General features: G+C 36.4%; 54 protein-coding genes (1 of these 54 running past the window's edge). 10 read left to right on the forward strand and 44 right to left on the reverse strand.

The features are described from left to right. Nucleotides 1-37 precede the first annotated feature (37 nt). The 15 genes from dnaI to citZ form a co-directional block, all read right to left on the reverse strand. Nucleotides 38-964 (reverse strand): primosomal protein DnaI, encoded by a 927-nt coding sequence (gene dnaI / locus JUJ52_RS09305; protein WP_026681405.1) that lies wholly within the window; start codon nucleotides 962-964, stop codon nucleotides 38-40. A 21-nt stretch (nucleotides 965-985) separates the two neighbouring features. Continuing rightward, nucleotides 986-2,329, reverse strand: a complete 1,344-nt coding sequence (locus JUJ52_RS09310; protein ID WP_226983526.1) for a replication initiation and membrane attachment family protein — start codon at nucleotides 2,327-2,329, stop codon at nucleotides 986-988. 32 nt (nucleotides 2,330-2,361) lie between these two features. Further along, entirely contained in the window at nucleotides 2,362-2,823 is a 462-nt protein-coding gene (nrdR, locus tag JUJ52_RS09315; RefSeq protein ID WP_026681407.1) for a transcriptional regulator NrdR, read from the reverse strand. Between the two features lie 24 nt (nucleotides 2,824-2,847). Further along, a complete protein-coding gene (locus JUJ52_RS09320; protein WP_026681408.1) occupies nucleotides 2,848-3,246 on the reverse strand; it encodes a hypothetical protein in 399 nt (132 codons plus the stop codon). A gap of 376 nt (nucleotides 3,247-3,622) precedes the next feature. Further along, a complete protein-coding gene (gene speD / locus JUJ52_RS09325; RefSeq protein ID WP_026681409.1) occupies nucleotides 3,623-4,003 on the reverse strand; it encodes an adenosylmethionine decarboxylase in 381 nt (126 codons plus the stop codon). A gap of 203 nt (nucleotides 4,004-4,206) precedes the next feature. After that, complete coding sequence (locus tag JUJ52_RS09330; protein WP_026681410.1) at nucleotides 4,207-5,238, reverse strand: glyceraldehyde-3-phosphate dehydrogenase; 1,032 nt, start codon at nucleotides 5,236-5,238, stop codon at nucleotides 4,207-4,209. A gap of 593 nt (nucleotides 5,239-5,831) precedes the next feature. After that, nucleotides 5,832-6,431, reverse strand: a complete 600-nt coding sequence (coaE, locus tag JUJ52_RS09335; protein WP_166530171.1) for a dephospho-CoA kinase — start codon at nucleotides 6,429-6,431, stop codon at nucleotides 5,832-5,834. Nucleotides 6,432-6,435: 4 nt separating this feature from the next. Then, on the reverse strand, nucleotides 6,436-7,269 hold the full coding sequence (gene mutM / locus JUJ52_RS09340; protein ID WP_205388700.1) for a DNA-formamidopyrimidine glycosylase: 834 nt from the start codon (nucleotides 7,267-7,269) through the stop codon (nucleotides 6,436-6,438). Between the two features lie 12 nt (nucleotides 7,270-7,281). Further along, nucleotides 7,282-9,921, reverse strand: coding sequence for a DNA polymerase I (polA, locus tag JUJ52_RS09345; protein WP_166530179.1), 2,640 nt, complete (start codon nucleotides 9,919-9,921; stop codon nucleotides 7,282-7,284). Between the two features lie 716 nt (nucleotides 9,922-10,637). Further along, nucleotides 10,638-12,017, reverse strand: a complete 1,380-nt coding sequence (pnpS, locus tag JUJ52_RS09350) for a two-component system histidine kinase PnpS (protein WP_121605474.1) — start codon at nucleotides 12,015-12,017, stop codon at nucleotides 10,638-10,640. Beyond that, complete coding sequence (locus JUJ52_RS09355; RefSeq protein ID WP_026681415.1) at nucleotides 12,017-12,709, reverse strand: response regulator transcription factor; 693 nt, start codon at nucleotides 12,707-12,709, stop codon at nucleotides 12,017-12,019. The genes pnpS and JUJ52_RS09355 overlap by 1 nt, the downstream gene beginning before the upstream one ends. Before the next feature lie 165 nt (nucleotides 12,710-12,874). After that, the gene (locus tag JUJ52_RS09360; protein ID WP_121605475.1) at nucleotides 12,875-13,351 is read right to left on the reverse strand and encodes a MaoC/PaaZ C-terminal domain-containing protein; all 477 of its coding nucleotides are present in this window, start codon (nucleotides 13,349-13,351) and stop codon (nucleotides 12,875-12,877) included. A gap of 439 nt (nucleotides 13,352-13,790) precedes the next feature. Further along, on the reverse strand, nucleotides 13,791-14,729 hold the full coding sequence (mdh, locus tag JUJ52_RS09365) for a malate dehydrogenase (protein ID WP_026681417.1): 939 nt from the start codon (nucleotides 14,727-14,729) through the stop codon (nucleotides 13,791-13,793). Between the two features lie 20 nt (nucleotides 14,730-14,749). Continuing rightward, nucleotides 14,750-16,021, reverse strand: coding sequence for an NADP-dependent isocitrate dehydrogenase (icd, locus tag JUJ52_RS09370; RefSeq protein ID WP_026681418.1), 1,272 nt, complete (start codon nucleotides 16,019-16,021; stop codon nucleotides 14,750-14,752). 147 nt (nucleotides 16,022-16,168) lie between these two features. Then, on the reverse strand, nucleotides 16,169-17,287 hold the full coding sequence (gene citZ, locus JUJ52_RS09375; RefSeq protein ID WP_026681419.1) for a citrate synthase: 1,119 nt from the start codon (nucleotides 17,285-17,287) through the stop codon (nucleotides 16,169-16,171). 511 nt (nucleotides 17,288-17,798) lie between these two features. Between citZ and ytvI the strand changes: the two genes are divergently transcribed. Beyond that, on the forward strand, nucleotides 17,799-18,905 hold the full coding sequence (ytvI, locus tag JUJ52_RS09380) for a sporulation integral membrane protein YtvI (RefSeq protein ID WP_026681420.1): 1,107 nt from the start codon (nucleotides 17,799-17,801) through the stop codon (nucleotides 18,903-18,905). 2 nt (nucleotides 18,906-18,907) lie between these two features. Here the strand turns inward: ytvI and JUJ52_RS09385 are convergent, their stop codons facing one another. The 8 genes from JUJ52_RS09385 to dnaE form a co-directional block, all read right to left on the reverse strand. Continuing rightward, on the reverse strand, nucleotides 18,908-19,297 hold the full coding sequence (locus JUJ52_RS09385; protein WP_205388701.1) for an FxsA family protein: 390 nt from the start codon (nucleotides 19,295-19,297) through the stop codon (nucleotides 18,908-18,910). A gap of 101 nt (nucleotides 19,298-19,398) precedes the next feature. Beyond that, nucleotides 19,399-21,159 carry a pyruvate kinase gene (gene pyk, locus JUJ52_RS09390; RefSeq protein WP_121605478.1) on the reverse strand — a complete coding sequence of 587 codons (1,761 nt, stop codon included), beginning with the start codon at nucleotides 21,157-21,159 and terminating at the stop codon, nucleotides 19,399-19,401. 167 nt (nucleotides 21,160-21,326) lie between these two features. Then, nucleotides 21,327-22,286 (reverse strand): 6-phosphofructokinase, encoded by a 960-nt coding sequence (gene pfkA, locus JUJ52_RS09395; RefSeq protein ID WP_026681423.1) that lies wholly within the window; start codon nucleotides 22,284-22,286, stop codon nucleotides 21,327-21,329. A gap of 240 nt (nucleotides 22,287-22,526) precedes the next feature. After that, nucleotides 22,527-23,483, reverse strand: coding sequence for an acetyl-CoA carboxylase carboxyl transferase subunit alpha (gene accA, locus JUJ52_RS09400; protein WP_026681424.1), 957 nt, complete (start codon nucleotides 23,481-23,483; stop codon nucleotides 22,527-22,529). Further along, on the reverse strand, nucleotides 23,480-24,340 hold the full coding sequence (gene accD, locus JUJ52_RS09405; protein WP_026681425.1) for an acetyl-CoA carboxylase, carboxyltransferase subunit beta: 861 nt from the start codon (nucleotides 24,338-24,340) through the stop codon (nucleotides 23,480-23,482). The genes accA and accD overlap by 4 nt, the downstream gene beginning before the upstream one ends. Nucleotides 24,341-24,484: 144 nt before the next feature. Next, nucleotides 24,485-25,108 (reverse strand): FadR/GntR family transcriptional regulator, encoded by a 624-nt coding sequence (locus JUJ52_RS09410; protein WP_034679105.1) that lies wholly within the window; start codon nucleotides 25,106-25,108, stop codon nucleotides 24,485-24,487. A 20-nt stretch (nucleotides 25,109-25,128) separates the two neighbouring features. Further along, nucleotides 25,129-26,367, reverse strand: coding sequence for an NADP-dependent malic enzyme (gene ystJ, locus JUJ52_RS09415; RefSeq protein WP_205388702.1), 1,239 nt, complete (start codon nucleotides 26,365-26,367; stop codon nucleotides 25,129-25,131). Nucleotides 26,368-26,483: 116 nt separating this feature from the next. Next, complete coding sequence (dnaE, locus tag JUJ52_RS09420) at nucleotides 26,484-29,849, reverse strand: DNA polymerase III subunit alpha (RefSeq protein WP_205388703.1); 3,366 nt, start codon at nucleotides 29,847-29,849, stop codon at nucleotides 26,484-26,486. A 141-nt stretch (nucleotides 29,850-29,990) separates the two neighbouring features. On the opposite strand from dnaE, the gene ytrH reads away from it, so the two are divergent. From ytrH to JUJ52_RS09435, 3 genes are all read left to right on the forward strand, one after another. After that, a complete protein-coding gene (gene ytrH, locus JUJ52_RS09425) occupies nucleotides 29,991-30,323 on the forward strand; it encodes a sporulation membrane protein YtrH (protein WP_026681429.1) in 333 nt (110 codons plus the stop codon). Further along, nucleotides 30,323-30,826, forward strand: coding sequence for a sporulation membrane protein YtrI (gene ytrI, locus JUJ52_RS09430; RefSeq protein WP_026681430.1), 504 nt, complete (start codon nucleotides 30,323-30,325; stop codon nucleotides 30,824-30,826). The genes ytrH and ytrI overlap by 1 nt, the downstream gene beginning before the upstream one ends. Before the next feature lie 128 nt (nucleotides 30,827-30,954). After that, nucleotides 30,955-31,152, forward strand: coding sequence for a YtzJ family protein (locus JUJ52_RS09435; protein ID WP_026681431.1), 198 nt, complete (start codon nucleotides 30,955-30,957; stop codon nucleotides 31,150-31,152). 43 nt (nucleotides 31,153-31,195) lie between these two features. On the opposite strand, the gene JUJ52_RS09440 is transcribed toward JUJ52_RS09435, so the two are convergent. Further along, a complete protein-coding gene (locus JUJ52_RS09440; RefSeq protein ID WP_026681432.1) occupies nucleotides 31,196-32,143 on the reverse strand; it encodes a DHH family phosphoesterase in 948 nt (315 codons plus the stop codon). Between the two features lie 105 nt (nucleotides 32,144-32,248). Here JUJ52_RS09440 and JUJ52_RS09445 point away from each other — a divergent pair, with 105 nt between their 5' ends. Next, nucleotides 32,249-32,542, forward strand: coding sequence for a YtpI family protein (locus JUJ52_RS09445; protein ID WP_026681433.1), 294 nt, complete (start codon nucleotides 32,249-32,251; stop codon nucleotides 32,540-32,542). Nucleotides 32,543-32,859: 317 nt separating this feature from the next. Here JUJ52_RS09445 and JUJ52_RS09450 read toward each other — a convergent pair whose 3' ends face one another. The 4 genes from JUJ52_RS09450 to JUJ52_RS09465 all read right to left on the reverse strand — a co-directional run bounded on the left by JUJ52_RS09450 (nucleotide 32,860) and on the right by JUJ52_RS09465 (nucleotide 36,646). Continuing rightward, nucleotides 32,860-34,167 carry a DRTGG domain-containing protein gene (locus JUJ52_RS09450; protein ID WP_026681434.1) on the reverse strand — a complete coding sequence of 436 codons (1,308 nt, stop codon included), beginning with the start codon at nucleotides 34,165-34,167 and terminating at the stop codon, nucleotides 32,860-32,862. Between the two features lie 73 nt (nucleotides 34,168-34,240). Next, nucleotides 34,241-34,471 (reverse strand): hypothetical protein, encoded by a 231-nt coding sequence (locus JUJ52_RS09455; protein WP_226983527.1) that lies wholly within the window; start codon nucleotides 34,469-34,471, stop codon nucleotides 34,241-34,243. Between the two features lie 223 nt (nucleotides 34,472-34,694). Next, nucleotides 34,695-35,447 (reverse strand): prepilin peptidase, encoded by a 753-nt coding sequence (locus JUJ52_RS09460; protein ID WP_121605481.1) that lies wholly within the window; start codon nucleotides 35,445-35,447, stop codon nucleotides 34,695-34,697. A 518-nt stretch (nucleotides 35,448-35,965) separates the two neighbouring features. Continuing rightward, complete coding sequence (locus JUJ52_RS09465) at nucleotides 35,966-36,646, reverse strand: metal-dependent hydrolase (RefSeq protein ID WP_121605482.1); 681 nt, start codon at nucleotides 36,644-36,646, stop codon at nucleotides 35,966-35,968. A 458-nt stretch (nucleotides 36,647-37,104) separates the two neighbouring features. On the opposite strand from JUJ52_RS09465, the gene JUJ52_RS09470 reads away from it, so the two are divergent. Beyond that, on the forward strand, nucleotides 37,105-38,202 hold the full coding sequence (locus tag JUJ52_RS09470) for a M24 family metallopeptidase (RefSeq protein WP_121605483.1): 1,098 nt from the start codon (nucleotides 37,105-37,107) through the stop codon (nucleotides 38,200-38,202). A gap of 136 nt (nucleotides 38,203-38,338) precedes the next feature. Here the strand turns inward: JUJ52_RS09470 and ald are convergent, their stop codons facing one another. Both ald and JUJ52_RS09480 read right to left on the reverse strand, forming a co-directional pair. After that, a complete protein-coding gene (ald, locus tag JUJ52_RS09475; protein ID WP_205388704.1) occupies nucleotides 38,339-39,457 on the reverse strand; it encodes an alanine dehydrogenase in 1,119 nt (372 codons plus the stop codon). 410 nt (nucleotides 39,458-39,867) lie between these two features. Further along, nucleotides 39,868-40,029, reverse strand: a complete 162-nt coding sequence (locus JUJ52_RS09480; protein WP_162986290.1) for a hypothetical protein — start codon at nucleotides 40,027-40,029, stop codon at nucleotides 39,868-39,870. 131 nt (nucleotides 40,030-40,160) lie between these two features. Between JUJ52_RS09480 and JUJ52_RS09485 the strand changes: the two genes are divergently transcribed. Beyond that, on the forward strand, nucleotides 40,161-40,589 hold the full coding sequence (locus tag JUJ52_RS09485; protein ID WP_026681440.1) for a universal stress protein: 429 nt from the start codon (nucleotides 40,161-40,163) through the stop codon (nucleotides 40,587-40,589). Between the two features lie 92 nt (nucleotides 40,590-40,681). On the opposite strand, the gene JUJ52_RS09490 is transcribed toward JUJ52_RS09485, so the two are convergent. The 6 genes from JUJ52_RS09490 to JUJ52_RS09515 all read right to left on the reverse strand — a co-directional run bounded on the left by JUJ52_RS09490 (nucleotide 40,682) and on the right by JUJ52_RS09515 (nucleotide 45,392). Continuing rightward, entirely contained in the window at nucleotides 40,682-41,197 is a 516-nt protein-coding gene (locus JUJ52_RS09490; protein ID WP_026681441.1) for a MogA/MoaB family molybdenum cofactor biosynthesis protein, read from the reverse strand. 74 nt (nucleotides 41,198-41,271) lie between these two features. Next, nucleotides 41,272-42,462 (reverse strand): acetate kinase, encoded by a 1,191-nt coding sequence (locus JUJ52_RS09495; RefSeq protein ID WP_026681442.1) that lies wholly within the window; start codon nucleotides 42,460-42,462, stop codon nucleotides 41,272-41,274. Then, nucleotides 42,455-43,456 (reverse strand): class I SAM-dependent methyltransferase, encoded by a 1,002-nt coding sequence (locus JUJ52_RS09500; protein ID WP_205388705.1) that lies wholly within the window; start codon nucleotides 43,454-43,456, stop codon nucleotides 42,455-42,457. Before JUJ52_RS09500 ends, JUJ52_RS09495 begins: the two co-directional genes overlap by 8 nt. A 137-nt stretch (nucleotides 43,457-43,593) precedes the next feature. Continuing rightward, nucleotides 43,594-44,094 (reverse strand): thiol peroxidase, encoded by a 501-nt coding sequence (tpx, locus tag JUJ52_RS09505; RefSeq protein ID WP_026681444.1) that lies wholly within the window; start codon nucleotides 44,092-44,094, stop codon nucleotides 43,594-43,596. 159 nt (nucleotides 44,095-44,253) lie between these two features. Next, nucleotides 44,254-44,727: a GerW family sporulation protein gene (ytfJ, locus tag JUJ52_RS09510; RefSeq protein ID WP_034679108.1), complete on the reverse strand. Its 474-nt coding sequence runs from the start codon at nucleotides 44,725-44,727 to the stop codon at nucleotides 44,254-44,256. A 5-nt stretch (nucleotides 44,728-44,732) separates the two neighbouring features. After that, the gene (locus tag JUJ52_RS09515) at nucleotides 44,733-45,392 is read right to left on the reverse strand and encodes a DUF2953 domain-containing protein (protein ID WP_026681446.1); all 660 of its coding nucleotides are present in this window, start codon (nucleotides 45,390-45,392) and stop codon (nucleotides 44,733-44,735) included. 132 nt (nucleotides 45,393-45,524) lie between these two features. Between JUJ52_RS09515 and JUJ52_RS09520 the strand changes: the two genes are divergently transcribed. After that, entirely contained in the window at nucleotides 45,525-46,325 is an 801-nt protein-coding gene (locus tag JUJ52_RS09520) for an NAD kinase (protein ID WP_026681447.1), read from the forward strand. A gap of 51 nt (nucleotides 46,326-46,376) precedes the next feature. Here the strand turns inward: JUJ52_RS09520 and JUJ52_RS09525 are convergent, their stop codons facing one another. The 6 genes from JUJ52_RS09525 to refZ form a co-directional block, all read right to left on the reverse strand. Further along, complete coding sequence (locus tag JUJ52_RS09525) at nucleotides 46,377-47,987, reverse strand: amidohydrolase (protein ID WP_026681448.1); 1,611 nt, start codon at nucleotides 47,985-47,987, stop codon at nucleotides 46,377-46,379. 354 nt (nucleotides 47,988-48,341) lie between these two features. Then, nucleotides 48,342-48,542 (reverse strand): alpha/beta-type small acid-soluble spore protein, encoded by a 201-nt coding sequence (locus JUJ52_RS09530; protein ID WP_026681449.1) that lies wholly within the window; start codon nucleotides 48,540-48,542, stop codon nucleotides 48,342-48,344. A gap of 128 nt (nucleotides 48,543-48,670) precedes the next feature. Further along, entirely contained in the window at nucleotides 48,671-49,870 is a 1,200-nt protein-coding gene (gene thiI / locus JUJ52_RS09535; RefSeq protein WP_026681450.1) for a tRNA uracil 4-sulfurtransferase ThiI, read from the reverse strand. Nucleotides 49,871-49,875: 5 nt separating this feature from the next. Beyond that, nucleotides 49,876-51,015: a cysteine desulfurase family protein gene (locus JUJ52_RS09540; protein WP_026681451.1), complete on the reverse strand. Its 1,140-nt coding sequence runs from the start codon at nucleotides 51,013-51,015 to the stop codon at nucleotides 49,876-49,878. Between the two features lie 114 nt (nucleotides 51,016-51,129). Continuing rightward, nucleotides 51,130-52,821: a septation ring formation regulator EzrA gene (ezrA, locus tag JUJ52_RS09545; RefSeq protein ID WP_026681452.1), complete on the reverse strand. Its 1,692-nt coding sequence runs from the start codon at nucleotides 52,819-52,821 to the stop codon at nucleotides 51,130-51,132. 266 nt (nucleotides 52,822-53,087) lie between these two features. Next, nucleotides 53,088-53,729 (reverse strand): forespore capture DNA-binding protein RefZ, encoded by a 642-nt coding sequence (refZ, locus tag JUJ52_RS09550; RefSeq protein ID WP_026681453.1) that lies wholly within the window; start codon nucleotides 53,727-53,729, stop codon nucleotides 53,088-53,090. A 112-nt stretch (nucleotides 53,730-53,841) separates the two neighbouring features. Here refZ and JUJ52_RS09555 point away from each other — a divergent pair, with 112 nt between their 5' ends. Continuing rightward, nucleotides 53,842-54,324, forward strand: coding sequence for a GAF domain-containing protein (locus tag JUJ52_RS09555; RefSeq protein WP_026681454.1), 483 nt, complete (start codon nucleotides 53,842-53,844; stop codon nucleotides 54,322-54,324). A gap of 79 nt (nucleotides 54,325-54,403) precedes the next feature. Here the strand turns inward: JUJ52_RS09555 and JUJ52_RS09560 are convergent, their stop codons facing one another. After that, complete coding sequence (locus JUJ52_RS09560) at nucleotides 54,404-56,215, reverse strand: diguanylate cyclase (protein ID WP_166530176.1); 1,812 nt, start codon at nucleotides 56,213-56,215, stop codon at nucleotides 54,404-54,406. Nucleotides 56,216-56,552: 337 nt separating this feature from the next. Here JUJ52_RS09560 and rpsD point away from each other — a divergent pair, with 337 nt between their 5' ends. Further along, a complete protein-coding gene (gene rpsD / locus JUJ52_RS09565) occupies nucleotides 56,553-57,155 on the forward strand; it encodes a 30S ribosomal protein S4 (protein ID WP_026681455.1) in 603 nt (200 codons plus the stop codon). Nucleotides 57,156-57,366: 211 nt separating this feature from the next. Here the strand turns inward: rpsD and JUJ52_RS09570 are convergent, their stop codons facing one another. Then, nucleotides 57,367-57,671, reverse strand: partial view of a YolD-like family protein gene (locus JUJ52_RS09570; RefSeq protein WP_205388662.1) — the 3' portion only. It continues 7 nt past the right edge of the window; 305 of the gene's 312 nt are visible here — the last part of the coding sequence; its start codon lies beyond the right edge, outside the window; it ends in the stop codon at nucleotides 57,367-57,369.

Here is a 57,671-nt window from a genome sequence, read left to right on the forward strand (position 1 = left end):
AAAAAAGAGCTTGAATTTTTTCAAGCTCTTTACTAGATTATTGTCTTCTATTTTCGGAATTTATATGGACTTCTTTACTAACTTGTTTCATTCTTTCAATAATACGACCAGCTTTGACTTGCTCTACACCACTTTTCGTTTGAGCAAGGTGATCTTCCAGCTGCCCCATACTATAATTGGAAGTGAAAAAAACTGGGAGTCCTTCCATCATTCGATATTGTAGCAACGAACCGAGAATCTCATCTCGAAACCAGGAAGATTGCATTTCCGCGCCAATATCATCAAGCATTAAAACATCTGCTTTTTTGAAGTAATCCAATTTTTTATTAACGGTATCGTCTTTCATCGAGGATTTTATCTCGCGTACAAACTCTGGCATATAAATGAGTGTAGAGGAAATATGAAGTTCTTTTAATTTATTAGCCAATGCTCCTAAAAAATATGTTTTTCCTACTCCAAACGGGCCATAAAAGTAAATACCTTTTTCAGGTATTCCAGATTTTGCTTCTTCAACAAATTGCAACAAGTCTCGGACTGCCTTACTACGTTTTGGATCTGTATCGATATCATCAATAGCTGCTTCTAAGATTTGCTTAGGCATGTATAAGCTTTGCACTAACTTTTGTTGCTCTTGTTGTCTCTCATGATCTATACGAAGATGGCATTTTTCATAAGATAAATGTATCTCTTTTCCCTCTACATATAGATTTGGAGAATATCCCTGAAGCATATTTTTACATTCAGCGAAGCAAGTACAATTATCACACTGTTTTGATTGTGACTTGTATTCATATAGTTTCATTAAGTTTTTATCAATTTCAGACTGTGGTAATTGAGGATGCTGAGATAGAAATACCGATATTTCAGGGTCACTTAAAATTTCATGCTTAATTTTTGTATAGTTTTCTTGAAAATTATTATTTCCCCTCATCCACTTTTTTAGTGAAGATTGTACTGGCTTCATTTCAATCATCCTTAATCATGCTTATTTATTGTTACTAGAATATTGCCTTAGCAATTCCTCTAATTCACGCTGTTCCTTCGCTTCGTCGATTTCCTCTTCTTTGGTAGCAGTCGCCTGTAGTTGTTTTTTCTTTTGCTCTTTAAACCAGTCTGGAATAACCTCTTTTTTGTTTCTTACACCATAACCACTATTGGTTTTTTTAACTTTTTGGTAGCTATCTTTTTCTTTCTTTGCAAATGCCATAGCCTCTTTTGCAGTTTGTAAATTCGCTCTTGACCAATGACTGGCAATTTTTTCTACATATGCTTTAGATAATTTCATATTGGATTGCAGCAAAACGTAATGAATTAACACATTCATAACTGGTGATGGCAGACCTTGTGACGTCATAATATCACGAATCAATCGCAAATCTTGCTCTGAAGCATGGTTCCCGCTAGATAAATCTTCTAGCAATTGTCTAGGAGAAATGGTTTCTAATTGCTCAATTAATTGCTCCTCTTTAGTGAGTGGCTGTTTGGATTTTGAAGTAGCGTTTTTCATTTGACTTGTTTTAGCTGAAAGTCTTATATTATTCCCTCTATACTTTTGCTTAAATACATCGTGACACGCCGCTTTAAACTCTTCTGTATTTAAACAATTTTCCTCCGTTAAAGCCCATAATACCGATTTTTCAATATCATGGGACTCTAAATTATACAGAAACATCATTTGCGAAATGAGTTTTCGATTTTGAGTAGTAAGTACTTTTCTTATAGGTATCATACGCTGTTTTAAAGCATGCTCCATCCACGAAAAATCTACATCCAGCATATCCAATTCAGCTTCTTCCACATCCATATTTTCTTGCTGGTACGATGGTGTTACCGTTTCAAAGACATCCTGGAACGTAGCTGTAATGTTTACACCAAAGGACTCGTTTGGTGATGGAGTGAAATGCTGCTTTAAAAATTGAAATTTATCATTACCTATATGATGATACAGCAGCTGTGAAAGCATTGGATCTTTAAAAAAATGCGCTGGTGAAAATAACTGTTGTAATTCATACGTAAAAACATTATTCGACCCTTCCGATCTTTTAAATGTTTTTAACATTCCAATTGCTTCTAGTTTTAATCTGGCGCTATAGATCTCATCTAATGGTAAATTTAAATAATTCATCAATGTATGGTGTGTTTGGGGTTCTGATTTATTAAGCTGTAATTCGATTTCATGAAGAAGTGTTTGATATAATGTGACCGCTTGAATTCCAATTAACGGTTGGTACAAATGCGTTAGGGATTTAGCATAATCTACCGGTAGTGTTTCTTTAAGTACAACATAATATCCTTCAACAGGTAAAATCTTTCCTATCCTGTTCACCATTGCTCTAATCCTTTCATTTAAGCATATAATGTTTATTTATTCTCTGTATTAATTAAGTCTTTTAATTCATCAAGAAAAACGCTAATATCTTTAAATTGACGGTACACAGAAGCAAAACGAACATAAGCTACTTCATCCACTTTTGAAAGTCGATCCATAACCCTTTCGCCTACCTCTTTACTATCAATTTCTGATACTCCTTCATTACGCAGTTCTTTTTCTACCTCAACTGCAATTTCCTCTATTTTTTCTAGTGGAACCGGTCGTTTTTCACAAGCTCTGATTAAGCCTCGTATTAATTTCTCACGATTGAATTCTTGGCGCACTCCATCCTTCTTTACAACAATTAAGGGAACATCTTCAATTCGTTCAAATGTTGTAAATCGAAAGCCACACTGCTCACATTCCCTACGTCTACGGATGGATTGTCCTTCTTCAATTGGTCTCGAATCTAGTACCTTTGTGCTTTTGTTATGGCAATTTGAACACCTCATACCGTTCAACCCCACTCCTCATGTCTACCTATGCATGTCTTGTTTTGTAATGATTGGTAACTCTTTACTTATTTCGTTATAAAGTCGCTGTATTACCTTTGTACTATAGCCAAAATCAAATGGTAAAATCGATTCCGTAGTTACGGAAAAATCTATTGCAGTTTGATAGGGACGTACCATTATAATAGTTGCAATGATAAATGCCTTTTTTCCCTTTTTTATATTTACACTGATTTCACCATGTTCTTTCGATATTGAATGTAGTTGATACGTATCAGAACGTCTGAACATATCTTCTAGCGTACCCATTCCTTTATCTCTGGTTGTTTTATAATAATGTGTTTGGAGTGAGGTATCCCAATGGTTATCTCTAGTTTCAGCATGGTTGCTAAAAAATTTGGCCATCGTATTTCGTAACGACATTCTCAACACCCCAATTGCGTATATTTTTCATATGTATAGTATTACTATATTAACATGTTTTGCTTAAAACCTCTAACAGAAATAATTCGCTGTTAACTTCATAGTTTCAGAGAACAAAAGCCCAAGCGCTCGATTAGAAACGTAGTGACTGGAGCGAGGCAACGGAGATAAAGGTATTACGGTGAGCTTGCGAGCCGATGATAACTTAGATTAGGGTGATTCGTGGAGTCGCCTCGTTTCTGGAGCTGGACGTAGCTCAACACGCGCCTATTTATCCACACGACTAATTTTATAATTTCTTAGACAGTAAAAAAGGTCGATATTCTGCTGCAAGTTCCACAGACCATCGACCTTTTTGTACTTATTGAACTATTCATTAAGCCTTTTTACGACTTTCCTTTATATTAACAGAACCTAGCCCTCGTGGTATTTCAACTTTTTCAAAACGCTTTGCCTCAAGTGCATTTGCAATATACTGAGCCGCTATATTCGGATCGATAACCTCCCCGCATGTGTATACATCTATACTCGCATACCCATGTTCAGGAAAGCTATGAATCGTTAAATGCGATTCTGAAATAATGACTACACCGCTCACGCCATGTGGGGCAAATTTGTGAAAAGCAACCTCACGAATCTCAGCTCCTGCTTTTAAAGCAGCATCCACAAAAATTCGTTCGATTAAACGCATATCATTTAATTTATTAACATTGCACTGCCAAAGTTCCGCAATAACGTGCCTTCCCATTGTATCCATGTATTTATCCCCCTCATGGTATTGTTTCTTGAAGCCCTACTTTCTGCCACGGGGGAAAGTTAGTCCGATGAGGTCCTAACCCTTTAAGCAGAAAAACAAATTAATCAAGAATACAACGAAAAGTATAACCTGTTTCACAGACATTTGCAATATTTTTCACATTGCTTAGACAGTACATGTATATGCACTAATGAACATTCCAGTTAGCTAATTTGCGCTTGTTTTTGATAAAGGTAACTTCCAACATACTTTGTTAAATCGATCACTCGTTTGGAGTAACCCCACTCATTATCATACCAAGCAAGAACCTTTACTTTATGATTATCCATTACCATCGTAGATAAACCATCAACAACTGCTGAAAAATCAGTTGTAGTATAATCAATTGAAACCAATGGTTCTTCACTATAGCTAACTATACCTTTAAAATCTGTTTCTTGAGCTTGTTTAAAAATATGATTAACCTCTTCAACCGAAATGGAATTCTTTACATCGACAACCAAATCAACTAGGGATACATTAGGTGTTGGTACACGTAATGCCATTCCATGTAATCTTCCGTTTAAGTGTGGGATTACTTCTCCTAGTGCCTTCGCAGCACCAGTAGACGTAGGAATAATAGATTGTGTGCAACCCCGAGCTCGTCTAAGATCCTTGTGCGGGTTATCTATATTCTTTTGATCATTTGTAAATGCATGCACTGTGGTCATTAATCCATTTTCAATTGAAAAATGGTCGTCAATTATTTTGACAATCGGTGCTAAACAGTTTGTTGTACATGATGCATTTGATATTACATCATCCTTTTCTGGATTATATACTCCTTCGTTTACTCCCATAACAATAGTTTGATCAACTTCCTTACCAGGTGCAGTAATCACTACTTTTTTCGCTCCAGCACGAATGTGCCCTCCTGCACTTTCTTTCGTTTTAAATTTTCCTGTTGCTTCAATAACAATATCGATATTTAACTCATCCCACGGTAAATTTTCAGGAACACGAGAATTTACAAGTTTAATTTTCTTATCACTAATCATAATTCCTTCATTAACCGCTTTCACTTCTTTATCAAAAATACCGTGAACACTATCGTATTTAATAAGATGCGCCAGTGTCTCTGCAGGATAACTTGCATTTATAGCAACAACTTCAAGTTGTTCATCCAAAATCGCTTGACGAAATACCATTCGTCCGATTCGTCCAAATCCATTTATAGCAACACGAGTTTTATTCATACAAAGTCCTCCCACTATAAGTTATACTTTTTCTCTTTATTTATTAATTAGTATAACACATTAGGAGGTATATGTGTGTTTTATTTTAGATTTATCCAGATATTTTAGTTTTCAAACAATTAACCAAAGGTATTAATGTGTTTGAGATTAAAAAAGAGCAAGAACAAACGTATGTAATATTGTGAAATTTAAATCAGTTGGGGTAAGCAATACCTCAACTGATTGTTAGTGGAACCAATCGGACATTTACTGGCAGTCGATCCATATTGGGTTCACTTTATTGCTTAAAGTGGGGATCTTACTGCCAGTAAATACGAGATCCATTTATAAGCCAAACAACATAATACCGACCCTCGGAAGTTAGATTTTTCACTCTAACTTCACGGGGTCGGTATCAATCCGTTCGACTTTAGTTATGAAATGATGATTAGCTCCATTTAGTAATGGAAAATATCTAGACGACTCCTTGAGGGAAAAGGGCACGGTAAGATCTATACTGAATGAGAAGTATTTACGCTACATTACTCAAGCACTTCTCTCATACTACACAAATCGGTTATAATTTTTTTAGAAATGTAGGGTTTCTTTACAAGTTAACGAATTCCCCAAGTACGTAAGATTTCCTCCAGTTGTTCATAAGAAGCATGTTTTGTTCCATTGTTATCAATAACAGCATCTGCCATAGCAGCTTTTTCTTTAACAGGTATTTGTGAAGCGATCCGCTGCTTGGCTTCTTTCTCAGAATAACCATTTCGCTTCATCAGTCTTTCGATTTGCACATGCTCATCAACATAGACAACAATTGTTTTATCAACTAGATAGGCTAGTTTGCTTTCAAATAGTAGTGGAATATCTAGAACGACACACGCTGCTCCCGCTTTTACATAACCTTCTTTTCGCATTAGCATTTTTTCTCTTACGGCCGGATGAACGATATCGTTTAATTGCTTTCGCTTCGCTTCATCTGCAAAAATAATTTCGCCTAATTTTTCACGATTGAGCGTTTTATCCTCTCGTAATACCTGTTTGCCAAAGGCTTCAATGATTTGATCGTAAGCTATCTCTCCCGGATTAACCACTTCTCTTGAGATTTTGTCGGCGTCGACAACTGGTATGTTATGATCGTCAAACATAAGGGATACGGTACTTTTACCACTAGCAATACTTCCGGTTAATCCAATAATTAGTGCCATGTCCTCACCTCTTTAGTAGTTGGCAGGTTGTACAGATATGAGTGCCTCGTCCACCTATCTTCATTTTAATAATTTGTTTACCACATTTTTTACATGCCTTATCCTCTTGTCCATAAACGAATAACTCTTGTTGAAACATCCCCATTTCTCCTTGACCATTTACATAAGAACGTATCGTTGTCCCACCCTGTTTTACTGCTTCCTGAATGGTTACAATTGCCTGTTTGCGAACTTCTGTAATTTCTTTATGCGTTAGCTTATTAGCTTGCCGCAATGGGTGAACTCCTGCACGAAATAATGTTTCATCAACATAAATATTTCCCAATCCAGCGACAATTCCCTGATCAAGTAAGGCCGATTTAATAACTCGTTCTGTTTTTTTTAAATTATTTATAAAGTAATCCGTTGTAAATGCAGGATCAAAAGGATCTGGCCCTAATAAGTTTAATGGTTTACTTTTCATTTCTTCCCCTTTTTTGAAAAGGTGCATTGTTCCAAACTTACGAACATCATTATACCGAAGCTCTTCCCCATTCGTAAAAGAAAAAATAATATGGGTATGTTTCTTTAGTGGTTCAGACGACTTCGTAACACGATATTTACCTTCCATCCGTAAATGTGAAACTAATACGTAATCATCTAATTGGAATAATAGAAACTTTCCTTTCCGCAAAATATCATGTATTGTCTGTCCAACAAGTTCCATTTTAAATTGTTCCAAGTCATCAGGCCGTTTTATTATTTTTCCCCAATGAACATCAACATGATCGATTGTTTTATTTAAAACGAACTGTTTTAACGTTTTTCTAATCGTTTCAACTTCTGGTAATTCAGGCATCTTATTATCTCCTTATTTTGCATCAAACCAGCTATCACCAAAGGCATAATCAACCTTTAATGGAACCATTAATTCTACAGTGTTTTCCATCATAGCTGGGACTATTTCTTTTAGTTTTTCTATTTCTGATTTTGGTGCTTCTAAAATGAGTTCATCATGAACTTGAAGCAGCATACGTGCCTGTAGTTTTTCATCTTTTAGCTTTCCATGCAGGTCGATCATCGCTTTTTTTATAATATCAGCAGCACTTCCTTGAATCGGCGTATTCATGGCAGTCCTTTCGGCAAAGCTCCGCAAATTAAAATTCCTACTTGTGATTTCTGGTAAATACCTTCTCCGATTCATCAATGTACTTACGAAGCCTTTGTGCTTCGCTTCTTGTACGATTTCATCCATATATGTTTTAACACCCGGATAGCTCTCGAAGTATCGCTCAATGAATTGCTTAGCTTCCTTCCTTGTAATTCCAAGGTTTTGAGAGAGTCCATAATCACTAATTCCATAAACAATACCAAAGTTTACAGCTTTTGCTTGACGGCGCATATTAGCAGTTACTTCGTCTTTATCAACATGGAATACATCCATCGCTGTTTGTGTGTGGATATCTGAGTCATTTTTAAAAGCAGCAATCAATTTTTCATCTTTAGCAATATGTGCTAATACCCGTAATTCTATCTGTGAGTAATCAGCTGCAAACATAACCCAATCCTCATTTGCAGGTATAAATGCATGACGTATTTTTCTACCTTCCTCTAAACGAATAGGTATGTTTTGCAGATTTGGATCAATGGAGCTTAACCTGCCAGTTTGCGTTAACGCCTGGTTAAATCGGGTATGGATTTTATTAGACTGTTTATTTACTACTTTTAATAAACCTTCAATATACGTAGATTGTAACTTTCCAAGCTGACGATATAACAACAGCTTTGGAATTATTTCGTGCTCACCTTGCAGCTGCTCTAAAACATCAGCAGCAGTAGAATAACCTGTCTTCGTTTTTTTTATAACAGGAAGCTTTAGCTTTTCAAATAGGATAGGGCCTAGCTGTTTGGGAGAATTTAAATTAAATGACTCGCCTGCCAATTCATGCACTTCTCGCTCAAGATCCGCTAATCGCTCTTTTAAATCAGTACGCATTTCTTCCAAACGATCCGCGTCCACTAAAACTCCGGTATGCTCCATTTCTCCTAAAATTAATGCTAATGGCATCTCAAGCTCTTTAAACAGCTCATATTGTTCGTTATCTTTTAGTTGTTGTTGCATCGTATCTCTTAAGCTAAACAATATGTTGGCTTTTCGAGCTACATGCTCCGCTAAAATATCCAATTCCGGTACCTTTTGTTTAGCACCCTTACCATACACTTCTTCATCAAATAGACAATCAGCCTGTCCCAGTCGGTTCGCTATCGCGGGAATATCGTGATTATTCTCAGATGGATTCAGTAAATACGATGCTAGTAGCATATCAAAGATTATGCCTTTTGTATGAATGTCATACCTCAGCAAAGAAACCAGTGTTTTTTTCGCATCAAATACGACCTTATGTTTACTCGCATCCTCCAACCAATTTTTAAATGCTTCAGAATTCAAGGCATTTTCAGTGGATATAAAGTAGGCATTGTCCTTATTGACTATACCAAACCCTTCAATTGCTGACTGATGGTAGTTTTCTCCTAGCATCTCTATAATCAATGCCTCTTCACCTGTAAACGTATCATTAGTAACGTTTGATAGAATAGTGTAATCTATTTCTTTCTTTGGAACATGATTACTTCCTACTTCTACTTCTCCTCCGTCAATTCGATTTAGTAGGGATTGAAAGCCTAGTTGCTTAAAAATATTAGTTACATTGTTTTGCTGATAGCCTTTGTAAGGAATATCATCTGTAGAAATAGTTATAGGCGAATCTTGATTTATTGTTACTAGCTCTTTACTCATAAATGCGTCATCTTTATGCGTAATGAGCTTTTCTTTTAATTTCTTACCACCAATATCATCAATATTTTCGTAGACTTGTTCTAAGGTATGAAATTGTTTTAAAAGTTTTACTGCAGTCTTTTCTCCAACACCAGGAACACCGGGTATATTATCCGATTTATCACCCATTAATGCCTTTAAATCGATAATCTGATCTTGGGTGATTTCCATTTTCTCTTTTAAAAATTGAGGTGTATATCGTTCAACATCACTAATTCCCTTTTTCGTCAAACTAACAGTAACCTTGTCGGAAACAAGCTGTAACAAATCCTTATCACCAGAAATGACCGTTACATTCCATTCATCTGGTGTTACAAGCTTCGATAACGTTCCGATGATGTCATCCGCTTCATAATTCTCCAGTTGGTAATGGGCAATTTCAAATGCGTCCAATACTTCCTTAAGTAATGGAAATTGTTCCGATAACTCCGGTGGTGTTTTTTGGCGTCCCCCTTTATATTCTTTATATGTAGCATGTCTAAAGGTTGTTTTACCTGCATCAAATGCTACTAACATATGTGTTGGCTTTTCTTCTTCTAGTATTCTTAACAGCATTGTGGTAAACCCATATACAGCGTTCGTGTAAACACCTTTATCATTATTTAATAATGGCAACGCAAAGAATGCTCGATAGATAATACTGTTCCCGTCAATTAAAACCAGTTTATTGCCCATCTTCTCGCCTCCGTTAATTTCTTCATTAACCATATTTTATCATCCTAGCTTCATAAAGTGAAACGACATTCTCTATGTAAGCATATAACAGAAAAGATTACTGCCTTCCTTATCATTTTGTTCTTTCTTACTATGATGTGACTTCTTTCTAAACAGCTGCTAAAAAAGAAGAAGATGGGACAAAACAAAACTTCATTACTCAAATACGAATAATCATGTTATCAATGGGAGCATCACCGACGCATCATGAAAATATACTCGCTTTCCGCAGGAACGGCCTTAGCTAACTTGGTAAAGAAAAACACGTTACCAAGTGGAGCTTCGAACTCGTGCTGTTCCTGCTAGATAAGGAAGGCTTCGGCAGCGATACATCGGCGCAGAAAAACGTTCTTCTTTTGAAGGAGCATTGCATTTTCAGGTGCTTCATTAATTATTCTAAGAACAAAAGCGCAAGCACCCGATTAGAAACGTAGCGAATGATGCGAGTCAACGGAGATAAAAGAATCACGGTGTGCTTGCGAGCCGAATTAGATTAGGGCGATTCGTGAAGTCGCCTTGTTTCTGGGTGCTGGAGCTGGGCGCGGCTCAACACGCCCCTATTTATCCACATCGGCACATTTTATACTTTCCTAGACCACCAAAAAACGAACGATAATTAGTTTTAACTAATTATCGTTCGCTTTTTATTGTTTATTCATTACTTTTGTCGTATGCTGTTAGTCATCTATTCTCACCTTTGGTAAATACACAGTTACAGCTGTCCCTTGCCCAGGTTCGCTTTCTATTTGTATGTCTCCGTCATGAACCTCAACAATATGTTTAACGATGGCGAGGCCAAGCCCTGTACCACCTGTATTTCTACTCCGTGCTTTATCTACCCGGTAAAAACGCTCGAAGATACGAGGAAGTGCATCTTTTTCAATCCCAATTCCAGAATCTTTCACTTGAATACTAACGGTGTCATCACTTCGCTTTACTTCCAAGTTAACTCTACCTTTTTCGGGGGTATAATTAATAGCATTATCTAATAAGTTAATCATAATTTGTTTTATTTTTTCCATATCTGCAGTTAATTCTAACCCCTCTTCTACATCAACAGAAAATGATAGGTCCTTTTTTTTCATCTTATGTTCTACAATTAGCTTAACTTCTCGAACGAGCTCCTTCACATTAAATGTCGTTAAAACCAATTGAAAATTTTCTTTCTCCAGCCTCGAAAGTATTAGTAAATCCTCTATTAACAGCTGGAGGCGATGACTTTCTTTATAAATAATTTCTAGAAATTCCTTGTTATCTTCTGAATGTGGCATGGAGTTATCCAAAAGCGTTTCAGCGAATCCTTTAATAGAAGTAATCGGCGTTTTTAACTCATGGGATACATTTGCTACAAAATCCTTACGCATTAATTCAAGCTTCTTCATTTCTGTAATATCGTATAAAACTAACACAGCTCCTTTTAGCATATTTCGATCATTAAAAATAGGAGCACCAACGATTTCAATATAAAACTTATCAATTCCTTTAAAATGCGTGAATTCCTCTTTTACATTTCGTTCGTATAAGAAGGTTTTTTGGACTGTTTCATGGATAATTTCATTGTCCAACACATCATAATATAAATAACCTTGATAATCCTTTGCGGTTAATCCGAATAACGAAATAAATTTACCGTTAACGAAATGGATGTAGCCTTTTGAATCAATTAAAACGAGCCCACTTTGTGTATTTTCTATAATCGTAGACAGCTGTTCAGACTGCATTTGTTCTTGAATAGATAATTCGCTTAAGTTCCGCGCTAACGAATTGATCTTATTACTTAACATACCAATACTGTCTCCACTTGGGTGATGAAATCTAGCACGGTAATTACCTTTAACAATCTCATCCACAGTCTTCGTTGCTTTTTTAATTGGTTTTATAAATCTTTCATGAAAATGAAGTAAAAACAGTAATAATATTATAAATTGAATGAATAACACTGCAGTTAGCGTAACATAGTTTCCTAGTAATACGCTTAATAAAATTCCTGTTATCGCAACAACCATAAAGATTCCGATAACATAACCAAAAATTGGCTTCCTAAATAAAAATTGCATTAACTAGGGTCCTCCATTTTATACCCCAGACCCCTTACCGTTTTAATATAAACAGGTTTTTTAGAATCTGGTTCTATTTTATCGCGAAGATGAGAAACATGAACATCCACAATTCGCGTATCACCAACAAAATCATAATCCCAAACACCGCTAAGCAGTTGATCTCTAGAGATGACTTTCCCTTTATTTTTCGCCAGATAGTAAAGGAGTTCAAACTCCTTTCGCGTAAATGTAATTACTTTATCATTCATTTCTGCCTCGTATCTCTCAGGATAGACTGTCAAATCTCCAATTTGTATATAAGAAAAATTTGATTTCTCTACTTTATTCGATCTTCTTAATATCGCTTTTATTCGTGCTATTACTTCCTTCGGACTAAAAGGCTTTGTTAAGTAATCATCAGCGCCAAGCTCAAGTCCGAGCACCTTATCAAACTCTTCATCCTTTGCAGTTAACATTAAGATTGGTGTATCTATTTTATTGTTACGCAAATACCTACAAACTTCCATTCCATCCATTTCAGGAAGCATAAGGTCTAGAACAATTAAATCATAATCATTTCCTTCAGCTTTCTTTACAGCCTCTGCTCCATCATAGGCAACATCGGTAATAAAGCCTGCTTTTCCAATATTAAAGTTTAGTAATGTAACAATCGACTTTTCATCATCGACAATTAAGATTTTCTCGTTCATGTACAGTCCCCGTTTCTGTTCGCAAGTAGAATATTTGGTACACCTTTCATCTTACAATGAATAGTAGTTAATGTGAACAAGTTAGGAGTTTGTAAATTATTTTTTACAAAATCAAAAAGAAATACTACCCCTCTTTAGAATAGTATTTCCTAACATTAGAAATTATTAAAAAAAGTTTTCTAATGATTTTGCAGTCAATGAATTAGGTTTACAAGCTGGACTTACATACAGCTTACCGCGAACGACAATCTCATTTTCATGATTCGTTCCAGTCACACTCATAGCAACTTGCTTGTTCTGGTAATCGATTGCAATTACTTCTAACGTAAAAGCTACTGTTGTACTATGGTAAACTGGAGCAGGAAAAGTCATTTCATGTTGTGTAATGTGGCTACCAGGTCCCGGAAGAGACATAGATACTAATGATGAGACCATGCCAAATAACATAACAGATGGTACAATCGGCTTTTCATAAGCAGTTAATGATGCATAATCATGTTGAAGATACAAAGGGTTTGCATCACCTGTTAAACCTAAATATAATAATAAGTCCCTATCATCCATTTTTTTCGTTTCTGAGTAAGTATCTCCCACTTGAATTTCATTTAATTCTTTTCCTAATGGTCGTTTCTTACCTAGCATAACTACACCCCCGTAATGTAAGCGCTTTCTATTATAACAAAAACTCAGCTATATTACCACTTTTTACAGATAAAACGAGCGAAGAGCCATTAAGAAACATAGCTAAACAGAGTAATATCTAAAGCCGAAATAATCCTTATTCAATCATCGCATCGCAAACGGAAGTATGGGGCAGCGGGGTCTAGCTACGTGACTAAGCAAAATTATTGTAGTTGCATAAACCTGCAAATTCGTGCTGTTTTCCGCAATTCGTAGGTCGGCTCGGATTTGATTAACGGACCATTGTATCCATGCTTTGGCAGTAATCATCACTATGTCGAAAAAGAGGAATAATAAAACACCCTCCAAGTGTCAGATTGTATTTTTTAATCTGTCTACTTAGAGGGAGCATTCAGTATAACTTCGTATCCTAAGATTGTGCTCTTTATATATACAATAATTAATCTAATATGTTTAAAACATTTTTAACAGAGTCAGCTGATTTATCTAAAGCTGCTTTCTCTTCATCTGTTAAGTCTAACTCAATGATCTCTTCAATTCCTTTTCCGCCTAGCACAGTAGGAACCCCTAGGTAAATATCAGAATAGCCGTATTCACCTTCTAAATATGCAATTGCTGGAAGAACGCGACGCTGATCCTTCAGAATAGCCTCGGCCATAACTGTTAATGATGCAGCAGGAGCATAATAGGCACTTCCATTCCCTAATAGACCGACAATTTCTCCCCCGCCTTTACGTGTACGTTCCACAATTGCATCTAAGCGATCCTTCGAAATTAGCTTTTCTAATGGAATTCCACCTGCATAGGAATAACGAATTAATGGCACCATGTCATCACCGTGTCCACCTAACACAAATCCAGTAACATCTTTAACCGATAAATTAAGTTCTTGGGCAACAAATGTACGGAACCTTGCTGTATCAAGTACACCAGACTGACCAATAACACGTTCTTTTGGAAGACCAGATTCTTTGAAAATTGTATAAGTCATAGCATCAACAGGATTTGTTAACACTACAATATACGTTTCAGGCGAATAGTTAACAACTTCTTTTGCAACGGATTTCATGATTTTAGCATTTGTATTAACTAAATCATCACGGCTCATACCTGGTTTTCGAGCAATTCCAGCTGTAATGATTACCAGGTCAGAGTCTTTTGTATCTTCATAATTTGATGTTCCACTAATGGAAGCATCAAAGCCCTGTACAGGACTAGCTTCTAGCATATCAAGGGCTTTTCCTTTTGTTGGGTCTTCCATGTTTGGAATATCAACAAGGACTATATCTCCTAGTTCTTTTTGAGCTAGCATTAAAGCAGTAGTTGCCCCTGTAAAGCCTGAGCCAATTACAGATATCTTACTTCTCTTTATAGCCATTTAAAAATCCCCTTTGTGTATTAATCCATGTTTTTAATAAGTTCGTTACCAAATTCTGAACATTTAACCTCTGTTGCACCATCCATCAAGCGAGCGAAATCATAGGTTACCACTTTAGAAGCAATTGTTTTATCCATTGCATTTGTAATAAGATCAGCTGCTTCTCTCCATCCTAAATGCTCTAACATAAGAACAGCTGATAAAATAACAGATGACGGATTTACTTTATCTAACCCTGCATATTTAGGAGCTGTACCATGAGTAGCTTCAAAAATAGCATGACCTGTATCGTAATTAATATTAGCGCCTGGTGCTATACCAATTCCACCTACTTGTGCAGCAAGTGCATCTGAAATGTAGTCCCCATTTAAGTTCATTGTCGCTACAACATCAAACTCATTTGGACGAGTAAGAATTTGTTGTAGGAAAATATCAGCGATTGCATCTTTAACTAAAATTTTACCAGCTGCTAATGCATCATCTTGCGCTTTGTTAGCTACATCTTTTCCTTCTTTTTCAACAATACGATCATACTCTGCCCATGTAAATACTTTATCACCAAACTCTTCTTCTGCTACTTCATAGCCCCAAGCTTTAAATGCACCTTCTGTAAACTTCATGATGTTACCTTTATGTACTAAAGTAACACTTTTACGCCCTTCATTTAATGCGTATTGAATACTTGAGCGTACAAGTCGTTTTGTACCTTCTTCAGAAACTGGTTTTACTCCAATACCAGAAGTTTCCGGGAATCGGATATTAGAAACGTTCATTTCATTTTTTAGAAACTTAATCACTTTCTTAACTTCATCCGAGCCTTTTTGCCATTCAATTCCAGCGTAGATGTCCTCCGTATTTTCACGGAAAATTACCATGTCCACATCTTCTGGACGTTTAACTGGTGACGGAACACCTTCAAAATAACGAACTGGGCGTAAGCAAGTAAATAGATCTAATTCTTGACGAAGCGCTACATTAAGAGAACGAATTCCTCCACCAATCGGTGTTGTAAGCGGACCTTTAATCGCAATCTTATATTCATTAATTTTATCAAGTGTATCCTTTGGTAACCACTCACCTGTTTTGTCATAGGCTTTTTGACCAGCATAAACTTCTAACCATTCAATTTTTTTCGTTCCATTGTAAGCTTTCTCAACCGCAGCTTCAATTACTTTACTAGCAGCAGCCCAAATATCCGGACCAGTACCATCCCCTTCAATAAACGGTACAATCGGTGTATCTGGAACATTCATTTTTCCATTTTCTACAATAATTTTTTCCCCTTGTGTCATAGCAATCGTTACCTCCTATAATTCATTCTGCATCTATAGTTTAGCAAAGATTTACTTATGTGAAAATCTTTGCTTGCTACCAAACTAGTAGTGATGTTGTTTCTTTCCCCTCATAACGGCATAAAGATTACGCTAATAAACACGATATTAGCGTTTGTCTATAGCTACATATTCGGGCGATTTTGGACCAATGTAATCAGCACGAGGGCGAATTAATCGGTTATTATCGTATTGTTCAAGAATATGAGCTAACCATCCCGAAACACGGCTTATGGCAAATATCGGTGTAAATAAGTCGTGGTCTATTCCCAAGCTGTGGTATACAGAAGCCGAATAGAAATCTACGTTTGCAGGAAGCCCTTTATGCTCTTTAATGTAATCTTCAATTTTAACGGACATATTATACCATTTCGGTTGACCAGTTAATTCTGTGAGCTGTCTTGACATTTCTTTTAAAAACTTGGCACGTGGATCACCATTACGATAAACGCGGTGTCCCATACCCATGATTTTCTCTTTGCTTTCTAGTTTTTTCTTAATATATGGTATAGCATTTTCCTCTTCGCCAATTTCGGTTAGCATTTTCATAACACCTTCATTGGCTCCCCCATGAAGTGGGCCTTTTAAAGCACCTATTGCAGCAGTAACGCCTGAGTAGATATCAGATAACGTTGCCACACATACACGAGCAGTAAATGTGGAAGCATTCAATTCATGATCTGCATGAAGTACGAATGCTTTATTAATTGCTTCTACTTCGACATCTTTTGGTTCTACACCGTTAAGCATATACAAGAAGTTCTCGGAGTAACTATATTCTTTTTTTGGCTTAATAGGGTCTTTACCCTGACGAATTCTTGCAAAAGCAGTAACAATTGTAGAGATTTTCGCTTGTATACGGATTGCTTTCTTCTTATTGACTTCCCTCTCCATGACATCTGCCTCTTCATCATAAAGCCCTAATAAAGAAATAGCAGTTCGCAGCGCTGCCATTGGGTGAACAGAAGAAAGATCATAGGATCGTAGATGATTAAGTACTGCATCAGGCAATTCCATATTTGCAGCAAGCTCTTTTTTCATAGCATCTAATTCAGCTTTTGTTGGAAGTTTTTGATTCCATAACAGGTAAATGATCTCTTCAAAGCTCGAATTCTCGGCTAAATCATCAATCTTATATCCAACATATGTCAGCTGGTCATCTATGATAGAACTAATTGACGATTGAGTTGCTACAACTCCTTCAAGGCCTTTCGTTGTTGCTGTCATAACAAACCCTCTCCTTTATTAATTATTCAGGATATTATCTTTTTTTCGACAATATTCTTACAAAATTATAATTATCCCCATGGATAATTATAAAGTATTATGAATCTAATGTGAATTGAAACCGATTAATTTTACCAATAAATTTTACAAGAACCACGTATTTCTTGCAAAAAATGGATTTACTTCAATAAATATTCCCCATTAAATTCATATAAAGTGAAGCTTCAATCCTTAGGGTTTTGTTTATCCCCCAAGGATGTTAGTACCACAAGAGGTATGACCTAAAGGCCTTTGAACCACTCGGACATTTACTGGCAGTCGATTTCCACTTACATATCGCTTGATTGCTTAAAGTCAAGGTTTCACTTTCAGTTATATGTAGAAAAAAAGAAAACCAACGCTCGTTTGTACAATGAACATCGACTTTACTAATTTATACGTCTATTCTTCATTAAAATTTCATATGTAATTAAAAGAAGCTATTAGAATTCTATAAAAATGAGGTTACATTATGTACAAGCCAATTTTATTTCAAACATTACGTTTTTTTATTGTTGCTATCGTCTTCATTGTTTTGTGCATCGTTGTTACGAAAAGCTTTGCATATTTATACCCTTTAGTGATTGCAATACTTCTATCAGCTCTAATAAATCCAGTAGTATCAATCCTTGAAAGAAAGCTGAAATTCCCTAGAATGCTAGCAGTTACCTTTATCATGATTATAATCATTGCCACTCTAGGGGGTATTCTACTATTCATTTTTTCCGAGCTATTACAAGGCACACAATTTTTAGCAGATGAGATACCACAGCATTTCCAAACAATTAGTCTCTTCGTAACAGATTTTATTAATAACACCATCATACCATTATATCAGAAAATTATTTCTTATGTTCGCATGTTAGACACTTCTCAACAATTAGCGATCAGTGAAAATATAAAACAGTTTGTTACTAATCTTACTGCAAGCGGAACCACTTTTGTACAAGATCTACTCTTCAAGATACCAGCTTTCATTACTAGCTTACCTAGTTCTATCACTGTCATTCTCTTTATTCTTCTTGCGGTTTTTTTAATTACAAATGATTATGACAGCCTAAAGCATCTTTTAAAGAATTTGAGTCCAAGCTTCGCCAAGCAACCAATGGCTAATATCGCGAGGCATCTAAAAAGCACAATATCTGGATATATCAAAGCTCAATGTATTCTTGTATTGATAACTGCTTTACTCGTTTATGTTGGTTTATTACTATTAAACATCGAACATGCTTTTACAATTGCACTCTACTCGGCAATGATGGACATCCTCCCATATATTGGCTCGGGAATTATCTTTATTCCTTGGATGGTCTACGTATTCCTAATTGGTAATTATTCTATGACTATTAGTTTAGCTATTCTATATGGTTTAATTATTATTATTCGTCAGTTTATTGAGCCAAAAATCCTTGCTTCAAGTATGGGACTTCACCCTTTAGCAGCATTAATTACATTATTTGTAGGTATACAGCTTTGGGGCGTAGTTGGATTTATACTAGCGCCTGTCTTCTTGATCATCATAAATGCATTACATCAAGCAGGTACATTTCAAGAAATTTTGCAGTTTATTAAAGGCTAATATTACCATCTACGGTAGATTATCTTTCGATTTGTAATCCATCGTTTTATAAATTGCTCTATCTTTTTCCTAAACGGTCTCCGTGTTGTTGGGATTACTAACATAAACCCAATAAAATCTGATATAAAACCTGGCGTTACTAATAAAACAGCACCAATTAAAATACAGATGCCATCAATAATGTAGCCAGTAGGCGCTTCTCCTTTCTGCATAGAAAGTTGTGCGCGCTTCCATGTTTCAATACCCTGTTGCTTCGCTAATAAAAACCCTACTGCACCAGTTAGTAATATTAATAGAACAACCCACCATGCGCCTATCATACCACCAACCCATATAAATACACCTATCTCTAACGCGGATAATAAAAACGCTATCAACAAAAACCAACGCATAGATTTAGCTCCCTCTACAAAGTATTGTCATAATATGATACGAATTAAAGAAAAAAGTAAACAGTGAAAAAGGATTATCGTCCTTTTTCACTGTTTCTTCGTTAAAGGACTCTTGTATGTCCTTGATAAATATCGCCTTTTGCGCCATCAATTGTAATATCTTCTGCATTTTTGATAACATCAAATACGTTTTTAACACCTACAACAACCGGAATACCAAGGCTTAAACCAACAACAGCCGCATGAGAAGTTAAGCCACCTTCTTCTGTTATGATGCCACTGGCTTTTTCAATTGCTGGCATCATTTCTCTGTCTGTACCATATGTTACTAAAATATCTCCTTCTTGTACTTGCTTCACTGCTTCTTCAGCAGATTTCACAACGACTGCTTTGCCATATGCACTTTTTCTCCCAATTCCTTGTCCCTTTGCGATAACGTCACCTATCACGTGTACCTTCATCAGATTTGTTGTACCACTTTCACCAACGGGAACTCCAGCTGTAATGATTACTCTATTCCCGTGTTCAACAATCCCTGATTGCAATCCACGCTCAACTGCGACATCGAGCATTTCGTCCGTTGAATTTGCTCGATCACCCATTACTGCATGAATTCCCCAGACCAATGCTAGTTGACGATTTACCCTTTCTGAGAAGGTTACTGCCAATATTGGTACCTGTGGACGATATTTGGAAATCATGCGTGCGGTATGCCCACTCTCTGTTGGTGTAATAATGGAACTAACAGACAAATTCATTGCCGTATGCGTAACCGACTGACTAATAGCATCTGTGATTGTCATATCAACGTGTTTGGATCGATCTCGTAAAATAGAATGATGATCTAAACCAGTTTCTGCTTTTATTGCAATATTGCTCATTGTTTGTACCGATTCAACTGGATAATCACCAGCAGCGGTTTCTCCTGATAGCATAATTGCGTCCGTACCATCGAATATAGCATTTGCAACATCAGATGCCTCTGCTCTTGTGGGACGTGGATTTCGTTGCATAGAATCTAACATTTGCGTTGCTGTAATCACTGGTTTACCTGCTGTATTACATTGTTTAATTAATTTTTTCTGTACTAACGGCACATCTTCAGCAGGAATTTCTACTCCCAAATCTCCACGTGCAACCATTAGTCCATCGCTCACTTCAAGAATACTGTCGATATTATCAACACCTTCTTGATTTTCAATTTTAGGGATAATTTGTATATGTGTAGCATGATGTTTTTCTAAAAGCTCTTTAATTTCTAATATATCAGATGGACGTCTGACAAATGATGCGGCAATGAAATCGACATTTTGTTCAATACCGAACTCAATATCCTTAGCATCCTTTTCAGTAATACCTGGAAGGTTTACGGATACATTTGGCACGTTTACCCCTTTTTTATTTTTTATTAGTCCAGAATTTAAGGCTGTCGTCTTTAATTCTTGGTTCGCTTTATCAACATCGGTAACCTCTAGTTCAATAAGACCGTCATCTAATAGTATCTTAGAACCTTCGTGTACATCATTTATTAATCCCGGATACGTGATAGAAAAACGCTCAGCAGTACCTTCAACTTCTTTCATGGAAACATATACATCATTACCTTGAACAAGCTCTGCCTTTCCATCTTTAAAGTTCCCTGTACGAATTTCTGGCCCTTTTGTATCTAATAGTATACCTACTGTTTTCCCTGTTTTTTCGGCAGCCTTACGAATATTACGTATACGAGCACCATGCTCTTCAAAATCACCATGCGAAAAGTTTAACCTAGCAACATTCATACCTGCTTCAATCAGTTTTTCTAATTTGTCGATTGATTCCGAAGCGGGTCCAATCGTACATACAATCTTTGTATTTCTCATTTCTTGCTTCCTCCTTAGCTAATACCAATAAAGTAACACTTATTTAAAAGAATTCATTCCCTTAGAGAAACGGTGCTAACGGCAGTTCTTTTATCGTCTATACGTCAATAAAAATATGTTGAGTGAAAATAAATTACAATTCGTTACCATCCGAAAAAACAACTAAACTATATAGATAATTCTTGTGACAGCTTGTACATCTCATCATTAATGGTATGTTCTTCGTTCAATGTCGTAATGATGTCATGATCTACTAAAGAATTATTTTTAATTCCTACCATTCTTCCAGCTTTTCCTTGCAGCAACAGATCTACCGCTTTTGCTCCTAGTCTGCTAGCTAAGACTCGATCTGAAGCAGTTGGTGATCCGCCACGCTGAATATGTCCCAATACGGTAACACGCGTATCAAGATCTGTTGCTTTTTCAATACGTTTACCATACTCAAAACCACTTCCAACACCTTCAGCGAGCACAATTATACTATGCTTCTTACCACGCTTATGCCCACGCCTTAGCTTTTCTATAACCATATTAAAATCTTCTTGTTTTTCAGGGATAAGAATACTCTCGGCACCATCTGCTAAGCCAGCCCAGAGTGCAAGATCTCCTGCATCTCTTCCCATCACTTCTATAATATATGTTCGTTCATGCGAAGTAGCTGTATCACGTATCTTATCAATAGCCTCGATGACAGTATTAAGTGCTGTATCGAAACCAATGGTAAAATCAGTTCCAGCAATGTCATTATCAATGGTTCCTGGCACACCTATACAAGGATAGCCTTTTTCGGTTAGTTTTTGAGCACCACGAAAACTACCGTCACCGCCTATAATGATTAATCCTTCAATTCCAAATTTCTCCAACTGCTTAATACCTTTTTGTTGCCCTTCCTCTGTTTTAAATTCTTGACTTCTTGCAGAATAAAGAATCGTACCACCACGATGAATAATATCACCTACTGAACCAATTTCCATTCGTTCAATATTACCTTCCATTAATCCTTGATAGCCATATTTAATACCGTAAACCTCTATATTATGATAAATGGCTTTTCGTACTACTGCTCGAATGGCTGCATTCATTCCTGGAGCATCTCCACCACTAGTCAATACACCAATTTTTTTCATAAATACAATTCACCTCTAGTCGAACTTTTTATCTATGTTTAATAATACCCTCTCTTAAAGATAATTGGAATTTAGTAAAATAGCAATTGAAAGCATGTAGAACATAGAGAATTTCATCAAAAACACGAAGATGAGGTTGACATAAAATGTCAACCTCTAAAAATAATGTACGCGCCTGATATGCTTAACACTTTACAAACTGCCTTGCAATCTTTAAAAGAAGAAAGAACAGCACTTGAGTTATAACAGATTATAATCACCGATCTGTTTATATTTTTGCCATCTATTCTCAAGCAATGTGTCTGCAGAGCATTTACTTAACGTATGCAACGATTGCTCTAATACCTCATCCAAATAAGCCGCTTGTTGGTCTAAATCTCGATGTGCTCCACCTTTAGGCTCAGGTACTATCTTATCAATCACTTGCAATTTCTTCAAATCATATGCGGTAATTTTCATTGATTCAGCTGCACGCTGAGCATATGCCGAATCTTTCCACAGGATGGATGCAGCTCCCTCCGGAGATATAACAGAGTACGTACTGTTTTCCAGCATATGTATCTCATCACCAACTCCTAAGGCAAGGGCACCACCGCTGCCTCCTTCGCCAATAACCACACATACGATGGGGACTCTTAAGCCTGCCATTTCCATTAGATTACGGGCTATCGCCTCACTTTGGCCTCTTTCTTCAGCAGCTTTTCCTGGATATGCACCCTTTGTATCTATAAAACAAATGATTGGTCGTCCGAACTTCTCTGCCTGCTTCATATGTCTTAATGCCTTACGGTAGCCTTCTGGATGTGGCATACCGAAATTTCTTCGTAAATTTTCTTTTGTATCTTTCCCACGTTGATGCCCTATAACAGTAACTGGATTATCTTTATAATATGCTATTCCAGCAATTATTGCCTCATCATCACCAAATAACCGATCTCCATGAAATTCAATAAAATCGGTGAACAGTTTATGAACATAGTCTAATGTAGTCGGACGCTCTGAATGTCTTGCAAGTTGGACTCGATCCCAGGGTTTTAAGTTTCCGTAAATATCATTTTCTAATACAGCTAGCCTTTTCTCTAATGTTGTAATTTCATCCGATAAATCAATCTCACTATCCTGTGTAAATCGCTTAAGTTCAGAGATTTTCTCTTTTAAATCAACGATGGGTTTCTCAAATTCTAAAACTTGTTTCACGCTTCTTCCCCACCTTTCTGATGAAACTTAAGCAACTTTGATAATAGTTCCTGCATTTCTTGACGGTGAACAACCTTATCGAGCTGTCCATGCTTTAATTGAAACTCAGCAGTCTGAAAATCTTCTGGTAATTTTTCCCTAATTGTTTGTTCAATAATTCGTCTACCTGCAAATCCGATTAACGCTCCAGGTTCTGCGATATTATAATCACCTATTGATGCAAAACTTGCAGATACTCCGCCAGTTGTAGGATGCGTCATGACAGAAACCATAAACCCACCTGCATCGCTAAAACGTTTCACGGCAATAGAAGTCTTTGTCATTTGCATTAAGCTTAATAAACCTTCCTGCATCCTCGCTCCACCAGATGCAGTAAATATAATAAAGGGCAGTCCTTCATTCTTTGCGTTTTCTAATGCTCTTGCAATTTTTTCACCGATTACAGATCCCATACTTCCCATTCGAAAAGTCGAATCCATGACAGCAAACGCTGTAGCTTGTCCTTCAATTGTACCTTTTCCTGTAACGACACCCTCATTTAAACCTGTTTTTTTACGATCTTTTACCACTTTTTCTTCATAACCAGGAAACTGAAGTGGGTTACTCGTAATAAGATCATTATCCCATTCTTCAAAGCTGTTTTCATCAAATAATGTATCGATACGATCCCAAGCTTGTAAGGGGTGATGATACCCACAATTTGGACAAACTTGTAAATTCTTATTCATTTCTTTTCGATAATATATTTTATGACATCCGTTACATTTTTGCATTAGCCCTTCTGGAACATCTGCTTTTGCTTGTTCGCTAGGAATGGATGCGTATTTTCTTCGCTTGCCAAAAAAATCCTTAAGCAAGGCAATTCCTCCTTTTTTCAACAAAACCATGGCATACGAGCAACAAAGCCTGGTGCCTTAAAGACAGCAAGAATGAAACCCTATAATATATAGTATAGCGAACTCAAATTAAAAAAATTGTCATAATCCGCCGTCTAAAAACCTTTATTTATCAGCTAAAGCGTCGAATAACGTTTCAATCGAATTAAAATCTCGTTCAACGTACAGCTGAATGAGTTCTTGATAAAATATGGAACTCGTATAAACATCCTCTACGGTGATAGCAAATTCATACATTAAACGCCATACCTTCGTAAATAACAAATTATCTGTTCTTTCAAAGATATAACTAAAAAAAGCAGCGTGCCTATCGTTTGGCTTTCGTTCATCACTAGTTATAATCGTTTTCAACGCTTTGATTTCTGTTTCATGTATCCTATCAAAAGCAAGTTTTGCTGCCTCTTTTTCTAATATTCGAATAGTAAGTAATAATTCAACCTTTATTTGATCTCCTTGTAATATAAAAGAAGAGAGCAATTCAACCGTCTGATAAGAACGATAAGCACTTAAATAAGTACCCTCACCATGCCGTGTCTCAATTAAACCTAGTAGTTCCATTGCGCGTAATGCCTCACGTATGGAAGACCTTCCGGCTTGGAGCTTTTCAGCAAGCTCTCTTTCCGAAGGAAGCTTGTCTCCTGGTTGTAAATTATTACTATTAATAAAGTGTCGAATCTCGGTTAATACACCGTGATATACTTTTTGTTTTGATGGCATGGACACAGCCATGACTCACTCCTTTTAACACATCATTTTTCATCAATCTGTGTTAATCTTCTCGTTTTCTCCGCTACGTCTTCTGGATCAACTTCTATTCTAGCCACACCTGATTCCATTGCGGCAAGTGCGACACTTTTGGCGACGATAGGCGCAACTCTAGCATCAAATGGAGCAGGAATTACATAGTCCTCATTTAACTCACTTTCTGAAATTAGCGAAGCAATAGCATTTGCTGCTGCAACCTTCATACGTTCGTTAATTCTAGTAGCTCGGACATCCAATGCACCACGAAAGATCCCAGGAAAGGCAAGTACATTATTAACTTGGTTCGGAAAGTCAGAACGGCCAGTCCCAATCACCTTTGCGCCAGCTTCCTTAGCCAACTCCGGCATGATTTCAGGATCAGGGTTTGCCATCGCAAATATAATCGAATCATCATTCATTTTCTCTACCATTTCCTTCGTTAGTGCACCACCTACGGATACACCAATAAATACGTCAGCACCATCAAGCATTTCTTCAAGACTACCTTCTTTTTTAGCCTGATTCGTATATTTTGCCACTTTTTCTTTCACGTCGTTCATACCATATGAACGTCCCTCAAATATGGCACCTCTAGAGTCACACATAACCATATCACGTACGCCAAAGCTATATAATAATTTAATAATTGCAATCCCAGCTGCTCCAGCTCCGTTTGCTACAACTTTAATATCCGAAAAAGACTTACCGACTAATTTAAGTGCATTGATTAATCCTGCAACAGTTACAATAGCAGTCCCATGCTGATCATCGTGGAATATAGGTATATTTGTTTCCTTTTTAAGACGCTCTTCAATGATAAAACAATTTGGTGCTGCTATATCCTCTAGATTCACTCCACCAAATGTAGGCTCCATCAGCTTTACAGCATTTACAATTTCTTCTACATTTTGGGTAGCCAAGCAAATAGGAAAGGAATCTACACCAGCAAAGCTTTTAAATAAGACAGACTTCCCTTCCATTACTGGAAGTGCTGCCTCTGGCCCAATATTTCCAAGTCCTAACACCGCTGAGCCATCACTGACAACCGCAACCATATTCCCCTTCATTGTATAATCATAAACCGTTTCCTTATGGTCATGAATTTCCTTACAAGGTTCAGCTACTCCAGGAGAATATGCTAGACTCAACTCCTTTGCATTGGTAACTGGTATCTTTGATTGTGTCGTTAGTTTACCTTTATTTACTTTATGCAAGTGCAACGCTTTATCTCTTAAGCTTGCCATCTTTACTAATCGCTCCCTTTCGCAGAAAAAATACTAATTACCTTCGATGCTTATAGTGGTCTGACCACCCTTAACCTCTCCATTATAACAGATGGTTCGTGTCTGTAAAGTAATGATTATTGTTTGTCTGAATCGAACACAACAGATTCTTTTCCAAAGTATGTTTCCAAGTTTTTGATGCTTTCTCTATTTGGATGAATGAAATATTCCTCAGAAAGCTGATATGTCCTTCTTGTATCTTCCTGAAAAATAATGATTGGCGTATTACCAGGGTTATGATTCGCTATTTGCTTGATCTTTTTTAATTCCGACTCACTACTATTCCCAGAAATTTTTATAAACAGCCTACCTGTTGTTAATTTGTATAGCACCTCCTCCGATAACAGCTCTACTGATGAGAGTAACCATTGTATTCGTTGATTTCGAGATTCTATTTTCCCTTCCATAATAACAAGCAACTCTTCCTTCAACCACCGATTAATTTGACGATATAAATCTGGGAAGACCACTGCCTCCATTTCACCTGTTTCATCTCCTAATGTAAGAAAAGCCATTGGGTCTCCACGCTTTGTCCGAATCGTTTTAATTTGTTGAATAACAGCCGCACTCTTTACGTTTCTTTTTCCAATTAACTTACGTGCATGTGCTAGCCTTATATAGCCACTTCGCTGTAACTGTTTTCTGTACGAAGTTAATGGATGATCAGAGACATAGATACCTAGTAATTCTTTTTCATCTGCTAGCTTTTTTATTTGCGTAAAGTCTTCAATTAGTACATACTCACCTTCTAATTCTATTTGATCATCGAATAAACGAGGCTGTCCTTGAAACTCTTTAAAGAGCTCACCTTGTTCTATTGCTTGATCAATAGTTGCCATCAAGCTAGCTCGGTTGCCATGGAATTCATCCATTGCGCCTGACATAACCAAAAGTTCAATTGTTTGTCTGTTCACTGTCTTTAATGAAATACGTAAACAAAAATCAAAAAGATTCTTAAATGGACGTTCTTTGCGGGCTTGGACAATCTCATGTACTACTTGCTTCCCAATACCTTTGATTTGAAGAAGGCCTATGCGAATACAATCCCCTTCTACCGAATAACGCCCGTAGCTTTTATTGATAGATGGTGGTAACAGCGTTAATTGTAACTCCTTCATTTCCCTTACATACGTTTGTAGTTTGTCATGTTGATTAACGGAAGAGCTTAAGAGTTCAGCAAAAAAAGCAGCAGGAAAATGTGTTTTTAAATAAGCTAATTGATAAGTTATTTTACTATATGCTACTGCATGACTGCGATTAAATCCATAATTAGAAAATTTAACAATCCAAGCGAATAGCTCTTCAGCAACAGATAGATCATAGCCATTTCCAATACAGCCATCAATGAATTTCCCTTTTTGTTCCTCCATTACCGATTCCTGTTTTTTACTTACTGCTCTACGTAATATATCAGCTTCCCCTAGAGAAAAACCAGCAATCTTACTAGCAATTTGCATAATTTGCTCTTGATAAACAAGGACTCCGTAAGTTTTAACCAAAATGGAAGCAAGATCAGGATGTGGATAAACAATAGCTTCTTGCTGATGTTTTCGTTTTATATATGTCGGAATATATTCCATCGGACCAGGCCGATATAGTGCGTTAACAGCTACGATATCCTCAAATGTTGATGGTTGTAATTCGCGAAGTACTTGTTTCATCCCTTGGGATTCAAGCTGAAATACACCATTGGTTTTCCCCTCTTTAAGCAAAGCAAATGTTTCCTGATCATCAGCAGGGATTTCGTTCAGATGAATTGTTTTATTTTTCGAGTAATTTATCGTTCTATTAACACGCTCCATTAATGTTAAATTTCGTAGCCCTAGTAAATCAATTTTTAATAATCCTATATCCTCTAAATCATTCATTGGAAATTGAGTTAGCCAGATATCTGACCCGCTTGTTGCTAAAGGAATATACTCTACAAGCGGATCCTGTGTTATGACAATTCCAGCAGCATGTGTCGAAATATGCCTAGGAATTCCCTCTAATGTTGTTGCAACGGTAAACAGCACTTTTAATTGTTCAGATCCCTTTACATACTCTTTTAATTCCTTTGATTCGTTAACAATGTGAACAATACTTTTCTTTGACTGAACTGGAATATGTCGCAAAATGAAGGATGCATCCTGTTGATTGATATCCATTGTCTTTATGAGCTCCCTCAGCAATGAACGAGCTGCATAGGTTCCAAATGTTATGATCTGAGCCACATGATCATGCCCGTATTTCTCACGAATGTACATCAACACTTCGTCGCGTCTAGTATCAGAAAAATCTATATCGATATCCGGCATGGTCATGCGCTCTGGATTTAGAAAACGTTCAAATAGAAGGTCATATTCTATCGGATCTATCTCCGTAATCCCCAGAATATAAGCGACTAATGAGCCTGCAGCAGATCCCCTACCTGGTCCAACAAAAATATTATTTTGTTTAGCGAAACGAATGAAATCTGCCACAATAAGAAAATAATCACTAAACTGCATAGATTCAATGACACGTAGTTCATAGGTTAACCGACTACGTAGTTCATCTGTTAGCAAGGTATATTTAGAGTTTACTGCCTTCCAGCATAACTTTTCTAAAAACTCATGTGCATCCTCATTCCCATTTGGAAGTGGAAAAGATGGAAGATGACGTTGATTAAATTGAAAGTTAACGTCACATTTGGCTTTTATGTTTTCCGTTTCTGTCAATACTTCTGGCCAGGAAATAAATATATGATCCATCTCTACTTTAGAACGAAGATGATGATGCTGAAGATGCGTACTTATTTGTTTTCCATTCCACTTTTCATTCATTTTCATCGCTTGTAAGCAATCAAAGGCAATGGCATCCTTCTCCTCTAAATAGCGAACATCATTTAATGCAACTACAGGAATGGAGTATTGATCCTTGAACTCCATTCCTTTTTGAATCAGTACCGTGTCTATTTCAGTGCGACTAGCTTCGATGCCAAGATAGAAATCTCCTTGCTTAAACAAGTTCATAAATCCTGATAAAAGTGTATGAATATCCTCATATAGGTTTGATGATAGTGTTTTTGCTATAGAGGAATGATTAATCGAAAGAATACCAACACAATCCGTCACATAAGGAGATAGGTCATTTATAGTAATACCTTCTTCTCCATTTTTCTGAATGTGTGTACTTAGCTTAGCTAAGTTCTGATAACCGTGATTATTTTTAGCTAATAATGTTACTTGTTCTTTATCATTATTTTTCTCGCCTCTCACTGTGATAATCATCCCTATGATAGGCTTGATCCCATACGCTTTGCATTGCCTATAAAAATCAATTGCTCCGTACAGCACCTGATAATCCGTAAGTGCTAAAGCATCATACTCTAACTCAATAGCTTTTTTCACTAATTTTTCGATTGTAATCGTACTGTCCAGCAAACTATAGCTGCTACGTACTTGTAAATGTGTAAACGACATCGTATCCCGTCCTTTAAAATCTCTACTTCTTATTATACCAATCTAGATAGAACATGCATACGGAAAAGCTGATTCAAAAGCATAACCTGTCCTTATTAATCATACAATGGAATTAACATGGCTCACGAGGAGTGCGTTCTTATGGAAGAACGATTTTTTGAGACGTTTATACATTGTTACTTTATTGCTTTTGGTGTCATAATTGGTGGATCAATTATCGGAAGTATCGGTGCATTTGTCACTGGAGATGCACCAATATATGATATTGGTCGAATTGCTAACCGTTTACGTATTTGGGCAATAGTAGCTGCGATTGGTGGAACCTTTGATGCAATTGCGAATTTTGAAAAGGGTATCTATGATGGATCAACCATGGATTTAGTAAAACAGGCATTATTTATTCTTTCCGCAATGGGTGGCGTGAAAACAGCGATACTTTTGTTAAATTGGCTTATTCAGGAGGAAATTAATTGATGCATATCCCTCCTTATCATAAAAAAGTAACTTGGCAGCGTTTTTTTGTTGGAGTAATGATCGGTGGTGTAATTGCCTACTGTACCCTTCTTTATATGTATGGATCGATGTATGAATCATTACTTGAGGAAAACAATCAATTTCGCAGTAAAATAAATGATTTACAAAATCAAAACGAATCCTTATTAGAAGATAACGATGAGTTAAGCGAAAAATCGCAGAAGGCGGTAACTATTGAGTCCGTATCGTTAACCATTGAAAATACAGATGAGTTGCCTTTGGATCGACTTATTATTGATAATTTAGAAGAGATGGTAAAAACCGAGTTAAAACATATTTACGGAAAGGATCTTTCTCTTATCGCAGAAAGTGAAAAATTACTTGTATCCACCATTGAAAACAAAGCCTATACTGTAGACGAGTTTACCTACAACTTTACAATAACAAAGCTAGTTATATCCAAACATATTAAAATAACCGTTAAAGCAGATCTTGCTAACTAATGTGAACGTTTTATGAAATATTTGAAAATTTATGGTAATATCGTTATTTTTTGTTTAAAATAAAAATAAGAAAAGAACATTTGCGATTAACTTTCATATACTGCTTAAGATGAAAGGAGTGGATTTTCATGTTGGTAATGAATCATAGACGGATGCGTGATGAAAAAATAGCTCGACTAAAAGAGGGCCATTCCGCTTATGCTGAATCACATGAGCTCATTCGCTTAATAAAACGTGATATTGAGAAGGAACACTTGGACGTCATTTATGACAACACAAATTCAGGTTGCTGGTTTATCCCGAACTCCAATAGAAAAAGTAGTTAATTACTTACGATGAATAAACGAGCCGGTACTTTCGGCTCGTTTTTTATGCGTTATTATATGTTACACATATTTCATCTAATTCACGTACTAGTCTATCCGCTTCCTCCCACGTACTTACAGAAGCGCCCGATGCCATGGGATGACCTCCACCATTAAATTTAGCGGCTAACTCATTAATAACAGGTCCCTTCGACCGCAAGCGAACTCGGATGATCTCATCTTCTTCAATAAATATTACCCATGCACAAATTCCTTCAACATCTCCTAAAGCTGTTACCAATTGACCTGTATCGGTTGGTTGTACTTGAAATTCTTCTAAAATTTGTTTTGTTAGCTTAACAGAAGACATACCTGATGGAGATAATGTAAAGTTTTGCAAAATATAGCCACGTAACTTCGCTATATTCGCTTTCACATTATATATTCCATCATATAATGCTGTGCGATCAAATGAATAGGTTACTAGTTCTGCAGCATATTGGAACGTTTTTTTCGATGTGCTCGGATATAAAAATCTACCCGTGTCTCCTACTATGCCTGCATAAAGAAGACGTGCTGCTTCATGATTACATGAAAAGCCATGATTCTTTGCTTGTATAAAAAATTCATAGATCATTTCACTTGTAGAGCTAGCCCCAATATTTATCCACTGTATATCACCGTATTCATCCGTATTGGGGTGATGATCAATTTTAATCCATTTACTACCTAATTGATAACGTTCATCAGATATTCGCTCCGTATTTGCTGTGTCACATACAATAACAAGTGCGCCTCGATATTGCTCATCAGAAATAGTATCCATTCTTGCTAAAAAAGTTAATGTATCCTCTTCTTCACCAACAGCATAGACATTTTTTTCTGGAAATGAATGCTTAATAAGTGCTTTTAATCCTACTTGTGATCCAATGGCGTCTGGATCTGGGCGAACGTGTCGATGAATAATGATTGTATTATACTGTTTTATTGCTTCAATTATTTCCTGCAAAATATCACCTTTTTCGTAGCTTTTATTCTCTCATTGTAGCTAAAATTTAAGAAAAACGTTACAATTAATTTTGTGGATAATGGTAATTTAGATTAGGGGCGATTACATATGTTTATATTTTCTATATTTATTGTAATATCTATTGTACTTTATGTATATTATAAAGTTGCTATTGTAAAAAGCAAGGATGGTCTAACACAGGCATACTTCAATGCTAAATCCAGAATATGTCTTGGTAGTTTTGTGCTTTTCTTCACAGCTAATCAATATATTCTTTACCAAACAAAGCTATCATTATTTATAGGTATAGTTCTCCTCATCGTCGGAGTTCCACAGATTTATCGAGGTATAAAAGAAGTAAAACACTATCGAAATGAATGGAAGAGATTAAATCCATCCTAAACAAATAAAAGCGCAAGCGCGAATAGAAACGTAGCGACTGGAGAGAGTCAACGGAGATAAAGGAATCACGGTTAGCTTTCGAGCCAATGATAACTTAGATTAGGGCGATTCATGAAGTCGCCTAGTTTCTGGGCACTGGATCTGGACGTGGCTCAACACGCCCGTATTTATCCATAGGCTCAAATTTTATAATTGACTTATAAAGCTACCGGAGTGAGTGCTTCTTATCCATTAAGCACTCCCCCCAGTAGCTTTATTCCTTCAGTCCCTACTGATCAACACAAACCTCATTAACCGTTTTATTACTGATAGATTAATTAACGGTTAATGAGCTGAGCCATCAGCAATCCTTTACCAACTAGTTTTCTCTCGTCAAATACTTCCACATCAATTTTTGCATACATCCTACCGATTTCAAGCAGCTTCGGTTTTATTTTCAATGTGCTGTCAATTTGTACTGGCTTAATAAAATACACGGACAGATTTTCCGCTACAAGATCACCTTTTTTATACTGAAGAAGCATTCTCCTACTCGCTTCTGTTATTAATGATGTAAATACTCCATTTGATAATGTTCCAAGTTGATTCGTCATCTGTGGTGCAACGGTTGTTAAATAGGTATCCTTCTGATTGTCCGCTTCTCGCAAATTACGAGAAACAATATCATCTATTGTCTCACCAACCTGAGGCTGCCTTTGTATTTGTTGTAATGCTTTTAATACATCCTGTCGAGAAATGACTCCTTGTAAATGATTGGATTCATCTGCTACTGGCATTACTTCTATACCTTCCCAAACCATCATGTGGGCCACAGAAGCTAAAGAAGTCTTTGTCTGAACAATCTTCGGATGCCTACTCATTACTTTTTCGATAGTTGTCTGATTCTCTTTCCCAATGATATCTTTTGAAGTAGCCATACCAATAACACGTTTTTTTTCATCAACTACCGGAAAACGAGTATGTGTCGATCTATGATTAAGTTCATACCAATCATGTATGGTGTCCTTTGCACGTAAATAAAACGATCGTTCAAATGGAGTAAAAATATCGCCCACTAATACGATTTCTTTTTTTATTAATTGATCATAAATCGCTCTATTTATCATCGCAGCCACTGTAAACGTATCATAACTAGTAGAAATAATTGGAAGCTGTCTTTCATCAGCTAACCGCTTAATATAGTCCTCCGTATCAAACCCACCAGTTATAAGTACTGCCGCACCCTCTTTCAAAGCTAATTCATGCGCTTTAATACGATTTCCTACGATCAGTAAAGATCCTGCCTCAGTATAACGCATCATCGCATCAAGTTGCATAGCTCCAATTACAAATTTCGATAATGTCTTATGAAGCCCTTCTCTACCACCTAGAACCTGTCCATCAACAATATTGATTACCTCTGCAAACGTAAGGCGCTCGAAGTTTTCTTTTTTCTTCCGTTCAATACGAATTGTACCTACACGTTCGATTGTGCTTACAAGTCCTTGATTTTCAGCTTCTTTAATCGCTCGATATGCTGTGCCATCACTTACATTTAAATCCTTAGCGATTTGTCTTACCGATATCTTATGACCAATTTCCAATGATATAATATGCTGAATTATTTGCTCATGTTTACTCGCCATTGGTACATACACCATCTTTCAACTGTACTAATGAATTATTTACCATTTATTATACAGTTGAAAAAGCTGAAACTCAATAATTATAGGTTTGACGCTGTCTTTCCTTTTGCTGTTCCATAATTGGTGGTTGAATCATTTGTAAAAGTGAAGCAATATTTGCTCCAACAATTAATAAGAAAAAAATTAACCATCCACCCCAAAAAGCAAGTTCAATCGGCGTAACAGCATATGGTATAGAGGGCCACGCCATGTATAAGAAGAAACCTGCAAGCAATAATCGTAGTACTGCATAATGTCTCACCATTATTGTCTACCTCCTTGGTAACAATGTATGAAAGAATCCATGCATTAAGAACTTACACGGTTCTTCTATTCATCATATTGTCCATAATAAAGTGAGCGTTCATTTAGTAGGGGGGTTATACCACCAATAGTGGTTTCACCTTATTACTTGAAGTGGGGGTTTTACTGCCAATTATATATGGGATAAAACAGATCTAAATAGCAATATTCATAACTACCAGTATCTAAAGGTATCTAAAATACCAATCGATAATAGCATCTCCATAAAAATAGGTAATTAAAGTCGCAATTACTATATATGGTCCAAATGCTACAGGCTGCTTACGTTGAATTTTTTTGATTACTAGTAACAACATTCCAAAGACAGCCCCAACTACACAAGATAGAAAAAAGCAAAGCAATAGTTTCTCATACCCCAATACAATACCTAGTACACCGAAAAGTTTCATATCCCCTGCTCCCATACCACCACGACTAATTAAAATGATGAACATAGTGATACATACACCCAATAGTCCTCCAAGTAATGGCGACCACCATGGCGTTAATGGATAGATAATTCGCAGTATAAAAAATAGCGGAAGAAAGAATAGCAATAACTTATTAGGTATGACCATATATGTTAAGTCGGAAACTGTAATGATCATCAGCATGGAAACTAATAGCAATGCTATAATTAGCTCGCTATTCCAACCTAACATCAAATAACTATATACAAATAATAATCCAGTAGAGATTTCAATCAATGGATAGAGATAGGATATACGGTTACTACATTTACTACATCTACCTTTTAAACACAAGAAGGATAAAATGGGTATTAGCTCATACCAGTGAAGCTGATGACTACAATGTATACAATTAGAACGGTTCATGATAAACGATAATTGTTTAGGTAATCGCAATCCTACTACATTATAAAAAGATCCAAACAGTAAACCAACTAGAAAAAATAACGAGAGCGTAAAAGTGTTCAATCGGATTTCACCTTATTTCTACTTGAATATCTTTTAATAAAATAAAATATAGCTTTTTCAGAGAGACGGGATAAAGTGTTTTGAATGGATCGTTTTTAATAGTGTCCCAACCCCAATATACGTTTGCCACTTTATCTATTTCTGCTACGACATATGCTACTTTATGCCTAAATTATAGTATAAAAAGATGGAAATAACTAGTAGCAAAAAGGGAATATTTGCATGCTTCTACAGCAAGGGGCTGGCAAGAAAAAAGTTAACCCAAAAGCCGAACGATAAAACGATAAAATAAAATAAAACTTCAATCAGCGTGCGATGTAACGCTGCCGATTCCCTTATCCTATCGGTAAAAAGCGCGAGCTGAAGATCGTGCAAGAAAGTGGTCCTTAGGAGCCGCGTCACGGAAGGCGAAGTATTTTATAGAGGGTGATAGAACCTGTTTGACGTAAACAAATCATCCGAACTGAATCCGTTCGGATGATGATGTGAATAAGATACTTTTTTCTCAGTCTAAACGATTATAATTGCAACGCATCGCCAATCTCCATTACTTTTCCTTCTCCCGATTTAATTTGACTGATGAACTTGTGCGGGTCCTGTTCAATGACAGGAAAGGTATTATAATGTATAGGAACCGTTACATCTGCATGAATCCATTCCGAGGCAATTAGCGCATCTTCGGGCCCCATTGTAAAATTATCCCCGATTGGAACAAACGCAATATCAATATTATTCATATCACCTATTAATTTTAAATCTGAAAATAAACCAGTATCTCCAACATGGTAGATCGTTTTCTCATTCACCGTTAGAAGGATTCCTGCTGGCATACCAGTGTATACAATTGAACCATCATCCTCTGTAAACGCCGAGCCATGAAAGGCCTGGGTGAGCTTGACTGTACCAAAATCAAATTCATGCTTCCCACCTATATGCATCGGATGTACACGTAATCCTTTTGAACCCATATAGTCTGCTAATTCATTAGGAGCAACGATTAAAGCATTTGTCCGCTTTGCGATATCTATCGTATCACCGACATGGTCATTATGACCATGTGTCAACAGGATAACATCTGGATTTACTGAGTTTGCATCCAAATCACATTTTTCATTTCCAGTAATAAAGGGATCAATTAAAATCTGATGTGTATCCGTTTTAACCATTACTACTGAATGTCCATGATAAGAAATTTGCACGATTACCACTCCTCTGATAAAACATTATACTATCTATCTTAAACAAGCATTCTTATTTTTTCTACCCGAAATTAGTTATTTTCATGCTAGTTATTCGTATTTTTTTATCCCACCTATAACTGGCAATAATATCCCCGCTTCAATCATTAAAGTAAAACCAATATGGATAAGCGGGGGATCGAGTCGGTAAATGTCCGTTTGGTTCCAAGGTCTATAGGTCATACCCTTGTGGTGCTAACAATCCGCAGGGATAAACACCCCCCACGGATTGAAGTTTCACTTTATATTGCCTGTTCAATCTATGTATATATTATCAGCTTTCTTATCACAGTAATAGTTTTGGAAACAAATATTAAAAATACGTTGCCATCAACTTGTCGTTAATGTCATCCATTTTAATTCCATACACTATTTTTGCTATAATAAAAATATTACATATTAAAGAGGTGTACAAAGAAATGGCAGAAAGAATTCAAGCATTATTAAAAAGCATGAAAAAACAGAATATCGATAGTATGTTTATTACATCTAAGGCGAATGTATACTATATTACTAATTACTATACAGAACCACATGAAAGGCTAGTGGCTGTCTACATTAGTAATCATTTTGATCCATTATTAATTATTCCGGCAATGGAAGAAGAGGATGCAAAAGCAGCTGGATGGCGTTATCAAATAATCACCTATCATGATCATGAAAATCCTTGGGAGATGTTTTACCAGAAATTAAAAACGAATGAACATATTCCAAATACAATTAGCGTCGAGCATACAAATCTAACATTAGATCGATATCAACTGATGCAGCAACTCTTTTCAAATACACGTATTGTAAATGGTGAAGAACTATTAGCAAACCTACGTGTCATTAAAAGTGAGAAGGAATATAATTTATTAAAACATGCTGCTGAATTAGCTGACTTTGGAATAAAGACTGGGATAGCGGCAATTCAGGAAGGCGTAGGTGAACTCGAAGTAATTGCTAAAATTGAGTATGAGCTTAAAAAACAAGGAATTCAGGAAATGTCCTTCTCTACAATGACACTTTCTGGTACAAAGACCGCTTCACCGCATGGGACACCTTCCATGAAAAAGATAAAATCAGGTGATATCGTATTATTTGATCTTGGTGTAGTGTATGAGGGCTATTGTTCAGATATATCCAGAACAGTAGCATTTAAATCAATAACCGAGCAACAAAAAAAGATATACAATACCGTTTTAGAGGCGGAACAAAAAGCGATAGCTGCATCTAAGATTGGTGTAGCAACTGGTAAATTAGACCAAATAGCAAGAAATCATATTGCAGATGCAGGCTTTGGTGAATACTTCACACATCGCATTGGACATGGATTAGGAATTGAAACACATGAGTATCCTTCTATGCATAGCAACAATGATCTACCGTTACAAGCAGGAATGTGCTATACCATTGAGCCAGGTATTTATGTACCAGGGGTTGCCGGTGTTCGGATCGAAGACATGATTTATATGACAGAACAAGGGCCAGAAGTTTTAACTACATCTCCAAAAGAATTAATGATTTTGGAATAACTTAGCATGCGTATAAGTTTAGTAATTTTTAGATTAACCTAAACCGGCTCCATATTCATATTTATTGAAAAAGGGCTTTCTTCCAAATTCTACGTTAGATTTTGGAGACCGCCCTTATCTTCTTATATTACTATCTTTAGTTATCCAATAGCGTATGTGGATCCGCGTATTCCAAGCTATGAGATGTTGCTACTGCTTGATATGTTACATACCCATCGAGTGTATTAAATCCCTTTAATAACGCCTCGTTATCCTTGCATGCACCTACATAGCCTTTATTTGCTAATTGTAATGCGTAAGGAACAGTAACATTGGTTAAACCAATTGTCGAGGTTCTTGGAACTGCTCCAGGCATATTTGCAACGGAATAATGCAATACACCATGTTTGGTATATGTTGGATTATCATGCGTAGTAACATGGTCACTTGTTTCAAATATTCCGCCTTGATCAATTGCTACATCAACAATCACTGAACCGGCTGTCATAGCTTGAACCATTTCTTCAGTCACCAACTTCGGAGCTTTGGCACCTGGTATTAACACTGCACCAATAACAAGATCCGACTCTGCTAAAGCGAGACTAATATTCAGCGGGTTCGACATCATTGTATTAATAGATGATCCAAAAATATCATCCAACTGACGCAATCGCTCTGGATTTAAATCAATTATTGTAACGTCTGCACCTAAACCAACCGCAATTTTTGCTGCATTTGTACCAACAACACCACCGCCAATAACCGTAACCTTGCCACGTTTAACTCCTGGTATTCCACTTAAAAGGATTCCCTTTCCACCTTTTGTCTTCTCTAGAAACTGAGCACCAAGTTGCGAAGCCATCCTTCCTGCTACTTCACTCATAGGTGTTAGAAGCGGTAGTGAATTATTTGGTAACTGCACCGTTTCATAGGCGATCCCAGTTACCTTTTTATCAATCAGCGCCTTTGTTAAGCTAGGTTCCGCTGCTAAATGCAAATATGTAAACAAAATAAGCCCTTCATAGAAGTAATCATATTCTTCAGGTAGTGGTTCTTTTACCTTCATTACCATTTCCTGTTCCCAAGCTTCCTTGGCTGTAGCTACGATAATTGCACCGGCTTCCGCATATTGTTGGTCCGTGAATCCAGAACCTAAACCAGCCTCTGTCTCAATATAAATAGTATGACCGGCATTTTTCAAAGTTAGGACACCAGAAGGCGCCATAGCAACCCTATTCTCATTATTTTTTATTTCTTTTGGAACACCGATATTCATTTAACTACCTCCAATTCTCTAATATAACACTTTTTTGAAAGCACTTTCATACTTCATATACGTATATTGTAACAGTACCAAATTTTTTCTCAAAGTAAAAGGGAAATGAGGCTGACAAAACACAACTTCTTTACTCAAAATACGAATAATCATGTTATCAATAGGAGGATCATCGCCACACTGTGAAACTATACGCGCTTTCCACGGGCACGGCCTCAGCTAACTTGGTAAAGAAAAACACGTTACCACGTGAATCTTCGGACTCGTGCTGTTCCCGCCGGAGTCTCGCTTATTTCAGGTGCTAAATGAATGATTCTGATCAAAAAACGAGCGATGATTAATTTCATCAACTAATCATCGTTCGTTTTTTATTGTTTCTTCATTCTTTTGTCTCAGCCTCATTCTCCACTTTAATTTTTACGATTATTAAACGTGTAGATTCCCTTATTATTGTGCCTTTCTTCAATGACACCACTTTGGTAACTTTCATTTAACTGATTCTGTACAGCCGCAACACCTTTTTCATCCTCAAAAATGTTTTGTGGCTGATTATCACGCTTCTCTTTGGACAATCTAATCACCCCCATTTATAGTATGTCCACAATACTGCAACACTCTCTAAAATTTAATTAGTAAAAGTGGCAAATTTTGATTGTTGTCCTTAAAATACGGGTATATAATTTATATGAAAGGGGAGATCTATATGGAATATAAGAATATTGTAGTAGCAGTTGATGGATCAGAAGCATCTGAGAAAGCTTTTACTAAATCATTAGATATCGCAAAACGAAATGATGCACGCATTATTTTAGCTCATGTTGTTGATTCACGGACATTTGCCACTGCCGAAGCCTATGATCGTACATTAGCAGATCGTGCAGAGGAATATGCTAAGGAATTATTAGACAGCTATGTAGACAATGCAAAATCAGCAGGTATTGATAATTTAATTCGATGTGTAGAATATGGGTCTCCAAAAGTAAAAATTGCAAAAGATATTGCTAATGACTTTCATGCGGACCTTATTATCTGTGGGGCAACAGGGATGAATGCTGTTGAACGTTTTCTTATAGGAAGTGTTTCTGAGAGCATAACAAGATACGCTTCATGTGATGTATTAGTTGTCAGATAACTATATAACATTAAAACGATATACTCACTACATCACTAAGAATATTCCTCAATTACATTAGAAGCACTTCCACATTATTGTTGGAAGCGCTTCTAATGTGGTGATTCTTTTCTTAATTCGTGGATGATATGAGATAATTCTGGAATGATTAATTTTTCCATGGCTAACTTTACCGCTCCAGTAGAACCAGGGAGTGCAAAAATAACTGTTTGGTTTCGAGTACCTGCAACTGCTCTTGAAAGAATAGCGGCTGACCCAATATCTTCTTTGTAACTCAACATTCGAAATATCTCTCCAAAGCCAGGGATTTCTTTCGTAAAAAGTTCTTTTATTGCTTCAATGGTAACGTCTCTATCAGCAATACCAGTTCCACCATTACAAATGATTACTTCAACACCGGGATTGACACAAGCTCTCGTAACTATTTTTTGAATGTCATTTCGATCATCTTTAATAATATCTCTGACACTTATCCAATGTCCGTTCGCCTTCAATTGTTCTTCAATAAGCCCTCCACTCATATCAGTTTCCAATGTCCGTGTATCGCTAATAGTTAAAATCATGCAATTTACTACGTGGTTTTCACGCTTATGTTCCTTTACTGACAATTAATACCTCTCCCATCCATTATGATTTTATAAAAAAGGTTTTGCTATGGTTCAACCACACCAAAACCTTTTAACTAACTAATTTGTGAAAGTCTGATTGTATCTCTGGCAATCATAACCTCTTCATTTGTAGGGATTACGATTACTTTAACTGGAGAGTGTGGATAATTAATAAATTGTTCTTTTCCTCGAACTTTATTGAGTGCTTGATCCCAGTAAACCCCCATAAATTCAAGACCATGTAAAACCTTTTCTCGGATCACATCACTATTTTCTCCAACTCCAGCAGTAAAGATAATGGCATCTACGCCAGACATTTTTGCTGCATAGGAACCTAAATATTTATGAATACGACCTGCAAATACTTCTAAAGCTAATTCTGCTCGCTTATTCTCTTGAGCTGTCTGTTCAATATCTCTTAAATCACTTGAGAATCCAGATAAAGCTAGCATACCACTTTCCTTATTCAACACATGAATCACTTCATCCGCGGACTTTCCTGTTTTTTCCATAATATAAGGGATAAGCGCCGGATCTATATTACCTGAGCGTGTTCCCATAGTTACCCCAGCTAATGGAGTGAAGCCCATTGATGTGTCAATTGACTTACCACCTTGAATAGCTGCAATACTTGCACCATTACCAAGGTGACAAGATATAAGGCGCAGGTTCTCCAATGGCAGACCCATCAGATCCGCTGCTCGCTGCGAAACATACTTATGTGATGTACCATGAAATCCGTATTTACGTATGCCATAATCTTTATAGTACTCATATGGTAAGCTATAAAGATAAGATGACTCTGGCATCGTTTGATGGAATGCAGTATCAAACACAGCCACCATTGGTACCTCCGGTAAAATTTCACGGAAAGCATGAATTCCCGTCAAATTTGCAGGGTTATGCAAAGGTGCCAATTCCGACACTTGTTCAATCGTTTCAATAACTTTGTCGTTAATGACAACTGAATCACTAAAACGTTCCCCACCATGAACTACGCGATGACCAACTGCATTTATTTCATCAAGTGAAGTAATGACCCCAGAAGACGTTAATGATGCTAGTAGTTTCTTTACTGCTTCTTCATGGTTTGGAATCTCTTCCACAAATTTATCTTTTTCACCTTGAACATCCATTGTAAATACTGACTCATTTAGACCAATTCGTTCCACTAGCCCTTTTGCTAGAACGCGCTCGTTTGGCATTTGTATTAATTGGAATTTCAAAGATGAACTACCGGCGTTTATTGCCAATACATTACTCATTGCTGTTCAACTCCTTTTTATACGTTTGGAACCAATTATTTATTTGACCTAAAATATCTCCCATTGCTCTCGTATTGTTGAAAGAAGGCATTTTAACCAATAGTGGTTGTTTAGGAGATGCTGTCTGCTGTCCTTTTTTTTGTAGTATTAAGATACTTTTTCGATGCTTATCAGATTTGAAGGCACTTTCTGGCAACCTTAGGATGCCAACCATATGAGCATAATCATGAATAAATTGTTGAAGCTTGTCTGATTGATCACTATCAAATAAAAATTCTGGAATAACTAGAATAAGGTATCCGCCTGGTTTTGTGTAATTAAGACTTTGCTCTATAAATAAGTGATGCGCATAAGAATGACCTTTATCGGCCTTAAGTTTAAAGTCACTCGCACGTAAGTCGTCTGGATAGTATCCAACAGGTAGATCAGCTACGATTAAATCTACAGGGTCCAATAAAAATGGACGAAGACTATCTTGATGGAAAAACTCAATATTCTTTTTCTGCAAGTTCGCATTCCAAACAGCTAGTTGAATTAACGTTGAATCAACTTCACTTGCAAATGCTTCTTTGATTTGTGGTAGTTGACTTAGAACCGCAGTTATTAAATTTCCAGTTCCACCAGCTGGATCAAACAAGCGAATGTTTTCGGCGTCATCGAATAATTTATTTGCCAAATACGCAATCATTAGCGATACTGTTTCTGGTGTCATTAAATGCTGCTGTTGAATAGAGCCTTTCATTCCTTTTAGAATAGCAAGCTGATTAGCTTTTCTTACTTCCTCAGCTGAGAATGAATCTATTTTTAATTCGACTAAAGCTTGCTGTAATTTGATTGCTAGGCTTTCATCTATATTATCTGGCACTTCTTGCATAAATACGATTTCCATCGTATAACCTAAGCTTTCCAGATATGGTTCATTAACATACTGTTGAATCTTATTTGTCGTTTCATCTATCCATTCATACAATGTTTCGACATTTGATTTCTCCATATAGCATCCTCCATTCGTTCCTTCAGAGCGTTTCTATTGTACCAAAGGAAATGGGACTATGTACAAAATAATGCTAATTAAGTTCTGTAGCACACAGTAAAAATCCCCCTCATTTACTGAGAGAGATTCCGTTCGAGTTATTTAGCTTGTCTGGCAGCTTCCAGGGCAGCATCATAATCCGGATGATTACTCACTTCTTTAACATATTCTACATAAGTAACTATATTATTGGAGTCAACAACAAATATAGATCTTGCTAGCAGACGTAACTCCTCTATAAGAACACCATAGTTCTTTCCAAAATGAGCATCTCGGTGGTCTGACAATGTATCAAGCTTCTTAATATCATGTTGGTTAACCCAGCGTTTTTGTGCAAATGGTAAATCCATACTCACCGTTAAAACTTTAACATTTTCAATCTGATCAGCTTCTTCATTAAAACGTTTTGTTTGCTCTGCACATACACCTGTATCAATGGAAGGAACAACACTAATCAGCTTAACCTTCTCTTTATAATCAGTTAATGTAACTTCTTCTAAATCATTAGATAGTACTTTAAAAGAAGGTGCTTCATCACCAACTTTCACTTCATTACCTACAAGTGTGACAGGTTCTTGTTGGAATGTAACATTTGCCATATGAATCATTCCTCCTAAATAATTGTATTCCTTCTTCATTATGAATTGAATAGCGGTGCATGTCCAATAATTTATGGCTATGAAATCTAGAAATATTTGTGAACGGAATTAGCTACGCTTACATTATAGAATGGTGTATGAGTTGCATTTATACAACCATTAAATATCATATTGGGTAGGCATCTCTTTAGGTTTCTTATTTTCTTGTTTCTTTGAACCTTGCTGTTGACTTGATTCTTTCATTATCTGTTGCACCTTTTCTACAACCTGTGGCGCAAAATCAATCATTTTTTCATAGATATGTGTATGATGATCTAAATGAACCATCTTAATTCCTCTTTCACTGACAATCAAAAATGCTACCGGTGTAATTGATACTCCTCCACCGCTACCTCCTCCAAATGGAAGTGTTGCTTCACCACTTTCACTACTGCTATCGGATTGGGATTGACTACTTGTAGAATTAAACTCACTACCACCTGCAGCAAATCCAAAACCAACTTTGGACACAGGTATAATAACACTGCCATCCGGAGATTGAACAGGATCTCCAATAATTGTGTTTACCTCTACCATATCCTTCAAATTTTCCATTGCAGTAGTCATTAGCCCTTGAATAGGATGCTCTTCCATCACAATCAACTCCTTTTATACATTTGTGCTTGATGTATCAATAGCTTCTTATTATTAGCCATTATTCTCATGACTTGAAGAAATCCACTTATAGCTTGTGCTATTCGAATAGAAACAATACAATAAATTTCGGATTGTATATATTTCTGTTGAAAAAGTGGTACAACTTTAATATCTGGATGACAATTAAAAATCCCATGTTCTTGAAGCCATGCTATGATAACACCTTTTACTGTCCAGACACCTCCTGATACAATACCTGTAAGTGATGCATCACCAGTACCACCTACCGTATGCCACTTCATTTGTTTGAATTTCATCTTCTGTAGCATAACCGAAATTGCTTTATGACCTTGACGTAGGATATGAAGCGCCTCATTAAGTTTACTCGGTAATTCACGAAAATTAATAGCAGGCGTGTTACTTTCGAAATCATCTAACATCATCGTTCGTCTTATAATCGGAATTTTCCACCAATAAATCCGTATCGTTATAGAAGTATTTGCTTGGCAATATGCTCCTTGAACATGAATGATTAGCTTTGAGAATAAAAAGATAACAGCAATCGCGATCACGGTTATCATAAATATAGCCCACCCCCACATTTTCATCACCTCAGTTTCATAGCTGTTCCTATTTTTCCTCAAATTTCCTATTTTAATCATTCGTTTTACTCCACTAGGATAATAGCAACAAAACATGATAGAATATGGTTATACTGCTTTGCTTAATAGCTTAAAGTAGATAGTAGTATAAAGTGCATCTCGTCATCACATTTGGGAGGGTATCAAAAGAATATGACTGATCGAAAAAATATTTTCTTCTATTATTTAAGTGACCAAGGGCTTGAAGATAAATTAAATGCCCTATACCAATTAGCAGAGTCAAATGGTTTTACAATTGTAAACGATTTCGAACATGCTAATATTATTGTAAGTATTGGAGGTGACGGTGCTTTCTTACAAGCTGTACGTAAGACAGGCTTTCGTCAAGATTGCCTTTATACAGGAATAACTCGTTCGGGGGAATCAGGTCTATATTGCGATTTTAATATGGATAATGTTGATGAAATGTTGAAGACAATCCAATATGAAGAAATGGAAGTTCGTCGTTTTCCTGTGATTAATGCGGAATTAAATGGTGAGACGAGTTTTTATTGCCTTAATGAAATTAGTGTCCGCTCGACTATTATTAAATCCATCGTTATGGATGTGTTTATTGATGACATTCACTTCGAAACCTTCAGAGGGGACGGACTAATTGTTGCAACACCAACAGGAAGTACAGGTTATAATAAATCTACGAATGGAGCGGTCATTGACCCAAAAATTCCTTGTTTTCAAGTTACCGAGTTAGCATCCATAAATAATAATCGTTATCGCACCCTGGGTTCTTCTTTTGTTCTTAATAGTGATAGAAAGTTAACGTTATCAGTCCAGCAGGATGGTAATGATTATCCAATTATCGGTCTTGACAATGAAGCATACTCCATTCGAAATATAAGGGATATTTCTGTTACATTAAGTGACCATGTTATTAAAACCGTGAAATTAAAAAATAACTCCTATTGGGACAGAGTAAAACGTACGTTTTTATAACTAGAGCGTGAAGCAGCATATAACGTATAATACGGACAAGAACCGATCTAATTAAATAGAAGAAAGGTTCTTGTCATATACAATTTTCCCGTCAATTACTGTCATTGCAACGTCAATTTCGTGAATCTCATTTGGATTGACTTGGAAAATATCTTTCTCCAAAATAGTGAAATCAGCGTGATAACCTTCCGTAATCAAACCTCTACTATTCTCTTGATTAATTACATAAGCACTACCAGTCGTATATAATTGTACGGCTTCAAATATAGTCAGCGCTTCTTTAGGTAAGTATGTTTTTCCATCAAAAGAGGATTTACGAATAACCGCAGCTTGAATTCCAAGTAACGGATCCACTTTCTCAATTGGTGCATCGGACCCACCAGCACAATGTATTCCGTGCTGAAGCATAGATTTCCAAGCATACGCTAAGTCTAGCCGTTTTTGTCCCAGCCGATCAATTACCCAAGGGAAATCTGAAGCAACAAAGGTCGGTTGGATGTCTACGACAGCAGGAAGCTCCTTTAGTAATTCAAAGGCTTGTTTATTTAAAATTTGTCCATGGATAATTCGATCGCGAGCATTCGTTGCTAACGGATATTTACTCAATATGGATGCAATTTCTAAAACGGCTTGATCTCCAATGGCGTGAACTGCTACTGGCAACTGATAGACACGTGCCCTAGCCACGAGTTCCTCTAACTCAGGTATGCTGTGAATTGCAAAACCTCTGTTTCCAATGTCATCCGCATAATCTGTAGACAACCATGCTGTCCTCCCCCCCAATGCTCCGTCCGAAAATATTTTGACTGCGCCAAGCTCTGCATAACGTGGCCCCTTCAAATACCCTAGCCCAGCATGAATCATGTCTTCCATAACTTCATGATGGACGAGTAAATGCGCTTTAAATATTTTCTCCTTCCCATCCAACACATGTTTAAAAGCACCAAAAGTCTTATCAAATCCACCAAAATAATTAAGGTCTTCACTGTGTCCTCCAACTAAGCCCTTTGAAAGAAGATCATCTATAGCGATTGAGATTACTTGTTCTAGATAAGCCTGTGAAACAGTTGGCATTGCTTGCTTTATTAATTCCTGAGCAGTATCCAAGAAATAACCCGTTGTCTCTTCATCATCATCTCGTTCAATAACGCCACCTTTTGGATTAGCTGTTTTATTTACAGTATCAATACCTGCCAGTTCTATTGCTTTGCTGTTAGCTAAAATAGCGTGACGGCATACTCGAGATAACATGACAGGATTATGAGGTACAATTTCGTCAAGTGCAGTTTTGTGAATAATGAGTGGTTCATCCCAATGGTTTTCATTCCAGCCCTCACCCACGAGCCACTCTCCCTCAGAAAGATTTGTAGCTCGGTTAAACAGTGCTTCTAATACTTCTTCGGCTGATTGCATTTGGGAAAGATCAAGCCGAAGTAATTTCTCACCATGCCAAATAATATGCAAATGACTATCAACAAATCCTGGTAACATTGTTTTTCCGTTCAAATTTATTGCTTCATCTATTTGATTAAAATAAGTATGATACAAATATTCATACGTTCCAATAGCAACTATTTGATGTTCCTCGGTAAATACAGCATCTACCACTACATCCTCACGTTCCATCGTGTAGATCGGTCCACCAAACCATAGTGTTCCCATAGCTTCTTCGATCTCCTTCACTAGAAAAATGTTATATACATACCTTACTTATTTTCTGAATAGGAATCAAGAGGGATTATAGTCATAATAGGTTTACCAATGAGAACAAAGCGCAAGCGACTGGAGCGAGTCAACGGGGATAAAGGAATCACGGTGAGCTTGCGAGCAGATGATGACTTATGTAGGGCGATTCATGAAGTCACCTCGTTTCTGGGCACTGGCGCTGGACGCAGTTCAACACACCCCTATTTATCCATATGGGCAAATGTTATAATTTCCTTCATTTCCTAGACAATTAAAAAGGACTACCCGAAACCGGATAGCCCTATAGCCATTTTAACTATTTAATTTAAGTTATTTTGTTCCACCAAATTGTTGTTCAGCCATTTGAACAAGACGTTTAGTGATTTCACCACCAACAGAACCGTTGGAACGAGATGTTGAATCCGGTCCTAATTGTACACCAAATTCCTGAGCAATCTCATATTTCATTTGATCTAGAGCTTGTTGAACACCAGGGACTACTAATTGATTTGAAGAATTATTTGCTGCCATGTTAACTCACCTCCTTGGTACTTATAGAATGTGTACCAAGGAGAGAAAGCATACATATTTTTAAATGGTAGTTCCTGACAAATTAAGGGATATGGTCAGACATCAATAATCCAGTCTTCTACCTTTCCTTAGAACAAACCATCAAACTTGGTCTCTGTATCTCGTGCTGATACTTTTATCGTTTCTATTCCAGCAATTGCTTCATCCATTAATTTTGTAAAATCCTTCTTCGATTCAAACAAATTTGCTTTTTCCCTTTTTGGTTTCGTTTTTGGCGACTTAGGTACAAATATCGTACAACAATCCTCATAAGGTAAAATAGACGTGTCGTAGGTACCAATCTCTCTTGATATGTTAATGATCTCTGTTTTGTCCATTGTTATCAATGGTCGAATAATCGGATAGTTAGTTACTTCATTAATTGTATTCATACTTTGCATGGTTTGACTCGCTACTTGTCCAAGATTTTCACCAGTAGTCAACGATAAGATCTCTTGGTTCACACATACTCGTTCACTTATACGCATCATCATTCTCCGCATGATTGTCATTGCATAACCGTCAGGCATTTCTCGAAAAATTTCTTGCTGGAGTTTGGTAAACGGTACGATATGCACTTGAATCGATTTACCATACTTTGTTAATTGTTTAGCTAAGTCCAGAACTTTTTGCTTTGCACGTTCACTTGTAAATGGCGGTGAATGAAAATGAATAGCTTCAATCTGCACCCCTCGCTTCATTGCTAGGTAGCCAGCAACAGGACTATCAATACCACCTGAAAGTAATAATAGTGATTTACCAGATGTGCCTACCGGAAGACCTCCAAGTCCCTGAATAACACTTGACGTAATATAAGCTGCTTCTAGTCTTATTTCGACTTTAATTTCTAAATCAGGATGATGCACATCCACTTTAATTTCATTCGTATTGATTAATAAATGTCTACCTAATACTTGGTTCATTTCCTGTGAAGCAATGGGGAAATCTTTATTAATCCGCTTCACAGATACCTTAAATGTGTTTACATTTGTAGCATTTTTTAAAGCATATAAAGCGGCTTCTTTTATTTTATCGGGATCATTCTCCACCTTAATTGCCAAACTCATACTTTGAATTCCGAAGATATTCTTACATTTTTCGATAATTGGCTCAGGATCATGACCGTTTAGTAAAATAAACATTCTCCCTTGTGTTCGTTTTACTTTTATGTTTGGAAATGCAGCTAATTTATGTTGAATATTTTCTTGTAGACGGATAATAAATTGTTTTATATTTTTACCCTTTAACGCCATTTCTCCGTAGCGTATTAAAATATGATCATATTGCATGTTATCTACTCCATTACTTCTTTAAATTGTTGAATTTTCTCTTTCAGTACGTGAATAAAATTAGTTAATTCTTCCTCTGTATTTTGATAAGAAAGACTTACTCGTAAAGCAGATACTGCTCTATCATCAGAAAACCCACAAGCCGCGAGAATTTTGCTTTCATCTGACTTTTTAGAAGAGCAAGCTGATTTTGTTGATATATAAATTTCTTCTTCACTGAGCATGTGTATCATTACCTCTGGTTTAATCCCTGGTATCGAAAAATTAATAATATGCGGTGCCGCATGTATAGGCGTATTTACTTTAACAGCTTCTATTTTTTCCAGTTCCTCACGAAGAAAACGTTGTAATTCATATAACCTCTGCTTGTATAAGCGTTCCTTTTCCATGATTAAGCGTAAGGCTTTCACTATCGAAACTGCTCCAGCTAAATTCTCCGTTCCCGAACGTATCGCCTGCTCCTGTTCTCCGCCATGAAATAACGGAAAAAGAGTTGTTCTATTCTTTACAAACAATAAGCCTGTTCCTTTTAAACCATGAATTTTGTGACCAGACATCGTACAAAGATCTATTCCACTATTTCTTAAGGTTAATGGAACTTTCCCTAACCCTTGGACATAATCGACATGGAAAAATAATTTTGGATATTGTTTTGCAATTTTTCCGATTTCTGCTATAGGTTGGATCGAACCTAGCTCATTGTTCACGTGCATAATACTAATTAAAATGGTATCATTTCTTATTGCTTGCTTTAGGTCTGATAAGGCAATTACCCCATCCCTATTCACTGGTAGATATGTTATTTCAAAGCCTAATTTTTCCAAGCTTTTACAGGCATTATCTACAGAAGGATGTTCAATCTGAGTGGTGATAATATGTTTACCCCTGCTTTGATGCTCTAAAGCAATACCTTTAATAGCAATATTATTACCTTCTGTACCTCCAGAAGTGAATATAATTTCATTTTCCGCTACATATAGAATTTCAGCAGCCTGTTTCTTAGCTTGAATTAAAAGTTTTTCTGCCTCTCCTCCCAATGGGTGAATAGAAGATGGATTAGCAAAAAAAGTAGTAGATACTTGTTCAAAACTTTTTAATACTGTTGAATCAGGCACTGTTGTAGCACTATTATCTAAATAAATCATTCAACTAACTCCTAACTTCCTAGAAGAATTACACCAAGCCGCCTTCTTAATTAATTTCTTTGCTTAGAAAAAAGGATATTATATAATATCCTTTTTCTATTAAGTCCTATTTACTTAATTCAATACCTCTTGATATTCCTCAATTCGTTTTAACGCGCCAGGTTCAACTTCTTCGATTGCTTTAGCTGCATGCTCCAACGATAGTTCATACTCGTAATTTCGGAATAACCGTTCTGATTCGGCTAGCTTTGCAGCTAATAATGGATACTGACTACGATATCTATTCGCATATTGGATAACCTGCTCCGTTAAATAAGCTTGTTCCAACATAAGATCTGTTTGTTCCATGGAATACTCTACAGCATTCTTCGCATCATTTAAAGCTTGTTGCACCTCTGCCATATCTAGCGGTTGTTTTTCCAATGTTTTCATCACACGTTGATTTTTTTCTCCAGCTGTTTCTATTAAGTTCCATATATTACTTGGAATTCCAGGAACATTACTTTTCTTGAGCTTACGCTGAATACTATACAACTGATTTCGCATTTCCGTCAACTTATCCTTCGCCTCAAGCTCATCCTTACGAAGATTACGAATGCGCTTTTTAAACGCTTCATGTTTTTCTTTTAGCTCTTCAATTTGCACAAAGCCAGCTTCTAACTCATCACGTAGCTTTGTGTGTGGAGATTTCTCTTTCTCGATTTTATCTAGTAGTTCTTCAAATTGCGTGTTTAGTTTTCCGATTGCCTTTTCTAATGTTAAATACTTCTCCATATCACTATCTTCAAAATAATAAGCCTTCTTTAATAGCTCAACATCCGCTTTAGTACCAGCAAATGTGTCTGTAATTTCCTTTAACGTACTCTGATAGGTCGGAACTTTTGTTTCCACAAAATTCCTAGCTATTGCTTCTTTTTCGAGCAGCTGATACATTTCCTTTATCCGTCCATCTATCTCCTCTATGGCACCTTCTGCCTCAGAAAAGTCACCACTCTCCATAGCGCCAACTATATGTAAAAGTCTTTCCTGATATTTGCGTATTTCTTTTTCAAAAGCCAGATGATCCACACGATAACCTTCATTTTTCATTTCCTTTAAACCTGTATATAAATCATCTAACTGACTAGGTAATTCCTGCTTACATGATTTATATAATTGTGGAAAATCATCTAACTCTCCCTCTAGGCTATCCACAGATAGCTTTAATTGATCGACGAGCTGCTTCGCTTCTATATAATTTCCATTCTCGACAAGTTGATGATAATTAGTTAGCTGTGCTTCCAGTTCATCCATTTTTTTATCAAAATAGGCTTCCGCTTTTCCATATTGATATCTGTTTTGCGAAAGCTGTTTACGTAACGCCTTTACTGTAGGTTCAACATGCTCTATTTCTTTTCTACTGGACTCTTCGGATTCAAGCAGTTCTTCTACTTCCATTAAAATCTTCTCTATATCCTTTTCCACGGATTGCAATATCTGATCGACTTTAGCCAGGATTTTTTTAGCTTTCGAGAACCGATATCGATCCGCCGCTTCTTCTGCATCAAATAAATGTTCTTCAATATCAGTAAGCTCTTTTGTTACTATATATTCCCAGCGATCCTTCCACGCTTCAAATTTATCTTGTGTTTCCCCTGATAAGTTTAATATTTTTATACGGGAGAGCTCTGAAGCGATGTTTCGACCCATAATGTCCATTTTCCAGGCTTCATAACGATCAACAACATCATATACCCTTTTTCGTAAGATAAGTCCTGTAATAATAAGTGCTATAACTATTAGTATAATGCCTATGATGTATGCCATAAAATGCCTCCCAACTAAATTCCTAAAGAGGATGGACGTTTACAAAAATAAAATAATCGTCGCTAATAATAATCTAATTATAATAATACCATGTTAAACACAATTTTTGCTAAAAAAATACAAATAAATTGGGGTTTCAGCCAATTTTTTATTCTACACGCTATAGGTAAGTCCGTACTCATTTATACATAATAAAAATTAGCAAGTGATTGTATAGTATTGTACGACAATCGTCAGCGTGCCTATTTCACTAGTAAATCGCGACATCATCTGCCATGTGCATCCTCAGCTATTTTTTCACCTGAAACCTCGACTAAAAAGTCCAACCATCGATGAATCGTCTTTACATAATTTGTAACGAATAAATCATGCGAACCATCACCAATAATATGATTTTTCCATTCATTATGCATAATATATGGCGTAATTAGCATGCCTTTTAACTGCATTAATAAATAATTTCGATCATTAATTGATGAATGCTGTTTATCAAGTACACTAAAAAATGCCCTGCTAATAAAATAATTTTCCTTCGCTAAATAGGTCACAGCCATCTCTCTAACGAATACAGAATCTAGCGACAATTCTCTATGTATAAAACAAGAGAATTGATGATTACTTTGTTTATACTGTATAATGATGAAAATTAATTCCTTTAACTGATCCAAAGCATATAAGTCTTGATAATGCTCTAACGCTTCTTCCATGGTATCAAGATATTTTTCGTAATAGTCCGTAACCGCATATTCCAGCAGCCCTTGCTTTCCTTTAAAATAATAACTAATAAGCGAAACATTAACATTGGCCTTCTCCGCAATATCCCGAACAGAAGTGCCATGAAATCCTTTTTGAAAAAATAATGCGGAAGCTGCTTCTATTACTTTTTGTTTCGAGAGATTAGTCTTCATACGATTCAACTCCTTACATCTCCATTACGACATAGAGATGATTTATCCTGCAATTTTCGCTCGACAATATTTATCATACATGTCGAAATACTAAAGAGAGAGGAAAATCTAAATGTTCCAAACAAGTATATATTCTGGAAATAAACTAAAAGATTATGAGTTATTAATTCGTCAACTGCAAGCATTAAGTGAAGATGAAACGGATGCTATTGCCATACTTTCCAACGCATCAGCCTTATTAAATCAATTTCTTTCCGATACAAATTGGGTTGGTTTTTACTTATGGAAAGAAGATGAGCTTGTGTTAGGTCCGTTCCAAGGATTACCAGCATGTATCCGTATTGGTTATGGAAAAGGTGTTTGTGGAACTGCTGTTAAAGAGCAATCAACCCAACGGGTAGCTGACGTTCATAATTTTTCTGGTCATATCGCATGCGATAGTGCTACCAAATCTGAAATCGTTGTCCCTATCATTATAGATAATAAGGTTTACGGTGTTCTTGATATTGACAGTCCGATGATGGATCGCTTTGATGAAATTGATCAGGAATATTTAGAAAAGTTTGTTCATGCATTACAAACTTATTTACCCTAAGTATACCTAATAATAGATCATAACTGGAAATCGGCTGTGCGGAAAGCCCAGCCGATTTAATTCTTCCATTTATAAGAACTTATCTATCTTTTACACGCTTCACTACACTATTTTTCCCTCTATGCTTCGCTTCATATAGTGCTTTATCTGCACGAATAAAAAGCTCACTTACGGAATCATCGAAATCCTCTGACCAAGAAGAAACGCCACAAGATAGTGTTACAGTTGGATTAGTCCGTTCCTCTACTTGCTCACGAATGCCTGCAGCTATTTGGACCGCATCATCAATTGATAGGTTAGGAGTGTATATGGCTAATTCTTCCCCTCCCCATCTGGAAGGAATAGCATCTTGTTCAGAAAACCTCATTATTACATCAGCCACTTGTTTAAGTACTTCATCTCCAACATGATGACCGTATGTATCATTAATTCGTTTGAAATCGTCAATATCAAATAAAATTAATGAGCCCATTCTAGCTGTTTTCATTTGATTTATGACAACTTTTTCTAAATAATTCCTCGAATATAATTTTGTTAAGTAATCTGTGATAACCGCTTTTTCCAATTCCTCTTTTAAGATAGCATTAGCGAGTGCTAAAGAGCAATGTTGAATCAATGATTGCAATAATTTAAACACTTCAAACGAGAAGAAATAGGACGCTTCATGCATAATCACAACATGACCATATGTATGGATGTCTTGTCGCAACGGAATAATCATAAGCGAATGATAAGGAAATGTTGGAATATATTCAAACTTCCCATAAAATGTTGGATGAACGATATCCTTCAGTAATTTATCCACTAGACTCTGATTTTCTTCTTTTTTAAAGTAGGCAGTGCTCGCAGTTAGAACATCAGCATACGATCCATCAGACCGTTGAAAAATAAAACCTATTTCCGAAGCACGACATACCTCTTTGATTTTTTTTCGAACAAATTCTGTAATATCAGTCAAATTTAAATTGGAATTCAATTGATGTGTAACTTCATTAATTAGTTTTAAATCCGCGATCAGCAAATTTGCATTTTCGAGTAGACTTGCGTTTTCTATTGCTTTTCCAGCTGTTTGAGCAATATGTGTTATAAAATCTACATCGCTTTTCGCGAATACATCACAGCTTTTTGAAATCAATTGGATAACACCATACACACCTTGCCTTCCCGTTAGAGGAACATATAATTTTTCACCTGCACCTCCTTTTCTTTTCTCGATTTGAACCTCCTCAGTCATGAACGCTTTAGATCCAAAACCATTTGTACTATCATCCGTATACGCCATCGACTTTACTGAAAAATTATAATCAACTTCCGTATCATGTGCGAGTAATAAGTGTAGCGAATGGGTTGGATATATTTCACGAATTGCATCAATGACTTCATTTAAGATGGAAGATTTCCGTTTCATGGTAAATATACAAATGGAAAGATCATATAAAAACGGGTAGTTTATTTGTTGTGGATAATATTGATCCAATTGCATTATCAACCTCTGAGATTCTGATTGAACAATCGCAAGTATAGTAGGATCGATTTGAAATGCTTTAAAACACACTAATACCTTGGAAAAATTTCTATCTTTTAGCTTTAAATAAAATACAGAAGATCGATCAATTATGCACTTTCCAAACTGATTATCATTTGATATAGCATTCAATGGTAATTGGTTTAATACGTTTATTTCATTTGAAGGGTCCATCAACTGAATGTGATACGAATTAGTTGAACGTAGATAGTGATATACACCTACCCATTTTAGATGCAATACCTGCTTGATCGCTTTTATCATATTATGTAGACTTTCTTCATAAGAGAGATGGGATAGATTAGAGGTAATTTGAAAGTATGCCTGCTGCAGGTTCCCCTGAATCAAATCTCTGTCTTTCATCATTTATCACCTCTCATTCATTATCATCAATGAGTCCAATGAACTATTTTATAGTTTTATTATATATGAAATAGTTCATTTTTCCTATATGAAGTTGATAATTTTTCCAAATTTTATTTATGGTTGACTATATTCATTAAAAATTATATACTAGTCTTTGTGTAAAATAATTAAGTAGCCTTAGTGAACCAACACTTGTATGCATGTTGTTCCTCTGTAATGAGGTGTATCGCGTAACTCATAGCTGCTGGAGCGATGATACATGAAAACATCATGGTCAGGTGATTAGGAACACGGCTTTTTGTTTTATGCAAATAAAATAAAAAGGAGGAAATGTCTTATGGCTCGCTATACTGGATCAGTATGGAAAAAATCACGTCGTCTTGGCATTTCATTAACTGGAACTGGTAAGGAATTAGATAAACGCCCTTACGCTCCTGGTCAACATGGACCTAACCAACGCAAGAAAATCTCAGAATTTGGTTTACAACAACAAGAGAAGCAAAAGCTTCGCTTTATGTATGGATTGAACGAACGTCAATTCCGTACGTTGTTTAACAAAGCTGGTAAAATGAAAGGTATTCACGGCGAAAACTTCATGATTTTGCTTGACTCTCGTTTAGATAACCTTGTATATCGTTTAGGTCTTGCTCGTACACGCAGACAAGCACGTCAGCTTGTAAATCATGGTCATATTACTGTAGACGGTGGTCGCGTTGATATTCCATCATACATGGTAAAACCAGGTCAAGTTATCAGCCTACGTGAAAAATCTAAGAATCTTGATATTGTTAAAGAAGCAGTGGAAGTAAATAACTTCATCCCTGAATATTTAACATTTGATGCTGATAAATTAGAGGGTACGTTCACTCGCTATGCAGAGCGCGAAGAACTTCCAGCTGAAATTAACGAAGCGCTTATTGTTGAATTCTACTCTCGTTAATTTCAGAGTATATTTTTTAACAGTTTTAATAACCCTAGAAACCTTGTTAAATCAAGTGTTCTGGGGTTTTTTGTTTTTTATGCTTCGTAAAATAATTTATTCTCCACCAAATAATTGGGGGAGGTTTGGGGAAGTATTTTAATTAAGTGCGGACAGGTGTAACCTAATTTTAAATATCAAAAAAAGAGAAGGTTTCAAAGCCTTCTCTTTTTCATTCTACACCTACAATAATATTTACGCTGATCTTATGATGTTCGAAATTACCAACACTAAAAGTGATCATTTTCGTTTCAGGGTTTGCACTTTGGATAATACCTGTAAACTTTTCGTACTTTCCTTTTCTATATGTAGTAATTGTAACCTTATTCTTAAAATCCAATGCGTCAGCTAGTCGTTCAGAAATCTCCAAGAGCTTATCTTCTGTCATTTTTGGGCTGTTACTAGCCGACTTCTTTTTACCTTTAGGTGGTTTAGGTACCGCAGTCATGTAATTACCTCCAACAAGAACATTTGTTT

It is taken from the genome of Virgibacillus sp. AGTR, from assembly GCF_016919725.2.
GTDB classification, from domain to species: Bacteria; Bacillota; Bacilli; order Bacillales; family Amphibacillaceae; genus Virgibacillus; species Virgibacillus salarius.

Excerpts from the sequence above, each read along its gene's own strand:
- dnaI (WP_026681405.1), bottom strand. The coding sequence starts at position 964 with ATGAAGCCAGTACAATCTTCACTAAAAAAGTGGATGAGGGGAAATAAT.
- JUJ52_RS09310 (WP_226983526.1), bottom strand. The coding sequence starts at position 2,329 with ATGGTGAACAGGATAGGAAAGATTTTACCTGTTGAAGGATATTATGTT.
- nrdR (WP_026681407.1), bottom strand. The coding sequence starts at position 2,823 with ATGAGGTGTTCAAATTGCCATAACAAAAGCACAAAGGTACTAGATTCG.
- JUJ52_RS09320 (WP_026681408.1), bottom strand. The coding sequence starts at position 3,246 with ATGTCGTTACGAAATACGATGGCCAAATTTTTTAGCAACCATGCTGAA.
- speD (WP_026681409.1), bottom strand. The coding sequence starts at position 4,003 with ATGGATACAATGGGAAGGCACGTTATTGCGGAACTTTGGCAGTGCAAT.
- JUJ52_RS09330 (WP_026681410.1), bottom strand. The coding sequence starts at position 5,238 with ATGAATAAAACTCGTGTTGCTATAAATGGATTTGGACGAATCGGACGA.
- coaE (WP_166530171.1), bottom strand. The coding sequence starts at position 6,431 with ATGGCACTAATTATTGGATTAACCGGAAGTATTGCTAGTGGTAAAAGT.
- mutM (WP_205388700.1), bottom strand. The coding sequence starts at position 7,269 with ATGCCTGAATTACCAGAAGTTGAAACGATTAGAAAAACGTTAAAACAG.
- polA (WP_166530179.1), bottom strand. The coding sequence starts at position 9,921 with ATGGGCAATAAACTGGTTTTAATTGACGGGAACAGTATTATCTATCGA.
- pnpS (WP_121605474.1), bottom strand. The coding sequence starts at position 12,017 with ATGCAATTTTTATTTAGGAAGCCAATTTTTGGTTATGTTATCGGAATC.
- JUJ52_RS09355 (WP_026681415.1), bottom strand. The coding sequence starts at position 12,709 with ATGAACGAGAAAATCTTAATTGTCGATGATGAAAAGTCGATTGTTACA.
- JUJ52_RS09360 (WP_121605475.1), bottom strand. The coding sequence starts at position 13,351 with ATGCTAGGTAAGAAACGACCATTAGGAAAAGAATTAAATGAAATTCAA.
- mdh (WP_026681417.1), bottom strand. The coding sequence starts at position 14,729 with ATGGCTATAAAGAGAAGTAAGATATCTGTAATTGGCTCAGGCTTTACA.
- icd (WP_026681418.1), bottom strand. The coding sequence starts at position 16,021 with ATGACACAAGGGGAAAAAATTATTGTAGAAAATGGAAAAATGAATGTT.
- citZ (WP_026681419.1), bottom strand. The coding sequence starts at position 17,287 with ATGACAGCAACAACGAAAGGCCTTGAAGGAGTTGTAGCAACTCAATCG.
- ytvI (WP_026681420.1), top strand. The coding sequence starts at position 17,799 with ATGTACAAGCCAATTTTATTTCAAACATTACGTTTTTTTATTGTTGCT.
- JUJ52_RS09385 (WP_205388701.1), bottom strand. The coding sequence starts at position 19,297 with ATGCGTTGGTTTTTGTTGATAGCGTTTTTATTATCCGCGTTAGAGATA.
- pyk (WP_121605478.1), bottom strand. The coding sequence starts at position 21,159 with ATGAGAAATACAAAGATTGTATGTACGATTGGACCCGCTTCGGAATCA.
- pfkA (WP_026681423.1), bottom strand. The coding sequence starts at position 22,286 with ATGAAAAAAATTGGTGTATTGACTAGTGGTGGAGATGCTCCAGGAATG.
- JUJ52_RS09410 (WP_034679105.1), bottom strand. The coding sequence starts at position 25,108 with ATGGCTGTGTCCATGCCATCAAAACAAAAAGTATATCACGGTGTATTA.
- ystJ (WP_205388702.1), bottom strand. The coding sequence starts at position 26,367 with ATGGCAAGCTTAAGAGATAAAGCGTTGCACTTGCATAAAGTAAATAAA.
- dnaE (WP_205388703.1), bottom strand. The coding sequence starts at position 29,849 with ATGTCGTTTACACATTTACAAGTACGTAGCAGCTATAGTTTGCTGGAC.
- ytrH (WP_026681429.1), top strand. The coding sequence starts at position 29,991 with ATGGAAGAACGATTTTTTGAGACGTTTATACATTGTTACTTTATTGCT.
- ytrI (WP_026681430.1), top strand. The coding sequence starts at position 30,323 with ATGCATATCCCTCCTTATCATAAAAAAGTAACTTGGCAGCGTTTTTTT.
- JUJ52_RS09435 (WP_026681431.1), top strand. The coding sequence starts at position 30,955 with ATGTTGGTAATGAATCATAGACGGATGCGTGATGAAAAAATAGCTCGA.
- JUJ52_RS09445 (WP_026681433.1), top strand. The coding sequence starts at position 32,249 with ATGTTTATATTTTCTATATTTATTGTAATATCTATTGTACTTTATGTA.
- JUJ52_RS09450 (WP_026681434.1), bottom strand. The coding sequence starts at position 34,167 with ATGGCGAGTAAACATGAGCAAATAATTCAGCATATTATATCATTGGAA.
- JUJ52_RS09455 (WP_226983527.1), bottom strand. The coding sequence starts at position 34,471 with ATGGTGAGACATTATGCAGTACTACGATTATTGCTTGCAGGTTTCTTC.
- JUJ52_RS09470 (WP_121605483.1), top strand. The coding sequence starts at position 37,105 with ATGGCAGAAAGAATTCAAGCATTATTAAAAAGCATGAAAAAACAGAAT.
- ald (WP_205388704.1), bottom strand. The coding sequence starts at position 39,457 with ATGAATATCGGTGTTCCAAAAGAAATAAAAAATAATGAGAATAGGGTT.
- JUJ52_RS09485 (WP_026681440.1), top strand. The coding sequence starts at position 40,161 with ATGGAATATAAGAATATTGTAGTAGCAGTTGATGGATCAGAAGCATCT.
- JUJ52_RS09495 (WP_026681442.1), bottom strand. The coding sequence starts at position 42,462 with ATGAGTAATGTATTGGCAATAAACGCCGGTAGTTCATCTTTGAAATTC.
- JUJ52_RS09500 (WP_205388705.1), bottom strand. The coding sequence starts at position 43,456 with ATGGAGAAATCAAATGTCGAAACATTGTATGAATGGATAGATGAAACG.
- tpx (WP_026681444.1), bottom strand. The coding sequence starts at position 44,094 with ATGGCAAATGTTACATTCCAACAAGAACCTGTCACACTTGTAGGTAAT.
- ytfJ (WP_034679108.1), bottom strand. The coding sequence starts at position 44,727 with ATGGAAGAGCATCCTATTCAAGGGCTAATGACTACTGCAATGGAAAAT.
- JUJ52_RS09515 (WP_026681446.1), bottom strand. The coding sequence starts at position 45,392 with ATGATTAAAATAGGAAATTTGAGGAAAAATAGGAACAGCTATGAAACT.
- JUJ52_RS09520 (WP_026681447.1), top strand. The coding sequence starts at position 45,525 with ATGACTGATCGAAAAAATATTTTCTTCTATTATTTAAGTGACCAAGGG.
- JUJ52_RS09525 (WP_026681448.1), bottom strand. The coding sequence starts at position 47,987 with ATGGGAACACTATGGTTTGGTGGACCGATCTACACGATGGAACGTGAG.
- JUJ52_RS09530 (WP_026681449.1), bottom strand. The coding sequence starts at position 48,542 with ATGGCAGCAAATAATTCTTCAAATCAATTAGTAGTCCCTGGTGTTCAA.
- thiI (WP_026681450.1), bottom strand. The coding sequence starts at position 49,870 with ATGCAATATGATCATATTTTAATACGCTACGGAGAAATGGCGTTAAAG.
- JUJ52_RS09540 (WP_026681451.1), bottom strand. The coding sequence starts at position 51,015 with ATGATTTATTTAGATAATAGTGCTACAACAGTGCCTGATTCAACAGTA.
- ezrA (WP_026681452.1), bottom strand. The coding sequence starts at position 52,821 with ATGGCATACATCATAGGCATTATACTAATAGTTATAGCACTTATTATT.
- refZ (WP_026681453.1), bottom strand. The coding sequence starts at position 53,729 with ATGAAGACTAATCTCTCGAAACAAAAAGTAATAGAAGCAGCTTCCGCA.
- JUJ52_RS09555 (WP_026681454.1), top strand. The coding sequence starts at position 53,842 with ATGTTCCAAACAAGTATATATTCTGGAAATAAACTAAAAGATTATGAG.
- JUJ52_RS09560 (WP_166530176.1), bottom strand. The coding sequence starts at position 56,215 with ATGATGAAAGACAGAGATTTGATTCAGGGGAACCTGCAGCAGGCATAC.
- rpsD (WP_026681455.1), top strand. The coding sequence starts at position 56,553 with ATGGCTCGCTATACTGGATCAGTATGGAAAAAATCACGTCGTCTTGGC.